51 protein-coding genes and 1 pseudogene (2 of these 52 cut by a window edge) are annotated in these 56453 nt (G+C 71.4%); 30 read left to right on the top strand and 22 right to left on the bottom strand.

Annotation, left to right across the window (positions count from 1 at the left end; translation table 11 throughout):
• From AC067Z_RS16645 to AC067Z_RS16690, 10 genes are all read right to left on the bottom strand, one after another.
• A protein-coding gene (locus AC067Z_RS16645; protein WP_478790240.1) for a methyltransferase family protein crosses the window boundary here: on the bottom strand, positions 1-476 show its 5' portion. 85 nt of this gene lie to the left of the window's left edge; 476 of the gene's 561 nt are visible here — the first part of the coding sequence; the start codon lies at positions 474-476; its stop codon lies beyond the left edge, outside the window.
• Positions 473-1456, bottom strand: a complete 984-nt coding sequence (locus tag AC067Z_RS16650; RefSeq protein ID WP_478790241.1) for a PfkB family carbohydrate kinase — start codon at positions 1454-1456, stop codon at positions 473-475. The genes AC067Z_RS16645 and AC067Z_RS16650 overlap by 4 nt, the downstream gene beginning before the upstream one ends.
• Before the next feature lie 132 nt (positions 1457-1588).
• A complete protein-coding gene (locus AC067Z_RS16655; RefSeq protein WP_478790242.1) occupies positions 1589-2044 on the bottom strand; it encodes an SRPBCC family protein in 456 nt (151 codons plus the stop codon).
• A 4-nt stretch (positions 2045-2048) separates the two neighbouring features.
• Entirely contained in the window at positions 2049-2321 is a 273-nt protein-coding gene (locus tag AC067Z_RS16660; RefSeq protein ID WP_478790243.1) for an acyl carrier protein, read from the bottom strand.
• An 89-nt stretch (positions 2322-2410) separates the two neighbouring features.
• A complete protein-coding gene (acpS, locus tag AC067Z_RS16665) occupies positions 2411-2902 on the bottom strand; it encodes a holo-ACP synthase (protein ID WP_478790244.1) in 492 nt (163 codons plus the stop codon).
• Positions 2881-4122: a beta-ketoacyl-[acyl-carrier-protein] synthase family protein gene (locus AC067Z_RS16670; protein WP_478790245.1), complete on the bottom strand. Its 1242-nt coding sequence runs from the start codon at positions 4120-4122 to the stop codon at positions 2881-2883. The genes acpS and AC067Z_RS16670 overlap by 22 nt, the downstream gene beginning before the upstream one ends.
• Entirely contained in the window at positions 4119-5414 is a 1296-nt protein-coding gene (locus tag AC067Z_RS16675; protein WP_478790246.1) for a beta-ketoacyl-[acyl-carrier-protein] synthase family protein, read from the bottom strand. The genes AC067Z_RS16670 and AC067Z_RS16675 overlap by 4 nt, the downstream gene beginning before the upstream one ends.
• A 2-nt stretch (positions 5415-5416) precedes the next feature.
• Entirely contained in the window at positions 5417-6496 is a 1080-nt protein-coding gene (locus AC067Z_RS16680) for a methyltransferase domain-containing protein (RefSeq protein WP_478790247.1), read from the bottom strand.
• Between the two features lie 9 nt (positions 6497-6505).
• Entirely contained in the window at positions 6506-7549 is a 1044-nt protein-coding gene (locus AC067Z_RS16685; protein WP_478790248.1) for a methyltransferase, read from the bottom strand.
• The gene (locus tag AC067Z_RS16690) at positions 7546-7977 is read right to left on the bottom strand and encodes a cupin domain-containing protein (RefSeq protein WP_478790249.1); all 432 of its coding nucleotides are present in this window, start codon (positions 7975-7977) and stop codon (positions 7546-7548) included. The genes AC067Z_RS16685 and AC067Z_RS16690 overlap by 4 nt, the downstream gene beginning before the upstream one ends.
• Positions 7978-8339: 362 nt before the next feature.
• On the opposite strand from AC067Z_RS16690, the pseudogene AC067Z_RS16695 reads away from it, so the two are divergent.
• A pseudogene (locus tag AC067Z_RS16695) lies at positions 8340-8435 on the top strand (RICIN domain-containing protein); the annotation flags it as partial.
• Positions 8436-8565: 130 nt separating this feature from the next.
• Here AC067Z_RS16695 and AC067Z_RS16700 read toward each other — a convergent pair.
• A complete protein-coding gene (locus AC067Z_RS16700) occupies positions 8566-10269 on the bottom strand; it encodes a ricin-type beta-trefoil lectin domain protein (RefSeq protein ID WP_478790250.1) in 1704 nt (567 codons plus the stop codon).
• Positions 10270-10618: 349 nt separating this feature from the next.
• On the opposite strand from AC067Z_RS16700, the gene AC067Z_RS16705 reads away from it, so the two are divergent.
• The 5 genes from AC067Z_RS16705 (at position 10619) to AC067Z_RS16725 (ending at position 15898) form a co-directional block, all read left to right on the top strand.
• Positions 10619-12343, top strand: coding sequence for a LuxR C-terminal-related transcriptional regulator (locus AC067Z_RS16705; RefSeq protein ID WP_478790251.1), 1725 nt, complete (start codon positions 10619-10621; stop codon positions 12341-12343).
• 159 nt (positions 12344-12502) lie between these two features.
• Positions 12503-13897, top strand: coding sequence for an FAD-binding oxidoreductase (locus tag AC067Z_RS16710; RefSeq protein WP_478790252.1), 1395 nt, complete (start codon positions 12503-12505; stop codon positions 13895-13897).
• Between the two features lie 166 nt (positions 13898-14063).
• A complete protein-coding gene (gene panD, locus AC067Z_RS16715; RefSeq protein WP_478790253.1) occupies positions 14064-14480 on the top strand; it encodes an aspartate 1-decarboxylase in 417 nt (138 codons plus the stop codon).
• Between the two features lie 68 nt (positions 14481-14548).
• Complete coding sequence (locus AC067Z_RS16720; protein WP_478790254.1) at positions 14549-14890, top strand: GNAT family N-acetyltransferase; 342 nt, start codon at positions 14549-14551, stop codon at positions 14888-14890.
• A gap of 195 nt (positions 14891-15085) precedes the next feature.
• Positions 15086-15898: an MBL fold metallo-hydrolase gene (locus tag AC067Z_RS16725; protein ID WP_478790255.1), complete on the top strand. Its 813-nt coding sequence runs from the start codon at positions 15086-15088 to the stop codon at positions 15896-15898.
• Between the two features lie 595 nt (positions 15899-16493).
• Here AC067Z_RS16725 and AC067Z_RS16730 read toward each other — a convergent pair.
• From AC067Z_RS16730 to gndA, 4 genes are all read right to left on the bottom strand, one after another.
• Positions 16494-18278 (bottom strand): nickel transporter, encoded by a 1785-nt coding sequence (locus tag AC067Z_RS16730; protein ID WP_478790256.1) that lies wholly within the window; start codon positions 18276-18278, stop codon positions 16494-16496.
• Complete coding sequence (locus tag AC067Z_RS16735) at positions 18275-19681, bottom strand: tetratricopeptide repeat protein (protein WP_478790257.1); 1407 nt, start codon at positions 19679-19681, stop codon at positions 18275-18277. Before AC067Z_RS16735 ends, AC067Z_RS16730 begins: the two co-directional genes overlap by 4 nt.
• A gap of 105 nt (positions 19682-19786) precedes the next feature.
• Positions 19787-21325 carry a DUF4331 domain-containing protein gene (locus AC067Z_RS16740; RefSeq protein WP_478790258.1) on the bottom strand — a complete coding sequence of 513 codons (1539 nt, stop codon included), beginning with the start codon at positions 21323-21325 and terminating at the stop codon, positions 19787-19789.
• Between the two features lie 400 nt (positions 21326-21725).
• Positions 21726-23168, bottom strand: a complete 1443-nt coding sequence (gene gndA / locus AC067Z_RS16745; RefSeq protein ID WP_478790259.1) for an NADP-dependent phosphogluconate dehydrogenase — start codon at positions 23166-23168, stop codon at positions 21726-21728.
• A gap of 396 nt (positions 23169-23564) precedes the next feature.
• Between gndA and AC067Z_RS16750 the strand changes: the two genes are divergently transcribed.
• The 8 genes from AC067Z_RS16750 (at position 23565) to AC067Z_RS16785 (ending at position 32322) form a co-directional block, all read left to right on the top strand.
• Positions 23565-24326 (top strand): DeoR/GlpR family DNA-binding transcription regulator, encoded by a 762-nt coding sequence (locus tag AC067Z_RS16750; RefSeq protein ID WP_478790260.1) that lies wholly within the window; start codon positions 23565-23567, stop codon positions 24324-24326.
• Between the two features lie 105 nt (positions 24327-24431).
• Positions 24432-25790 (top strand): ABC transporter substrate-binding protein, encoded by a 1359-nt coding sequence (locus AC067Z_RS16755; RefSeq protein WP_478790261.1) that lies wholly within the window; start codon positions 24432-24434, stop codon positions 25788-25790.
• Positions 25787-26773: a carbohydrate ABC transporter permease gene (locus AC067Z_RS16760; protein WP_478790262.1), complete on the top strand. Its 987-nt coding sequence runs from the start codon at positions 25787-25789 to the stop codon at positions 26771-26773. The genes AC067Z_RS16755 and AC067Z_RS16760 overlap by 4 nt, the downstream gene beginning before the upstream one ends.
• Positions 26770-27648, top strand: coding sequence for a carbohydrate ABC transporter permease (locus tag AC067Z_RS16765; protein WP_478790263.1), 879 nt, complete (start codon positions 26770-26772; stop codon positions 27646-27648). Before AC067Z_RS16760 ends, AC067Z_RS16765 begins: the two co-directional genes overlap by 4 nt.
• Positions 27645-28634, top strand: a complete 990-nt coding sequence (locus tag AC067Z_RS16770; protein ID WP_478790264.1) for a zinc-dependent alcohol dehydrogenase family protein — start codon at positions 27645-27647, stop codon at positions 28632-28634. The genes AC067Z_RS16765 and AC067Z_RS16770 overlap by 4 nt, the downstream gene beginning before the upstream one ends.
• Positions 28631-29533, top strand: a complete 903-nt coding sequence (locus tag AC067Z_RS16775) for a carbohydrate kinase family protein (protein WP_478790265.1) — start codon at positions 28631-28633, stop codon at positions 29531-29533. The genes AC067Z_RS16770 and AC067Z_RS16775 overlap by 4 nt, the downstream gene beginning before the upstream one ends.
• A 113-nt stretch (positions 29534-29646) precedes the next feature.
• The gene (locus AC067Z_RS16780; protein WP_478790266.1) at positions 29647-30894 is read left to right on the top strand and encodes an ROK family transcriptional regulator; all 1248 of its coding nucleotides are present in this window, start codon (positions 29647-29649) and stop codon (positions 30892-30894) included.
• Between the two features lie 201 nt (positions 30895-31095).
• Entirely contained in the window at positions 31096-32322 is a 1227-nt protein-coding gene (locus AC067Z_RS16785; protein WP_478790267.1) for a transglycosylase family protein, read from the top strand.
• Here the strand turns inward: AC067Z_RS16785 and AC067Z_RS16790 are convergent.
• Entirely contained in the window at positions 32203-33252 is a 1050-nt protein-coding gene (locus AC067Z_RS16790) for a DMT family transporter (protein WP_478790268.1), read from the bottom strand. The two genes, AC067Z_RS16785 and AC067Z_RS16790, sit on opposite strands and share 120 nt — an antisense overlap.
• 423 nt (positions 33253-33675) lie before the next feature.
• Between AC067Z_RS16790 and glgA the strand changes: the two genes are divergently transcribed.
• From glgA to AC067Z_RS16810, 4 genes are all read left to right on the top strand, one after another.
• Positions 33676-34839, top strand: coding sequence for a glycogen synthase (gene glgA / locus AC067Z_RS16795; RefSeq protein WP_478790269.1), 1164 nt, complete (start codon positions 33676-33678; stop codon positions 34837-34839).
• A gap of 103 nt (positions 34840-34942) precedes the next feature.
• Positions 34943-36160, top strand: a complete 1218-nt coding sequence (gene glgC / locus AC067Z_RS16800; RefSeq protein WP_478790270.1) for a glucose-1-phosphate adenylyltransferase — start codon at positions 34943-34945, stop codon at positions 36158-36160.
• 534 nt (positions 36161-36694) lie between these two features.
• Positions 36695-38158 (top strand): SDR family NAD(P)-dependent oxidoreductase, encoded by a 1464-nt coding sequence (locus tag AC067Z_RS16805; protein WP_478790271.1) that lies wholly within the window; start codon positions 36695-36697, stop codon positions 38156-38158.
• A 314-nt stretch (positions 38159-38472) separates the two neighbouring features.
• Entirely contained in the window at positions 38473-38643 is a 171-nt protein-coding gene (locus AC067Z_RS16810) for a hypothetical protein (protein WP_478790272.1), read from the top strand.
• 85 nt (positions 38644-38728) lie between these two features.
• On the opposite strand, the gene AC067Z_RS16815 is transcribed toward AC067Z_RS16810, so the two are convergent.
• From AC067Z_RS16815 to AC067Z_RS16825, 3 genes are read right to left on the bottom strand one after another with little or no spacing between them, the layout of a single operon-like run.
• Positions 38729-40135 (bottom strand): lipase maturation factor family protein, encoded by a 1407-nt coding sequence (locus tag AC067Z_RS16815; protein WP_478790273.1) that lies wholly within the window; start codon positions 40133-40135, stop codon positions 38729-38731.
• A 34-nt stretch (positions 40136-40169) separates the two neighbouring features.
• Positions 40170-40709 carry a DUF1990 family protein gene (locus AC067Z_RS16820; protein WP_478790274.1) on the bottom strand — a complete coding sequence of 180 codons (540 nt, stop codon included), beginning with the start codon at positions 40707-40709 and terminating at the stop codon, positions 40170-40172.
• Entirely contained in the window at positions 40706-41524 is an 819-nt protein-coding gene (locus AC067Z_RS16825; protein WP_478790275.1) for a YndJ family protein, read from the bottom strand. Before AC067Z_RS16825 ends, AC067Z_RS16820 begins: the two co-directional genes overlap by 4 nt.
• 154 nt (positions 41525-41678) lie before the next feature.
• On the opposite strand from AC067Z_RS16825, the gene AC067Z_RS16830 reads away from it, so the two are divergent.
• The 7 genes from AC067Z_RS16830 to AC067Z_RS16860 all read left to right on the top strand — a co-directional run bounded on the left by AC067Z_RS16830 (position 41679) and on the right by AC067Z_RS16860 (position 49723).
• A complete protein-coding gene (locus tag AC067Z_RS16830; protein ID WP_478790276.1) occupies positions 41679-42809 on the top strand; it encodes a DUF6777 domain-containing protein in 1131 nt (376 codons plus the stop codon).
• 54 nt (positions 42810-42863) lie between these two features.
• Entirely contained in the window at positions 42864-44936 is a 2073-nt protein-coding gene (locus AC067Z_RS16835) for a SpoIIE family protein phosphatase (RefSeq protein ID WP_478790277.1), read from the top strand.
• Between the two features lie 103 nt (positions 44937-45039).
• Positions 45040-46446 carry a wax ester/triacylglycerol synthase family O-acyltransferase gene (locus AC067Z_RS16840; protein WP_478790278.1) on the top strand — a complete coding sequence of 469 codons (1407 nt, stop codon included), beginning with the start codon at positions 45040-45042 and terminating at the stop codon, positions 46444-46446.
• A 126-nt stretch (positions 46447-46572) separates the two neighbouring features.
• The gene (locus tag AC067Z_RS16845; RefSeq protein WP_478790279.1) at positions 46573-47598 is read left to right on the top strand and encodes an aldo/keto reductase; all 1026 of its coding nucleotides are present in this window, start codon (positions 46573-46575) and stop codon (positions 47596-47598) included.
• Positions 47595-47918: an L-rhamnose mutarotase gene (locus tag AC067Z_RS16850; protein WP_478790280.1), complete on the top strand. Its 324-nt coding sequence runs from the start codon at positions 47595-47597 to the stop codon at positions 47916-47918. The genes AC067Z_RS16845 and AC067Z_RS16850 overlap by 4 nt, the downstream gene beginning before the upstream one ends.
• On the top strand, positions 47915-48757 hold the full coding sequence (locus AC067Z_RS16855; RefSeq protein WP_478790281.1) for an amidohydrolase family protein: 843 nt from the start codon (positions 47915-47917) through the stop codon (positions 48755-48757). Before AC067Z_RS16850 ends, AC067Z_RS16855 begins: the two co-directional genes overlap by 4 nt.
• Before the next feature lie 105 nt (positions 48758-48862).
• A complete protein-coding gene (locus AC067Z_RS16860; RefSeq protein ID WP_478790282.1) occupies positions 48863-49723 on the top strand; it encodes an Fpg/Nei family DNA glycosylase in 861 nt (286 codons plus the stop codon).
• Between the two features lie 12 nt (positions 49724-49735).
• Here AC067Z_RS16860 and AC067Z_RS16865 read toward each other — a convergent pair whose 3' ends face one another.
• A complete protein-coding gene (locus AC067Z_RS16865; protein WP_478790283.1) occupies positions 49736-50404 on the bottom strand; it encodes an anti-sigma factor family protein in 669 nt (222 codons plus the stop codon).
• A 158-nt stretch (positions 50405-50562) separates the two neighbouring features.
• Between AC067Z_RS16865 and AC067Z_RS16870 the strand changes: the two genes are divergently transcribed.
• The 5 genes from AC067Z_RS16870 to AC067Z_RS16890 all read left to right on the top strand — a co-directional run bounded on the left by AC067Z_RS16870 (position 50563) and on the right by AC067Z_RS16890 (position 55301).
• Positions 50563-51402, top strand: coding sequence for a LytR/AlgR family response regulator transcription factor (locus tag AC067Z_RS16870; protein ID WP_478790284.1), 840 nt, complete (start codon positions 50563-50565; stop codon positions 51400-51402).
• Between the two features lie 162 nt (positions 51403-51564).
• Positions 51565-51849: a hypothetical protein gene (locus tag AC067Z_RS16875; RefSeq protein ID WP_478790285.1), complete on the top strand. Its 285-nt coding sequence runs from the start codon at positions 51565-51567 to the stop codon at positions 51847-51849.
• Between the two features lie 120 nt (positions 51850-51969).
• Positions 51970-52350: a hypothetical protein gene (locus tag AC067Z_RS16880; protein ID WP_478790286.1), complete on the top strand. Its 381-nt coding sequence runs from the start codon at positions 51970-51972 to the stop codon at positions 52348-52350.
• Between the two features lie 3 nt (positions 52351-52353).
• Positions 52354-54084: a sodium/solute symporter gene (locus tag AC067Z_RS16885; RefSeq protein WP_478790287.1), complete on the top strand. Its 1731-nt coding sequence runs from the start codon at positions 52354-52356 to the stop codon at positions 54082-54084.
• Positions 54081-55301: a sensor histidine kinase gene (locus tag AC067Z_RS16890; RefSeq protein WP_478790288.1), complete on the top strand. Its 1221-nt coding sequence runs from the start codon at positions 54081-54083 to the stop codon at positions 55299-55301. The genes AC067Z_RS16885 and AC067Z_RS16890 overlap by 4 nt, the downstream gene beginning before the upstream one ends.
• A gap of 27 nt (positions 55302-55328) precedes the next feature.
• On the opposite strand, the gene AC067Z_RS16895 is transcribed toward AC067Z_RS16890, so the two are convergent.
• Entirely contained in the window at positions 55329-55844 is a 516-nt protein-coding gene (locus tag AC067Z_RS16895) for a hypothetical protein (RefSeq protein ID WP_478790289.1), read from the bottom strand.
• A gap of 84 nt (positions 55845-55928) precedes the next feature.
• Positions 55929-56453: the 3' portion of a sigma-70 family RNA polymerase sigma factor gene (locus AC067Z_RS16900; RefSeq protein ID WP_478790290.1), read on the bottom strand. The gene runs 93 nt beyond the window's last position; only the last 525 of its 618 coding nucleotides appear in the window; its start codon lies beyond the right edge, outside the window — the gene reads right to left on this strand; it ends in the stop codon at positions 55929-55931.

Raw genomic sequence — 56453 nt, forward strand, 5'->3', positions numbered from 1 at the left:
CGCACGGAGGGAAGCCATGCGGGCACGGAACGCCGGTAGCGGGCGTACTCCTCGCCGAAGGCCTCCAGCAGACTCGGTTCCTCGACCCGGACCGCGGCCACGTACGACACGGTGAGCACCACGGCGGCCCAGAGGGCGACGGAAGGCGCGGGCCACAGCAGGGCCTCGCCGACCAGAACGAGCGTCATTCCGGCCGCCATCGGGTTTCTGACGACCCGGTACCAGCCGTCGGTGACCAGATGGTCCGGCGGCAGATCCCCCAGCGGGGTGGACTGCCGCAGATAGACCCGGTCCACAGCGAACGCCGTCATCCAGGCGCCCAGCAGCACCAGCAAGATCCCGGCGGGGAGTGCGACGGCACGGGTCAGCGGCACGGCGGGGCCGGGCAGCCACAGTCCCAGCACGGTGGGCACGATGCCCGCCACCACCAGCGGAACCGCCAGCGGGCCGGGCCGCAGAGTACGGCGCCGGCTCATGCGGCACCCGCCATGACCAGGGCACCCGCTGTCGCCGGGCCGTCGCCGTAGACGGCACGGATCCGGTCCAGGACGCCCACGGCCGCCGGGCCGTACTCCTGCGTCCCCACGGTCTCCAGCGCCAGCGACGCCACGACGCAACCGAGACGGCAGGCGTCCTCCGGTGTCAGACCGCGTGCGATGCCCGCGAGCATCCCGGCGCGCAGCGCGTCACCCGCACCCGTCGCGTCCGCCGCCACCACATCGGGCACGGCGGGCACCACGACGGGCTCGTGACCGTCGCGTTCGAGCAGCACACCGTCGGCGCCCAGGGTTGTCACCCAGGTGCCGACGCAGTCCAGGATGCGCCGGGCGCCCCAGCCTGACCGTTCCTGCAGCAGCCCTGCCTCGTACTCGTTGGTGAACAGGAAACGGGCCCCGCCGATCAGGAACTGGACGTCGCTGCGGCTCATGCTCGCGATCTGCTGCGAGGGATCGGCGGCGAACGGAATCCCGGCCGTCAGGCACTCCTCGGTGTGCCGCAGCATCGCCTCCGGTTCGTTCGGCGACACGACCACGAGGTCGAGCCCGCCGGCGCGTTCGGCCACCGGGCCCAGCGGGATACCGGCCGCGGCGCGCATCGCGCCCGCGTGGAACGAGCCGATCTGGTTCTGCTCGACGTCGGTGGTGCAGACGAACCGCGCCGTCTGCTCGTGCGGCACCACGGTCACCGAGCCGGTGTCCACGCCGTGCTGCTCGAGCCAGCTCCGGTAGTCGTCGAAGTCCGCGCCCGCCGCACCGACCAGGATCGGCGTCAGCCCGAGAACACCGAGGCCGAAGGCGATATTGGCGCCGGCCCCGCCACGGCGGATGTCGATCCGGTCCACGAGGAACGACAGGGACAGCACACGCAGCCGGCCGGCCACGAGCTGCTCCGTGAAACGCCCGGGGAAATGCATCAGATGGTCCGTCGCGATCGATCCGGAGACGGCGATACGCATGGCGGTCTGCCTCCTGGCGGAAGAGGATGGCGTGGCTCGGGAGCCGGCGGGGGAAGCGGCTGCCCACCGCTGGGGCGGGAGCAGCCGCACGGCCCTCCAGGTGTCCGGCGGTCGGCCCGGACACCCTGGTCGTCAGGCGGCCTTCACGGCTCCCGATTCGATCTTTTCCTTGATGTTGACCTGGTTCTCCACGGTGTGCGTCTGCATGCGTTCCAGGACGGTGTCCAGCGGGACGGTGAACTTCTCGTCCAGCTCGAAGTCCTGGATCCAGGTCATCCGCGTCCCCGACGGGATCGCCGTGCACGTCCACTTCAGGTGCATGAAGCCGAACGGGAAGAGCGGATCGCGCCGTTCGGCGATCGCGACCAGTTCGCGGTGGTCCACCAGCCGCCACGAACGCCAGCTGCTGCCCTCCTCGTTGGTCAGCTCGAAGACGATCTCGGTCCAACGGCCCTCGCGCTCCTGCGAGACGACGACCGCCTTGTGGTACTCGTTGAAGATCTCCGGCCAGCGGGCGATGTCGTTGATGATGCCGAAGACGTCCTGCGGGTCCGCGGCGATGTCGATGGTGTTCTCGATCCTGGGCAACGTCTCATCCCTCCGTCGCGGCCACACCGGCGGGCACGCCCGAGGAGCGCAGCCGTGTCACACAGGCGATCAGGTCGGCGAGGGTCCCGAAGGTACCCTCGGCGTCCGCGTCGATGGAGATGCCGAAGTGCTCCTCCAGCGCCACGACGATCTCCACCATCTCGGTGGAGTCGATGTCCAGGTCCTCGGCGAGCCGTGCTCCGTCGAGGAGTTCGTCCTCCTGGAAGCCGACCTTGCACATGACCGAGACGACTTCCCGGCGTATGTCCGTGTCCATGTGTCCTTCCATTCCTTCGCTTCCTTCGCTGATCCGGCCCGGGTCCGGTCCCTGAGAGGGGGAGCCCGGCGCCCAGGCCCGGACAAGGCCTAGCTCGCCAGGGCCACCGCGACCGCCACACCCGCGTCATGCGTGATGCTCAGATGGAGCCGCGTGAGCCCGGCCAGCCGGAATGCCTCCTCGGCACGGCCGGTGAGCGTCGGCAGCGGCTCGCCCGAGCCGCCGCGGGTGATCTCCACGTCGTGCCAGCCGGCCCGTGTGCCGTATCCGGTGAGCGTCTTGCGGACCGCCTCCTTGGCCGCGAGCCGGCCGGCGATGAAATTCAGCCGGTATCCGGTCGACGTGCCCGCGCACAGGGTGCGTTCGGTCGGGGTGAGCAGCCGGGCGACCAGCCGGTCGCCGCGCCGGGACACCAGAGTCTCCAGACGGACGACGTCGACGACATCGATCCCGACGGCCCCCACCCCGGCCGGAGCGAGCGCTTCCCGCGCCCTCGGCGGATGCGGCACGGACCACGGGTTGGCGATCCGGCGCGCCACCTCGTCGGCCACTGAGGCACTCAACTCCGCAGCAGCAGACACGCGTTGACACCTCCCAGGCCGCGGGAGACGACCAGGGTGTGTTCCCACCGGTCGGCCCGGCGTGCCTCGCCGCGCACCAGGTCGAGATCGATGCCCGGCGCCGGGCGGTCGAGATTGGGCGTCGGCGGGATCAGGCTCTCGCGCATCGCGCTCAGCGCCAGCACCGCGTCCGCGGGTGCCGCGGCTCCCAGCAGATGACCGAACCCGGCCTTGGGCGCGGTGACGGGCAACCGGTCGGCGTCCGCACCGAACGCCTCCCGCAGCGCGTATCCCTCGGTGACGTCCTCGAACGGCACGCCCGAGCCGTGGGCGAACACGGCGCCGATGTCGGCGGCCGTGACACCGGCCCGCTCGACCGCCGTCGTCATGGCACGGCCCAGCACCTCGCCCGTCGGCTCGACGGTGTAGTAGGGCATGTAGCCGTCGGTGCTGACGCCCCAGCCGCCCAGCTCACCGTGGATGACGGCGCCACGCGCCTCCGCGGTCTCACGGCGCTCCATGATCAGGAACACGGCACCCTCGGCGAAGACGCTGCCGCCGTGGCCGGCATCGAACGGCCGGTACAGCTCGTGCGGTTCGAGATTCGCGCGGGACTTGGCGCCCAGCCCGCTGGTCTCCAGGCACAGCCAGCCGTACGGCGACAGAGGCGCCTCCACGCCGCCGGCGATCACCATGTCCGCGTGGCCGCGCTGCAGCGACTCGGCGGCGCCGATCAGGGCGTACGCGCCACTCGCCCGGTCCGCCACGAAGGTGCGCGCCGGACCCTTGATGCCCTGGTCGATGCAGATGTTGCCCTGCGGAGCCGCGGGGAACCAGGCGGTCGCCTGGTACGGGCTCACCGCACGAGGACCCTCGGTCCACAGCTTGCGCAGCTCGCGCTCGGCGAACTCCCAGCCGCCGAGGACGTTGCCGACCATCACGCCGGTGCGCTCGGCCGGGACGTCCTCGCCGACGGTGAGACCGGCGTCGGCCAGTGCCTGCCGTACGGCGTGCACCGCGAGATGGGTGAACCGGTCGGTGCGCTTCACGAATCGTGAGGGCAGGTGGTCGCCTGCCGAGAAGTCGGCCTGTCCGGCGGCGGTACAGGCGTAGTGGGCCGCGTCGAACCGGTCGATGCCGGTGATCCGCCGCTGTCCGTCGCGGACGTCCGCCCACAGCGGGTCCACACCGGTGCCGGACGGCGTGACCGCGCCGATGCCGGTGATGACGATCGCGCTCATCGGGTGGCCTCCTCGGATGCCGTCGGGACCGCGCGGGTGACCATGGCCGCATGCAGGCCGGCGAAGCCGCTGGCGTCCTTCAGGACGGCGTCGCCGTGCCATGGCCTGCCCGTGCCGGGCACGTAGTCCAGGTCGCAGGTGGGGTCGGGGGTCTCGTAGTTGGCGGTGGGGTGCACGAAGTGCCTGCGGTGGGCGAGCGCGGTCAGCACGATCTCCATGGCGCTCGCGGCCGACAGGGCGTGGCCGAGCATGGACTTGGCCGAGTTGACCGGGATCTGCTGGGCGCGTTCGCCGAGCGCGAGCTTGAGGGCACTGGTCTCGCAGGTGTCGTTCTGCGGGGTGGAGCTGCCGTGCGAGCTGACGTGGTCGATGTCCTCGGGGCGCACCCCCGCGTGCTCCATGGCCTGAATCATTGCGCGGGTGAGATCGGCTCCGTCGGAGAGGAGGTCCGTCATGTGCACGGCGTTGGAGGTGTGCGAGAAGCCGGAGATCTCCATGTACGGAGTGGCGCCGCGCCGCAGCGCGTGCTCCTTCTCCTCCAGGACGACGATGCCGCAGCCCTCGCCGAGCACGAAACCGTCACGCCCCGCGTCGTACGGCCGGGACGCGGCCTCGGGCCGGTCACCGTAGGCACGGGACAGACAACTGATGATCTCGAAGGACGCGACGGTGACGGGCGTGATGGGAGCCTCGCTCGCACCGGCGATCATCACATCGGCCTCGCCGTGGCGGATGGCCTCGAAGGCATGACCGACGGCGTCGATGCCTCCGATGCAGCCCGTCGACAGGGTGACGCACGGCCCCTGCGCGGCCAGGAGCGCGGAGAGCACGACACCGGGGGTGTTGGACATGGACGCCAGATACAGGCCCCGGCCGGCCAAGGAGGGGTCGATGGGCTTGCGGCCACGGTCGGTGACGGCGAGAAACTCCTCCTCCATCATCGGGGTTCCGCAAATGGCGGTCGACAGCGATATCCCGGCGCGTTCCGGAGCGTATTGCCCGGGGTCCAGACCGGCGTCACGCAGCGCCTGGAGCGCGGCCGCCACGGCGAACTGGGAAAACCTGTCCAGGCGTTGCACCTCGGGCGGCAGCGCCGGGATGTGGTCCTCGAAATCGGGGACCTCCGCTATCGCGTCGGAGACGAAGTCGAAAGAACCGAAGAGATCCGAAACCGTGATCTCGGAAAGGGATTTGGTGACGCTCTTTCCTGCTGACACGACGTCCCACAGGGCTTCTGTTCCGACGCCTGCCGGGCTGACCACTCCCAGCCCGGTGACCACAACTTCTCGCATATTCATCGCCTCTGTCCTGTCAGGGCCGTGACCAGCCCCCGTGTGACGGTCTGTTTCGGCACGAGTCCGGACTGCTCCATCGCAGCGCGGCAGTCGGCAGGGTCCCGGAGCCCGCCGTGACGGGTGTTCACCAGCAGGCTGAGATCGAGCATCGCGCGGGGCAGCGGCGGACCGCCCTGCCCGGCCCGCATGATGTCGGCGAACACCAGCGTTCCGCCCGGACGCAGCATCCGGGCGCAGCCGTCGATCATCCGCGCGGTCTCGGCCGGCCCCGCGAAGCGCCCGGCGTGGGCCATCACGACGGTGTCGAACGTGCCGTCGGGAAACGGCTGCCGCGGTCCGAAGTCCCCGGGCACGAAGCGGAACCGGCCGGCCGCCGGGGTGTTCGCCACATTGCCCTGAGCCACCTCCAGCAGCCCCGGCACATCGTGCGCGGTCACCTCGGCGGCCGGGTCGGCGGCGGCGAGCGCGATGCCCCACTCGCCGCTGCCCGCGGTGTAGTCGAGCACCCGGCCGGCGGGCGTGAGCCGCAGGTCCGCCACCACGGCGGCCGCCATCGGCGCCGCCAGCGGGAACGCTCCGGCGAACATGCCCGGGTGGCGCCCGCGTTCGCCGGGAGGCCCGAGCCGGGACCCACGGACACCTGTGCGCACCGCGTCGGTGAGACGTGCCCAGTTGTCCCACTGCTCCAGCACCTCGGTGAAGTGATCACCGAGATGTCCCGGCCGCCCCGGGACGAGGTACTCCGCCGCCTGCGGCGTGAGCCGGCGCCCGGTGGCCCCGTCCCCGGCGACGAGGCCGAGATCCGCCAGGGCGTTCAGCAGCCGGGTGAGCGCGCCGGTGTCGCAGTGCAGCACCGACGCGAGCGCCCCGTCCGGCTGCGGGCCGTCGGCGAGTTCGGTGAACACGCCCAGTTCGACGGCTGTGCCGAGCACCCGGGCGCGGGCGAAGCCGAAGTTCAACGCGAGCAGGGAACCGGGATCCGGACGGCGCCCGGCATCGGGGGCAGCCTCGGCGGTTCCGTGCGCCCGGGCGGAAGCCTCGGGGCTTCCCTGGACGCCGCGCTGAGTGTCGCGTGTCACCGACAGCCCCTACTTCGTCGCCACGACGAGACCGGAGAGCAACGAGATGTTGCTGGTCTCCACCGAGCGGAAGCCGGCTTCCTTGACCCAGCCGATGATGTCCTCGTCGTCCCGGACCTCGCCCTCCTCGGTGTTGACGAGGAGGATCAGCCCGAACATGTACGGGAACAGGCCGGTGGCCAGCGACGGCATGTGCGCGTGCACCAGCAGCCGCCCGCCCTCGGGCAGGTGCTCGTGGATGCGCTTGATCAGGTGCGAGGCGCGCTCGGGACCGTAGCCGTCGAGCACATGGGACAGCAGCACCGTGGAGCTCTCGGGCCACGTGTCGTTCATGATGTCCGCGGGGTGCGGGGTGACCTGGTCGCCGATCCCGGCGTCCGCGACGTTCGTGCGGACGAGGTCGATGACCGCCGGGTAGTCGAGCGACGTCACCTTGAGGCCCGGATTGTGGCGGGCCAGCGCGATCGAGTAGTCACCGGAGCCGCAGCCCAGGTCGATGATGTGGTCGACGCCCTCCAGCGGGGCGGCCTTGGCCAGCTTGTCGGCCTGCAGACGCGAACTGACGCGCATGGCCTGGATGAGCCGCGCCGTGCCCTCGCGGCCCTCGCCCGCCGCCGCACCCTGGTCGCGGTACCCCTGCTTCAGCACCCGCTGGTTCAGGGAGGCGTTCTCCCGCACCGCTTCGGCGAGCTTGTCGAAGTGCGCGAAGTGCTTGTTCTGGTGCTCGGCGAAACCGCCCATGTACTCGGGCCGGCCGGCCACCAGATAACGGGAGGTCTCGGCCGAGTTCGCGTACGCCTCGCCGTCACGCCGGACGAGGTCCAGGCCGGTCAGCGCGACCAGCAGGGCGCGGGTCGGACGCTGTTCGAGGCCGAGACGGCCGGCGAGCTCGCCGATCGTGAGCGGCCCCTTCTCGAGGTTCTCGAAGACGCCGAGGTCGAGGGCGGTGAACACGGCCTTCGACTGCAGATAGGCAGTCAGGATGCCGTGCACACGGGAGGAGTCGTCGGCGGTGCCGGCCTCCGGCGTCACGGGGACGGATACGGTCGTCACTTGCCCTCCTGGGAACTCGCGTACTCGGGAAGCTGCGTGTACTCGTACGGGTCCTCGGAGAGGAAGAAGTTCCGCACGGGCGGCCGCTCGCACGGCGCCACGACCAGGAACCGGCACGACTGGCCGGGGCCGGTCACAAAGCCGTGCGGCTCGTTGCGGGGGATGAAGACGGCATCCCCGGGGCCCACCTGCTCGGTACGGCTCTCGCCCGGCATGACAAGGCCCATCGAGCCGTCGATGACGTAAATTTCGTGTTCCCACTCGTGGTAATGCGGCGGAGTGGAACCGTTGGGTGCGAGCTCGAATTCCGTGAGGACGAACCGGTCCGCGCCGTCCGGGGTGTCGATGAGCTTCCTGTGCAGTGCCTCTTTCGCCCCCGGCTCCCTGACGACTTCCGCTTTCACGTCCGTCCTGTGGACCTTCTTCATCGAATTCCCTTCGCCATCTGCACTCGTGATCTCGTGCCTGACGCATCGAAACTAGACGCGGTTCGAAGGGTTTTCGATGGGCACACCTCCCGGCCGGCCCGTGGCATCTGCCCGTGGCCGCCAGGGATGTACGCCCAGGCATCCGGGACAAGCGCCCAAGTGCTCCGCCGTGGCGGCGGGAACCGGAATTCGGGGAAGCGCGAGTCGTGCCGAGGGGCTTCGGCGCGATGCGGCCGGGGCACGGAGGGGGCCGCGGGGATGGTGACGCCCCGTCAGCATGCGGGCCCGGGCGGCCAAGTGGACCGCTACGAGTGGCTCCCCGGGCAGTGACAACACTGCGCAACCCGTAGTCCGGCAGGTGCCTCGACGTGACGGGCCAGAACCCGGCCGACGGCACACGGCTGCAGATCTGGACATGCAGTGGCAACGCGAATCAGGTGTGGCGGCTGCCCGTGTGACGGCAGCACATGAGTGAACACCCCAACCGCGAACGCCCGTCGGGTCCGGCTCGGTGCCGGGCCCGACGGGCCTCGGCACACCGGAACGCGAGAAGACGTTCGGAGCGCGTCAGGGAGCCGGACGCGGCGGTCACTGCCCGCCGGTCCAGCGCTGGTCGCTGTCTCCGTCCGCCGGGTCGAAGTCGAGCGCGCTTCCCGCGGAGCCGCCCAGCGGTTCGAGCGCGAAGTCGGGTGCGATCAGAGGGCGGATGGCTCCCTCGCCGTCACTGGTGAAGCGGAGGTTGAGGCCGTTCTTCCCGGACACCGAGGAGCAGGACCAGATGCCGACTCCGCGGTCCGTCGCGCCACGCGAGTCCAGGCAGTAGTCGGGGTCGGCGCTGTTGCGCAGGACGCCGACGGACTCCAGCCGCCACATCTGGGTCGCGGAACCGTTGCACGGGGTCGTGACGACGTCGGTGCGATTCTCCATCACGGCGTCCTCGCCGCCCGCAACATCCAGACAGAGTCCGGTCTCCCCGTTGACGACGGGGGTGTAGCCGCCGCCGGCGGAGATCGGCACCACCCGGGGCGGGGCGGCCTTCGGCGGCGCGGGCGCAGGCGGCCGCGAGGCCGGGCGCGACGGCTCGGGCGACGAGGTGGTGGGACCGGGCGATCCCGAGGGCTTTTTCGACGGCGCGGCGGTGGCGCTCGCCGAGGGCGTGGGGAGGGGCGAGGCGGCCGGTGGCCACGCCTCGCGGTCGGAGGTGTCCTGCGTGCGGGCCTCGTCGCCGGCCGGAGCGGAGTCCGTCGAAAAGGTCACCGTCAGCGTGCCGACGACGACGGCCACGACCGCCACCGCGACGACAACGGCGAGCCGCGACGGCCGCGTGATGTCCTTCCACGGGGGCCTGTTGGCGCGCCGCTCCTGGGACGGAAGGACCGCGGGCAGGGCGGCCCTGCTCGCCCACGGGTCCGTCTGGGCCGGCAGGGCGTCGAGCGGACCGCGCACGGGGCCACGGACGACGTAGGCCCCGCCGCCCCATCGGAGCAGGCCCTCGGCCAGCACGGCCCGGGGGTTGTCCGTCATCCAGGCCAGTTCCGCGACCAGTCGGGCACAGCTGGGGCACTCCTCCAGATGGACGGTCAGGTCGTCGCTGCGCCTTCCGTCCCCCGGCCGGGTGGCGACATCGATGATGCGGCGGAACCCCATGCACCTCCTGTCGCCGCCACGCTCCAGGGACGTCTGGATGTAGGCCCGGCGCATGGCGTCCTGCGCCTTGACCCGCTCCTCCTGGACGAGGTCCGGGCGGACGCCGGTGAAGACGGCGACCGTCGCGTCGGGCTCCTCGTCCACCACCGCGTACCAGAGGACGCCCTTCGTCAGCTCCGGCAGCCGGTGGAAACCGGTCGGCATCGCGGACGCCGTCCGCAACCGGGGCTGAGGGGAGTCGGGTTCGAACGATTCGGAGAGATCGATGTTCTCGTCCAGCCATGCGGCGAATCCGGGCACGAGCCTGGCCCGGCGGCCACCGGCGGCCCAGGCGAGCCCCACCCGGTGAACTGCCGTCAGAAGATGGTGTCCCCAAGGCCCTTGGGGGTCGATGCCCCGGCAGGCCTCCTGGGTGGCGAGGTCGAAGGCCTGCACCGCGAGCTGGTTTCCGGCGAGTGTGCTGCGTCCGCAGAGCATGGCGTAGCTGCGCAGCGCCGGGATGTGGCGGCGCTTGAGCTCCTGAGTGGCGTGATACGCGGTGGGGGCGCCGGCACGAATCCGTTCGGTGATGTCCGCGTCGGACAGGGCGGTGCAGTCAGGATCCTCGTTCACGGGATCGGGAACGGCCTTGTGGAGCTTCGACACCCTCTGAACCCCTCGTCCACTGATGGCGCGACCGACGCGTCCGGCCGTCCACACATCCGCCCGTCGGTGCGCCGGCCCGGCATGCGGAACGTGCCGTCGCCGTTGTTACTGGCCGGAAACAGCACTCATAGTGGAGCAGGGGAGTCCGCGTGGAAAGATGTTTCCGTGGGTAACTCGGCGGACGCGATCGGTTCCTGAGTCGCAACGAACCTGCATGGCCGGACAGCCTGCCCGAGGCATGGCACCTTCCGACTGCTGTCTGCTCAGTGCTGTGCGCATGCCGTCGTGATCCGACGCGGGGGCGTTCCCCGGTCCCCGGGCTCCTATCCTGGAGGGGAAGGGAGCGGCCATGGCCGTCCAGCCGGCCCCCTCGCTCGAGCGGGCGCGGGACGCGGCGGCCCGGGAGTCCTGGGCCGAGGCGTACGCCCTGCTGCGCGCACTCGACGGTGCGCCCCGCTCGCTCGACCCCGCAGATCTCGGCATCCTGGCCGACGCCGCATGGTGGGTGGGCCGGGTGGAGGAGTCGGTGGAGGCACGGCTGCGGGCCCACGCCGGTTACGCGGCGGCCGGCGACAACCGCAGCGCGGGCTGCACCGCCTGGTGGCTGTATTTCGAGTACCGCGGCCTGGGACGCCCGGCTGCGGCCGCGGGCTGGCTGCGCCGCGCGCGCGGCCACCTGGAGAACGACCCGGAGTGCCCCGAGCAGTGCTTCCTCGCCTGGACCGACGCGGAGGAGGCCCGGGTCGGCCGTGACACCGACGCCGCGCTCGCCGCTACCCGCCGGATGCGGCGCATCGCCCAGGACTCGGGCAGCCCGGAGCTCGTCGCTCTGAGCCGCCAGGCGCATGCCGCGGTGCTGTTCGCCGACGGCCGCCGTGCCGAAGGTCTTGCGCTGCTCGACGACACGATGTGCGCGGTCACCGCCGGGGAACTCAACGGCATGTTCACCGGCTGGCTCTACTGCATCGCGCTCACCCAGTGCATGGCCGCGGCCGACTTCGCGCGCGCCGTCGAATGGACGGACGCGGCGATGGCCTGGTGTTCCGTTCCCTGGTCGCAGCACACCGCACCGCCCCCCGACGGAGCCGGACCGGCGGAGACCGTCACCACCGACAACCCCTTCCGCGGACTGTGCCGCCTCCACCACGTCGAGGTGCTCGATCTGCTCGGCGCCTGGCGGAGGGCCGCCGCCGCGGCCGAACAGGTCTGCCGGGAGGTGTGGCCCGACAGCCTCGAAGCCGCCGCGGCCGCCCACTACGCGGCCGGGGAGATCCAGCGCCGCCGCGGCAGGCTGGACGCCGCCGCCCTCTCCTACGCCCGCGCCCACGAACTCGGCTTCACCCCGCAGCCCGGCCTCGCCCTGCTCCGCCTCGCCCAGGGGAAGGCGGACGCCGCCATGACCGGTCTGCGGCTGGCCCTCGCCGGCCAGGGCGACACCGCCGGTCTGCTGGGGCGCTCCCGACTGCGGGCCGCGCAGACCGAAGTGGCGCTGGCCGTCGGGGACCGCGACTGCGCCGCCGCCGCGGTCGCCGAACTCGAAGCACTCGCCGCCACCGGTCCCCGCGTTCCCGGCGCAAGCCTGCTCCGTGCCACCGCGGACACCGCACGCGGGGCGCTCGCCCTCGCCGAACACGGGAGCGCGGCACCGGACCGGGCCCTCGGCCCGCTGCGGCGCGCGCTGGCCGGCTGGCTGGAGATGCGGATCCCGTACGAGGCCGCGCAGGTACGCATGCTGCTCGCCGCGGCGGACCGTGCGGCGGGCGACGACGAGGCTGCGCAGCTGGAACTGCGGGCCGCCCGCGCCGCCTTCGAAGAACTGGGTGCCACCCCGGACGCCCGGCGGGCAGCCGCACTGCTGAGCGGTAAGCCGACGACGCTGCCCGGCGGACTCACCCGCCGGGAGGCCGAGGTGCTGCGGCTGCTCGCGGCGGGCGGCACCAACCGGGTCATCGCGCAGGAGCTGGTGATCAGCGAACACACCGTCGCTCGGCACCTGAACAACATCTACGGGAAGCTGGACGTCACCTCCCGCGCCGGCGCCACCGCCTACGCCTGCTCCCACGGCCTGGCCTGATCCGCAGGTGACCGGTGAGCCCCCCGCATGGGCTGTTCTGCCCATGTCCGGCTGTCGGCCGAAGTGGACGTTTCACGCGATGCCCGCCACGGCACCACGGCCTACAACGGACGAGTGAGACAAGGGACGCCCCTGCCGGATCCGAAAGCTGGTGCCGTCATGACCACGCTCACCACCCCCGGAGCACAGCTTCCCGACCCCACTCTGGAGCCGCTGCACGCCGCCGTCCGCGGCGATGTCGTCGAGCCCGCCGACCGCTCGTACGACGCGGCGCGCCGCGTCTACAACGCGCTCCACGACCGCCGCCCTGCCGTCGTCGTCCGGGCCGTCGACGCCGGTGACGTGATCGCCGCCGTGCACTTCGCACGCGACCATGCGCTGCCGCTCGCCGTCCGCGGCGGCAGCCATGCCGTGGCCGGGCACGGCACCTGCGACGGCGGGCTGGTCGTGGACCTGTCCCGGATGCGCGGGGTCCGGGTGGACCCGGTGACCCGTACCGCGCGCGCCGAAGGCGGCTGCACCTGGGGCGACTTCGACCACGCCACACACGCCTTCGGGCTCGCCACCACCGGCGGGGCAGTCTCCACGACCGGGATCGGCGGGCTCACCCTCGGTGGCGGCATGGGGCACCTGGCCCGCCGCTGCGGCCTGAGCTGCGACAACCTGCTCGCCGCGGATGTCGTGACCGCCGACGGCACGCTGGTGTCCTGCGACGCCGAGCACCATCGCGACCTCTACTGGGCGCTGCGCGGCGGGGGCGGCAACTTCGGGGTCGTGACGTCCTTGGTGTACCGGCTGCATCCGGTGGACATCATCCTCGGCGGCGCCACCTTCTATCCCCTCGACGCCGAGGTGGCGCGCCGCTGGCGGGACATGATCGCCGACGCCCCCGAGGAGTTCAACGCGATCTTCGGCTTCCTCCTCGGACCGCAGGCACCCTTCCTGCCCGAGCGGTGGCACGGCCGCCCGGTCTGCGCTGTGCTGACGTGCTTCAGCGGCGCTACCGACGAGGACGACACGATCCGCGCCCGGCTCGCCGGACTCGGGCCCGTCATCGGCGAGTTCCTCGACCGGATGCCGTACCCGGTGATCAACACGCTGTTCGACGAGGACCTGCCGCCCGGCCTGTACCACTACTGGAAGGGCAACTTCAGCCGCGAGCTGTCCGACGGCGCCATCGACGTCCATGCGACGTACGGCGCGACGATCCCCTCGATGGAGAGCGACACCGTGCTCTTCCCGATCGACGGCGCCTGCCACCGCGTCGGCCCTCAGGACACCGCGTTCGCCTACCGTGACGCCGCCTTCTCCCACGCCTTCGGCGCCAGTTACACCGATCCCGCGGACACCGAGGACAACGTCGCCTGGACGCGTGCCTACGACGCGGCGCTGCGCCCGCACACCGGGGAGGCGGGATACGTCAACTTCATGGACAACGACGACCAGGACCGGGTGCGCGCCAACTACCGGCAGAACTACGACCGGCTGCGCGAGGTCAAGCGCCGCTACGACCCCGGGAACCTGTTCCGCCTCAACCACAACATCGCGCCGTGAGACCGGCGCCGCACCGACCTGACAAAGCCCCGGCGGAGTCGTTCGCGGGGCAGGCAAGTCCTCGAAAACTGGGGGAAGCCGACCGAACATGCGACGTTGTAGGCTGCGGGGACGGCCCTTGACCTGCGGAAAGCGGGCAGGGAGCAGACAGAACGGGAGTATTCGCATGCTTCGGACCATGTTCAAGTCCAAGATCCACCGGGCCACTGTGACCCAGGCCAACCTGCACTATGTCGGATCCGTCACCGTCGACCGCGATCTGATGGACGCCGCCGATCTGCTGCCCGGCGAGCTCGTCCACATCGTCGACATCACCAACGGTGCCCGCCTGGAGACCTATGTGATCGAGGGCGAGCGCGGCAGTGGCGTCATCGGCATCAACGGCGCCGCCGCGCATCTCGTCCACCCCGGTGACCTGGTGATCCTGATCAGCTATGCCCAGGTCGACGACGCGGAGGCACGCTCCCTCGTGCCCAGCGTCGTGCATGTCGACGCCGGCAACAGGATCGTCGCTCTCGGATCCGACGCGTCCGCCCCCGTGCCGGACAGCGACACCGCCCGCAGCCCCCACGCCGTGGTCTGATCACGCCGCGCGCCGATGCGACCGTCGGCCCGGCGCCCCCGCCCCCACCCACCGAGGAGACACAGCACGTGGGATCAACCGAGATCCGTGACAACCGGCACGTCGGCCTCCTGGAGGCGTACGAGGACGGGGAGGTGGCCGGCCGCATCCAGTACTTCGTACTGAACGGGGACGTCGCCGCGCTCGTCGCCGTGCACACCGTCGTCGAGCAGGGGCACGAGGGCAAGGGCCTCGCGGGCGCGCTCGTCCGCGAGTTCTACACGATGGCAGCCCGGGATGGCGTGCCGGTCGTACCGCTGTGCCCCTATGCGGCGAAGTGGGCCGGCCGGCACCCAGAAGAGGCGCCCGAGGCACCCGCCGGGCTCGTCCGCGAGGCCGAGGAACAGCTCAAGGACCACCCCGAGCTGTAACGGGCGGCGCATGCGGCCCTGCCACCCCGGGAGGACACTGAGAGCAGGAGTGGCGTCAGCCCGGGGTGGGCTGCCCGGCCCCTGATCCGCCGGACATCCCTGGGGCGTGCCTGCCCGGCACGGGGCCTGCGCGCACGCGGGCCATGACGGCCGGCGATCCGATCCCTGTTCGCTCGGGGGGTTCCCGGAGAAGCCATGGCCATTCACAGAATCGGGCACGACATCAGTGTCCTCAACGATCACCTGGAGGTGCCGGGCCTCGGCTTCCTCGCGGTGAACGCCTTCGTGCTCCACGCCACCGAGCCGGTCGTCGTCGACACCGGACTCGGCCTGCCCGACCGGAACTTCCTCAACCTGCTGGGTTCCGTCGTCGACCCCGAGGACGTGCGCTGGATCTGGCTCACGCACCCCGACCGCGACCACACCGGCGGACTCTTCGCCCTCCTGGACGCCGCGCCCCGGGCCCGTGTCGTGACCACGTTCCTGGGCGCGGGCATCATGTCCTGCGAGCACCCGCTGCCCATGGACCGGGTGTTCCTGCTCAACCCGGGACAGTCCCTCGACGTGGGCGACCGCACCCTGGTGGGGTTCCGCCCGCCGCTGTTCGACAACCCGGCGACTGTGGGCTTCTACGACGCCAAGTCGGCCACCTGCTTCAGCTCCGACTGCTTCGGCGCGGTCCTGCCGAGCCCCGACCTCGCCGAGGGGGCGAGCGCGGGCGACGTCAAGGACGACGAGCTGCGCGCGAACCAGCTGCTGTGGGCGACCGTCGACAGCCCGTGGATCCACAACATCGACGAGGAGAAGTACGCGGCGACGGTGCGGCCCCTGCGTGAGATGGCGCTCGAGGCCGTGCTCAGCACGCATCTGCCGCCCGCTGTCGGCCTCGCCCCCCAAATGATCGAGAACATCTCCGCCGCGCCGGGCGCGGACCCGTTCATCGGCCCCGACCAGCAGGCACTGGAGCAGATGCTCGCCGGCTTCGAACCGGAGGGCGCCCCTCGATGAGCGGCCCGTGACCTCGTACGATCCGGAGATACCGGCCCTGCGCGCTCCGCGGTCCAGGGCCTGCGTACTACGGATGTCGTCGTGCCGACGCGGAGACGATCGCCGATGCGGCCACCCGTCCATGGACTGCTTAGCCGCTGCTTCGCGGTCCCGGGTCCGCAGCGGGCGGCCGCAGTTCGCGCCCGATCTTGACGAGTGGATCGGACGAGCGTGGGAACGCGCACCGGTGGACAGTGGGAACGCACGTCTTCGCACCCTGGAGGTCCGGCATGACCCATCCGTACCCCGACCCCGCACCGCCGGTGCCCACTCCGCCGCCGGGGCCGCCGCCCGACCCGGGCCCGCTGCCGGGCCCGGTGCCGACGCCGTCGCCCCCGCCGGGGCCCGCTCCGGACCCGATTCCCCAGCCGCCGGGCCCCAACCCGGACCCGGTCCCGCCGCCCGAACCCCAGCCGGGCCCGGTGTGACCGGCCCGACCGGGTGACGGCACAGCGTTCGCGCGAGAGCGCGATGTCCGTCGGCAGGTCCCGCGCCCGAGCACTTCGCCCCGCCGGTTTCCCGGCGGGGCGAAGTGCTGCGGAGGCTGTGCCTAGGCTCAGCCCAGCGCCGTTGCCACGCCCCTGAGCAACAGGCCGCATCCCAGCGTGAGGACGACAGCCGCCGAGGCGAGCGGGGCCGCACGGCGGGCCAGGGAGAAGAAGCGTCCCTGCGGCCGCAGCGCCAGCCTGCGTGTCGTGGTGTCACGCAACCGCACCACCGCGAACCCGGCCGCCGCGAGCGTGAGCGCCAACCCGGCCCCGTACGCGATGACCAGCAGGAACCCGAACCAGGCCTGCCCGAGAGCTGCCGCTCCGACCAGGACGACCACGGCCGAGGGACTCGGCACCAGTCCTCCTGCGAGGCCCATGAGGATCACCCCGCGCAGCCCGGGGGCGGGGGGCACATGCGAATGAGCGTGGCCGTGCTCGTGGGCGTGACCGCTGCTGTGACTGTGCTCGTGAGTGTGGCCGTGGCCGTGGGCGTGCTCGTGCTCGTGACCGCCGATGTGACTGTGGCCGTGGCCGCGGTCGTGCCGGTGGCCGTGCTCGTGCCCGCTGCTGTGGCTGTGTTCGTGGCCGTGTCCGTCCCCGTGCTCCTGCCCGTCGGCAACGGGTGCTGTCCCGGCCGAGGACGGGCCATCCGCTCCGACGTGCCCATGGCCTACTGCGGCCAGCACCGGCACCCGCTCCTCGGCGTGGAGGCGTTCCGCCCCGCCGGCCTGCGGACGACCCTGTGCAGGGGAATGGTCGTGCACGTGCCCGTGCCCGTGCGGGACCTTGCGGCGTCGCCACGCCCTGCGCACCAGCAGCGTCCCCGCGACCGCCACCAGCGCGCCGCTGACGACCGTCAGCCAGGACACCACCGTGGGCGCAGCCGCGGAGCCCGCGGTGATCAGCGCTCCCAGGGCGAAGACGCCCAGCGTGTGCGTCATGGTCACCGATGCTCCGAGGGCGAGCACGTCGCGCAGGGAAGCCCGGCCGCCGGCCGTGGCTGCGGCAGCCATCATCGTCTTGCCGTGACCGGGTGCCAGCGCGTGCAGGGCACCGAGGAGGAGGGAGACGGCGAGCGCGAACGCCCCGAAGCCGACGGTCAGTTCATGCCTCGCCACCAGTCCGGTCAGTGCCTGGGCCCATCGGTCGGCGCCGCGCGGCAGCACACCTGCCGCGGGAGAACCGCTGCCGGCACTCTCGCTCCCGGCGAGGGCCGGACCGCCGGGCCTTGCCGTGAAGCCTGCCGACCTGCGATCGGGCGGTGAGGAGAGAAGATCGCCGGGGTACTGGGCCAGCCGCCGCGAGAGCGAGTCCTGCGGCACGTCCGATCCGTCGAGTGTCATCCGGTCGCCCCGCCCGGTGATCTCCCGCCACCCGGCCACGGTCGCGGCATCCGCCGGCCGGTACGAGATCCGGATCTCCTCGCCGCGTGCCAGTGGCGCCGTCAGTTCGCAGGTCACGCGCAGTGTCGGCAGTCCGGCCTGCCCGGGACGTACCTCTGCGCGTGCCCGGCCGGCCACGACCGCGGCCCGGTCGTCCGCGCCGACGGTGAGCCGGGCGCCGTGCGCCGCGGTGTCGCACCGGGTGCGGGCCCATGCCAACAGTTCGCCCTCGGCCAGCCGGTCGTCCCCGTCGGTATCGATACGGGGCTTTTCCTGCGCGGCCGGAATCTCCGCGAGGTCCTCCACATGGTCCACCCGCAGCCGGCCCGGAGAAACGACAAGACCGTCGTACTGGCTCACCGTGAAGTTCCCGAGCGGATGAGCCTCGGCCGCCGGCGCCGGGAGCAGCGCGAGCGCGGCCCCCGCCGTGAGCGCGGCCAGTGTGCCGGCGGCGGTGCGGCGCTTCACGACGCCCTCCGGTCGCTCGGGCCCGCTGCCCCCGACAGGGTTTTCAGGGCGGACCTGGCCTTGCGCGCATCGACGGGTGAGAAGCCCGGGTTCAGATCGAGCGCGGCGCGCAGATGGCGCTCGGCCGGCGCGTCGTCGCCGAGGGCGCGCTCGATCATGCCGCGGTGGAAGAGGAACGACGCATGGCGATACCCCGGCGAGGCGGCCGTCGCCTTCGCCGCGTACGGCAACGCCTCCCGGTCCTTGCCGTTCACGTGCAGCGCCCACGCCAGAGCGTCCGCGGTGTGGACGGTCTCGCGGCGCTTCCATTCGGCGCGTGCCGATGTCAGCGCCTCGCGGGCGTCACCGTGGTCGGCCGCGACGAGGGCCGATTCCAGGTCCGTGGCGACACCGTTCGCGGAGGCCAGCCGCATCCACGTGCCGGCCAGTTCGTACTGCTCCGCCGCCCCCGCACGGTCCCCGGCCGTCTCGCGCAGTTCCCCGAGGGCCGCCACTGCGCCCGGGAGCGGCTGGAGGCGTACGACCTTCTCCAGATCGCTCAGCGCCCGCTTCGTATCTCCTTGTGCGGCGTAGGTGCGTCCACGCCCCTCCCGTGCCGGCAGATACTCCGGATCGGCGCGCAGCGCGGCGGCGAAGTGATCGAGTGCCTGCGGGTACTGGCCCTGGCTCCACGCCAGTTGACCGAGAGCGGTGGCGACGTACGCCATGTCCCCGGTACCCGTCGCGGACTCCAGCGCCCTCGTCAGCACTCGTCGTGCCCCCTTCGCGTCGCCGCGCAGCTCCAGCACGTACGCGTACCGGGTGAAGACCGGGATGCCGGGGCGTCGGCCGTCGGCGAGCTGCACCGCCCGGTACGCCTCGTCGTAGCGGCCGAGCTCGACGAGCGCGTCGACCCGGCAGGCCAGAGCCCGTTCGCTGTACGCGTTCACTCGCAGAGCCCGGTCCGCCAGGGCGAGAGCCGTGTCGAAGTCGTGCCGGGCCGCGGCAAGCGCTGCCTGTCCCGCGAGGGCGGCGTCGTTCTCGTCGGCGGGACGCAGCTTCAGCGAGCGTGCGAACGCCTTCTCCGCCTGCGGATACCGTGTCGGATCGCCACTGATCCGCGCCTGTTCGACGTACGCGGCGCCCAGCGTCGCCCACCCGGAGGCGTCCTTGGGCTGGGCGTCGAGGTGCTTCTGCAGGGTGGCGGTGCCCTGCGCGAGATCGCCGGCCGCCAGCCGTTCGACGGGCATGCCTGCGGCGAGCGCGGGCGCCGTCCGTGCGGGCCGTTCGGAGTCACCGTCCGCACCGGCGGCCACCGAGGCGGCGGTGAATCCCAGGGCCACGGCCGCAGCGACCGCGATCCGCAGACGCGGGCCGAACCCTCGCTCACGCACTCGCGCGAGCAGCGGCTTCCGTACGGGCATGTGTGTCAACTTCCTCGGTGCTGTCGAAGGGGCGGCCCGCCGGCGCCGCCGTGGGGGAGCGGATGGCGCCGGCGGGCCGGTCTGGGTGCCGGACGTCCCGGCGGATCAGCCGAGCCAGGAACGGCGGGCGGGGCGGCGGCGGGCGCGCAGCCAGACCGCGCCGAGGACCGCCAGCAGCACAGCTCCGGCACCGGTGGCGGCCATCATCGTGCCGTCGCTCCACGATCCGGTGAGGGTCGACGCTCCGCCGGTCAGACCCGTCGCGTTCTTCTTCTCGGCGTTGGCGGCCGCCCGGGTGTCGGAGCCGGAGGCGGGCAGGGCGACGTACGGGAACGAGTGGCCGAACTCCTTGTCATTGGCGTCGACCGCATCCCCCAAGTCGTTCTTGGAGTCGACGAGTTCGCCCTCGACGACCTGGAGCGCGATGTCGAGCACGTCGTCCGACAGGCGCCGTCCGTTGGGGAAACCGGCGTTGTCGCCGTCCAGGACGCCCAGCCGCTTCGGCTTCGCCTCCGGCTTGATGGAGGTGTTGAGGCGCAGCATCTCCGACGGTGTGCCCCCGGGGGGTTGGTTGAGGTCCTTCACGCCGGTGAGGAACACCGAGACGAGGTCCTCGCGCGGCTCCGCCGGAGCCTTGATCTTGTAGATCGACTCGATGAGCTTCGGCAGCTCGGGCTCGGTGACGTTCTTGAGGAAGTCACCGTCGTTCTCGGGCGACGAGGCGTTGAACTTGTCCTTGTCCTTGACCGGGTTGACCACTTCGTTGACCAGCGGCATGCCGAGCCGCGACACCTGTGTCCAGTCACCGCTGGCGTTCTGCCGCTCCGTCGTCGAGTAGATGCCGATGACGGGCTGCGTCTCGGACTGCCGCAGGTACGCGCTCGGCACCTGCAGGGCGATCGTGTTGACGTTGTAGCCCCTGAGCGTGTCGTTGCCGACCTCCGACAGGTCGCCGCCGTACAGCAGGTCGAAGACGCGCAGGTCGAGGAAGAACGGGTCGTCGGCCTGTCCGGCAAAGGTCTTCAGCCCGCCCGCGACCTCGTGGACAGCCTGGTCGCGCAGCTTCTGGTAGTCGGGCATCGATGCCTTGCCGACGTTCGCGGGCGCGGTCGGCAGGTGCTCGGCGACCTTGTGCGTCGAGACGGCCTTGCCGTGCTCCAGCCTCACGAGCTCGATGTCGTAGGTCTGGGTGAAGTTGAGGTCGGGGTCGTCCAGGCTCTCGACCGCGCCCGTGTTGTGCAGGAAGGTGTTCTCGTTCTTCCGGTGGTCCTTGAAGGTGAACCGGTACAGCAGGTCGTCCTGCGCGTCACCGTCGCTGTCGACGTGGATGCTGTAGCGGGCGTCCTGGGCGAACGGGTAGAAGTTCGGGCCGCCCGCGGGCTCCTGGAACGGCAGCCAGTTCGCCACGAGTGTCGTCGAGTCCGGATGGTCGGGACTGACGAAGGCGTACACGTCCGTGTTGTCGAACTGGGGCTGCCCCGCTATCAGCGGCGCCTCCCGGTGGCTCGAGGCGGTCGCGGTGTGCGGCTTCAGCATCGCCACACCAGCGGCTGTGAGCCCCGCTGCGGCCAGCGCACCGCAGGTGACGAGGGCGATGCTCCTGCGTGCTGGTCGCGGCCACCGGCTTGGGCTGATAGGCGTCATTGCGTTCGTCCTTCGTCCGACATCCGGTCCGATCCGGTTGTACGTCCAGTACGTGCGGGACGGCCGTCCCGTTCGGCGACGATCGCCACAACTTCGGTGGCCCGCCTCGCAGGACGGCCGTCGGACGGGGCAGCGACGGAGGTGGACGGCCATCGGTTTGCGCAGGTGGCGCCCTGTGCGGCCGGCCAGGAGGCCGGGGCGCGGCGGGGCATGGAAGGACTGTCGGAATCCCTTACGGGACAGGGCACTTCACGGGACCGGGTTCTGGACGGCGGGCGGCACGGCACGTTTTGCCGAATTCCGTTTCCGCACCCGGAAGTGCTTCGCCCCGCCGGCACGCCGGCGGGGCGAAGATCAGGCGCCCGGGAGTCATGCCGAGGCGCAGGGACGGGGCATTTGGTCAGTCGGTCGCCACCTCGGACCGGTCACCGCCCCACAGCGTGTGGAACGAGCCCTCCCGGTCCGTCCGCCGGTACGTGTGCGCGCCGAAGAAGTCCCGCTGGCCCTGCGTCAGCGCCGCCGGCAGACGCCGGGCACGCAGGGCGTCGTAATAGGCCAGCGCGGCCGAGAAACCGGGTGTCGGCACACCTTGCCGGGCGGCCGTCGCCACCACGTCGCGCCAGTCGTCCTGCGCGGCCCCGATCTCCTCCGCGAACTCCTTGTCCGACAGCAGGCTGGGCAGGTCGGGCTGCGCGTCGTACGCCCCGCGGATCCGGTCCAGGAACGCCGCCCGGATGATGCACCCCGCCCGCCAGATCGCCGCGACCGCCCCCTCGTCGACGCCCCAGCCGTACTCCTCGCTGCCCGCCTGCACCTGGTGGAAGCCCTGCGTGTACGACACGATCTTCGAGGCGTACAGAGCCTGCTCGACCTGGGCGGCGAAGCGGGCCGCCTCGCTCTCGCCCAGCGGCTTCGCCGACGGGCCGGGAAGTTCCCTGGAGGCCTCGCGCAGCTCTGCGTGCCCCGAAACGGAACGTGCGAAGACCGCCTCGGCGATGCCCGACACCGGGACACCCAGATCGAGGGCGATCTGCACAGTCCAGCGGCCCGTACCCTTCTGCTCGGCCCGGTCGGTGACGATGTCGACGAACGGCTTGCCGGTCGCCGCGTCCGTGTGCGCCAGCACCTCCGCGGTGATCTCGATGAGGTACGAGTCCAGCCGCCCGGTGTTCCAGGTGCGGAAGGTCTCGGCGATCTGCGCGGGGGAGTACCCGGCGACAGCGCGCAGCAGGTGGTACGCCTCCGCGATCAGCTGCATGTCCGCGTACTCGATGCCGTTGTGGACCATCTTCACGAAGTGACCGGCACCGTCCGGGCCGACGTGGGTGACGCACGGTGCGCCGTCGGGCGCCTTCGCGGCGATCCTCTCCAGCAGCGGGCCGAGCGATTGGTACGACTCGGCGGAACCGCCCGGCATGATGCTGGGCCCGTTCAGCGCCCCCTCCTCACCGCCGGAGATGCCCACACCCACGAAATGGATACCGCGCTCCCGCAGCTCCTTCTCGCGCCGCCGGGTGTCCGCGAAGTGGGCGTTGCCGCCGTCGATGATGACGTCGCCCTCCTCCAGCAGCGGCGCGAACTCCTCGATCACCGCGTCCGTCGGCTCGCCCGCCTTGACCATGATGACCAGACGCCGCGGCCGCTCCAGTGCGGCGACGAACTCCTGCGCCGACTCGGCGGCGACGAACGTGCCCTCGTCACCGAATTCCTCGACCAGCGCCCGCGTGCGCGCCGCCGTCCGGTTGTGCACGGCGACGGTGAATCCGTTGCGCGCGAAGTTGCGGGCGAGGTTGCGGCCCATCACCGCGAGCCCGGTGACGCCGATCTGGGCGGTTCCACTCATGCGTGTGCTCCTGGGTGTCCTGGATATCCGTGATGTTCGTCGGAAGAACCGGTCCGTTCCGCCCTACGCATACGTACGGGCGACCCCGGCCATTCATCGATCGTCCGGGTACGGGCGGTGTTCCGCACCCCTACCCGGGCACGCGCGCCCGCACGCGGGCGCCGTTCGGGCTTCGTCAGGACCGAAGCGGGCGGCCGGCCCGGCAGCCGCGGCCGCCGAAGGCCGTCCCACCAGCGGGGACGCGAAATCCGAAACGGGCAGGAACGGGCACACCGTATCCGGCGAAGACGCTGGTCCAGCAGGGGGGCCTGCTTGTACAAACGACGCATGGGCCCGAACGGACGACGGGCCCGAGGGCAACACCGGAGCAGCACCAGCACAGCAGGGAAGTGTGTCGTGGACACCGAGGAACGCCGACGCGGAATTCTCGACACGGCCCGACGGGACGGGTCGGTCGAGGTCAACACGCTGGCCGTCCGCTTTCGGGTGGCCAAGGAGACCATCCGCCGGGATCTCCACACCCTGGAGGAGCACGGACTGGTCCGGCGCACGCACGGCGGTGCCCATCCGGTGGAGAGCGCCGGGTTCGAGACGACGCTCTCCATGCGTACCACCCGCCACGTACCGCAGAAGTCGAGGATCGCGGCGGCCGCCGCCGATCTGCTGGGTGACGCGGAAACCGTCTTCGTCGACGAGGGCTTCACCCCGCAGCTCGTCGCCGATGCCCTGCCCCGGGACCGGCCGCTGACCGTGGTCACCGCCTCGCTGGCGGTGGCGACCGTCCTCGCCGACGCGGAGAAGACCGCCGTGCTGCTGCTCGGCGGCCGGGTCCGCGGCCAGACCATGGCCACCGTGGACCACTGGGCCACCCGGATGCTCGCCGACTTCGTCATCGACCTGGCGTACGTAGGAGCCAACGGCATCTCCCGCGAATACGGCCTCACCACCCCCGACCCCGCCGTCGGCGAAGTGAAGGCGCAGGCCATGCGCAGCGCCCGGCGCCGGATCTTCACCGGCGTGCACACCAAGTTCGGCGCGGTCAGCTTCTGCCGCTTCGCCGACGTCGGTGACTTCGAGGCCGTGGTCACCGATGCCGGACTGTCCTCTGCCGAGGCCCAGCGCTACTCCCTGCTGGGGCCGCAGGTCATCCGCGTCTGACCCACCGCTCTCCCGACCCCAACCCGCCGCACGCCGCGTTCCGGGCGAGTCCGGCGTACCCGAAAACGATGCACACCGAGCCGCTACCGATGATCAGGAGAACACATGCCCCACCGACGACGACGACGTGGAATCCGCGTGCGGGCGGGCGCGGGCACAGCAGCCATGACCCTGCTCGCCGCCGGCTGCGCCGGAGCCGGCGGCACCTCCTTCGGAGGCGGTGACGCACTCAACGTGCTCATGGTCAACAACCCGCAGATGGTCGAACTGCAGAAGCTGACCGCCGCGCACTTCACGAAGAAGACCGGGATCAAGGTCCACTTCACCGTGCTTCCGGAGAACGACGTCCGCGACAAGATCAGCCAGGACTTCTCCAACCAGGCCGGGCAGTACGACATCGCCACCATCAGCAACTTCGAGGTCCCGTTCTTCGCCGGGAACGGCTGGCTCCACCCCCTCGACCCGTACACCGCCGCCGACCCCGCCTTCGACCAGGACGACATCCTCGATCCGGTCGCGCAGTCACTCACCCACGAAGGCACGGTGTACGCCCAGCCGTTCTACGGCGAGTCGTCCTTCCTCATGTACCGCAAGGACGTCTTCGCGGCCGAGGGCCTGACCATGCCTGCGAAGCCCACCTGGCAGCAGGTCGCCCGGCTTGCCGCGAAAGCCGACGGCGCGCAGAAGGGCATGAAGGGGATCTGCCTGCGCGGACTGCCCGGCTGGGGCGAGGTCATCGCGCCGCTCACCACCGTCGTCAACACCATGGGCGGCACATGGTTCACCAAGGACTGGCAGGCGCGGCTCGACTCACCCGAGTTCGCCCGGGCCACCAAGTTCTACGTCGACCTCGTCCGCGAGCACGGCGAGTCGGGCGCCGCGCAGTCCGGCTACGCCGAGTGCCTCAACAACATGACGCAGGGCAAGACCGCCATGTGGTACGACGCCACGGCCGGCGCCGGATCGCTGGAGGCCCCTGGCTCACCCGTGAAGGGCCGGATCGGCTACGTACCGGCACCCATTGAGAAGACCGACAGCTCAGGATGGCTCTACACCTGGGCCTGGGGCATGCAGAAGGCGTCCAAGAAGCCCGACAAGGCATGGAAGTTCATCTCCTGGGCGTCCGGCAAGGAGTACGAGGAACTGGTCGGCAAGGAGAGCGGCTGGGCGAACGTGCCCGCCGGCAAACGGGCCTCCACCTACGACCACCCCCAGTACCTCGAGGCGGCGGGGGCCTTCGCGAAGGTCACCGAGCGGGCCATCGCCGGCGCCGATCCGCAGAACCCCGGCACGCAGCCGCGCCCCACCGCCGGCATCCAGTTCGTGGGCATCCCCGAGTTCACCGATCTCGGGACGAAGGTCTCCCAGGAGATCAGCGCGGCCATCGCCGGCCGCCAGTCCGTGTCCCAGGCCATCGCGGCCTCCCAGTCACTGGCCGAGAAGGTCGCCGAGGAGTACCGGTGAGCACCTCCCTCAGTACACCGTCGCACCCACGGGCGGGCACCGTACCCGGCCCCGCCGAGCCGGCCGTCCGCCCCGCGGGGAGCAGGAAGGGGATACGCGCCTGGGCCACCCGGGCACCGCTCCTGCCCGCCCTGGTCTTCCTCATCGCCGTCACCCAACTGCCGTTCGTGGCCACACTCGTGATCTCGCTCTTCGACTGGAACTCGCTCGATCCGGACGAACGCGCCTTCACCGGGCTGACGAACTACGCCGCCGTGTTCACGGACGCAGCACTGCGCGAGTCCGTCCTCACCACCGTCGTGCTGACCGCGAGCGTGGTCGTGGCGAGCGTCGTGCTCGGACTGCTCCTCGCTCTGCTGCTGGACCGCGCCTTCTTCGGCCGCGGCATGGTGCGCACTCTGCTCATCACCCCGTTCCTGCTGGTGCCGGTCTCCGCGGCCCTGCTGTGGAAGCACGCCCTCTACAACCCCGAGTACGGGTTGTTCAACGGCGCGCTCAACTGGGCCGCAGGACTCTTCGGGGTCGAGGCACCGGCTCAGCCCGACTGGATCTCGGACATGCCGCTGCTCGCCGTCGAAGCGGCCCTCGTGTGGCAGTGGACCCCGTTCATGATGCTGATCCTGCTCGCCGGACTGCAGAGCAGGCCCGCCGAGATGATGGAGGCCGCCCGCCTCGACGGCGCCGGAAACTGGCAGGTCTTCCGCTACCTGACGCTGCCCCATCTGCGCCGCTATCTCGAACTGGGCATCCTGCTCGGTTCGGTGTACATCGTGCAGAACTTCGACGCCGTGTTCACGATCACGTCGGGCGGGCTCGGCACCGCCAATCTCCCGTACACCGTCTACCAGACCTTCTACCAGGCCCACGAGTACGGACTGGCGTCCGCCGCGGGAGTCGTCGTCGTGATCGGCACCATCGTCATCGCGACGTTCGCACTCCGGGTGGTCTCGTCCCTCTTCCGTGAGGAGGCGACCCGCGCATGACCACAGCCACCGCCCGACCGCCGCACCGAACACTGCCACCCGCCGCCCGCAAGGCCCGCCGGCGTTCCGCCGCCCTCGGCCTGACCGCCTGGATCGCCGGCATCGCGTTCTGCCTGCCCGCCCTGTGGATGCTGCTCACCTCCTTCCACTCGGAGGCGGACGCCGCCACCAACCCGCCCTCGCTCGCCGCCTCGCTCACCCTCGACGGCTACCGCGAGTTCTTCGGAGGCGGCGGCGGACCCACCCCCTGGCCCCCGCTGATCAACTCGCTGTCCGCATCCGTGTTCTCCACGATCCTTGTGCTTGCCCTCGCGCTGCCCGCCGCGTACGCCCTGTCCATCCGGCGCGTGCGCAAGTGGACCGACGTGATGTTCTTCTTCCTGTCCACCAAGATGCTGCCGGTCGTCGCCGGACTGCTCCCCGTCTACCTGTTCGCCAAGAACACGGGGATGCTCGACAACATCTGGCTCCTCGTCATCCTCTACACCTCGATGAACCTGCCGATCGCGGTCTGGATGATGCAGTCGTTCCTCGCCGACGTACCCGTCTCCATCATCGAGGCCGCGCAGGTCGACGGCGCACGGCTGCCGACCGTCCTGACCCGGGTCGTCGCACCCGTCGCGGGGCCCGGGATTGCCGCCACCGCACTGATCTGCTTCATCTTCAGCTGGAACGAGCTGCTGTTCGCACGGGTGCTCACCGGCGTCGTCGCCCAGACCGCCCCCGTGCATCTGACCGGATTCGTCACCAGCCAGGGCCTGTTCCTCGCCCAGCTGTGCGCCGCGTCCGTCGTCGTGTCCCTGCCGGTGCTCGCCGCCGGCTACGCCGCCCAGGACAAACTCGTCCAGGGCCTGTCCCTTGGAGCCGTCAAATGAGGGCAGCGATCGTCGAAGCCCCCGGCAAGGTCGTCGTCCGTACCGTCCCCGATCCGACCCCCGGGCCCCGTGACGTCGTCGTCTCGGTGGCGTCCTGCGGACTGTGCGGCACCGATCTGCACATCCTCCAGGGCGAGTTCGCGCCCACCCTGCCCCTCGTGCCCGGCCACGAATTCGCCGGCGAGGTCGTCGGCATCGGCAAGGACGTCACCGAACTGGCCGTCGGCGACCAGGTCGCCGTGGACCCGTCGCTGCACTGCCACGAGTGCCGCTACTGCCGCAGCGGGCGGGGCAACCTCTGCGACCGCTGGGCAGCGATCGGCGTCACCGTCCCCGGTGGCGCCGCCGAGTACGCCGTCGCGCCCGTCGCCAACTGCGTCAGGCTGCCCGCCCACATCGACGTGAAGGACGCCGCACTCATCGAACCGCTGTCGTGCGCCGTACGCGGCTACGACGTGCTCAGCAGCACCCTCGGCGCCGAGGTCCTCGTCTACGGCTCCGGAACGATGGGTCTGATGATGCTGGAACTGGCCAAGCGCACCGGCGCGGCAGGCGTCGACGTCCTCGACGTCAATCCCGACCGGCTCGCCACCGCGGGTCTCCTCGGCTGCTCCCGTACCGCTGCCTCCGCCGACGAACTCGACCGCCCCGGCGGGTGGGACGTCGTCATCGACGCGACCGGCAACGCCAAGGCCATCCAGGACGGCCTCGGGCGCGTCGCCAAGGGAGGCACCTTCCTCCAGTTCGGCGTCGCCGACTACGCCACCACCGCCGTCATCGAGCCGTACCGCATCTACAACCAGGAGATCACCATCACCGGTTCCATGGCGGTGCTCCACAGCTACGAGCGGGCCGCGGCGCTCTTCGCGACCGGGGTGCTCGACCCGTCGGTGTTCATCAGCGACCGGCTGCCGCTGGAGCAGTACCCGGACGCCATCGAACGCTTCAAGGCCGGCCACGGCCGCAAGATCGTGGTGGAGCCGTGAGCCGCGCCGTGCTGGTACTCGGCGAGGCGCTGATCGACCTCGTACCGGAGCCGGGCGACCCCGAGTCCCTGCGCGCCCAGCCCGGCGGCGCGCCCGCCAACGTCGCCGTGGGACTCGCCCGGCTCGGCACGCCGGTCGGCTTCGCCGGGACGCTGGGCGGCGACGCCTTCGCGAGAAGCATCGAGCGACGGCTCACCGGCGCGGGAGTCGACCTCTCCCTGTGCGGGCGTTCCGCCCTGCCCACCACGCTCGCCGTGGCCGATCCGGGGCCGCAGGGCAACCGCTACCACTTCCACACGGACCGCACCGCGGCCTTCGACCTGCCCGACCGGACGGCCGAGGTGGCCCGATTCGGCGCGGTGTACGCGGGCGGACTCGCGGCCGTCGTTGAACCTGCGGCATCCGTCGTCGCCGCGACGGCCCGGGCGGCGGCCCGGGACAGCCTGCTCGTCGTAGATCCCAATGTGCGGGAGGACCGCACCCTCCCGGCGAGCCGCAGCCTCGGCCTGCTGCGTGAACTGTGCGAGGCCGCCGACCTCGTGAAGGCCAGCGACGAGGACCTGGCACGGTTGTGGCCGGACCGCGAGCCGGACACGAGCTGCCGCGAACTCGCGCGCGGCGGCCGGCTCGTGGTCATGACCCGTGGCGCGCGGGGCAGCGTCGCGTACTCGGCCGGTGGCAGCGCCGTCGCCGTTCCTGCCGCACCGGTCGAGGTGGTCAACACCATCGGGGCGGGGGACGCGTTCATGGCGGGTGTGCTCGCGTGGCTCGCCGCCGAATCGTGGCGGCTCGACCTGCCGGACTCGCGTGTCGAGGCGATGCTCGCCTTCGCCTCTCAGGTCGCGGCGTCCGTCTGCGCCACGACGGGCACCGAGCCCTCGGCACCCGTGCGTCTTTGACCCGGCTTCGCACCCTGGGCCCTGTGTCCCCGCCGACGACGCCCGGCGGGGACACATGCCTGCCCGGGGAGCACCGGCACCGCCGGGGTATGTTGCGTCCGGGAAGGAGCACCATGGCGGAGGGCAAGAGACGGACAGTGCGTGACCTGCGGCGGGGCAACCGCGCCCTGGTCCTGCAGCGGTTGTACTTCGACGGGCCGTTGAGCCGCCAGGAGCTCGGACCGGCCACCGGGCTCAGTTCGGGTTCCATCAGCAACGTGGTCTCCGAGCTTGTCGCCGAGGGAGTGCTCGAAGAGGCCGGAATCGTCGACTCCGACGGCGGCCGGCCACGTACACTGTTGCGGGTCGCGCCCGCCGGCGGACTCGTGATCGGCATCGACATCGGCGAGACCCGGGTCCGTGTCGAACTCTTCGACCTCTCCCTCACCGAACTCGCCCGCACCGAGCGGCCGCTCGCCCAGCACGGCTACGACGTCGAGCGCGTCGTCGCCCATGTACGAACCGGTGTCGCCGAGGTGCTCGGCGACTCGGGCGCCGACCCCGCGCGCGTGCTCGGCATCGGCATCGGTGTACCCGGACTCATCGAGCAGTCCGCGCAGCATGGCGCGATCGTGCACGGCCAGACCATCGGCTGGACCGCCGTCCCCTTCGAACAACTGCTGCGCGACGCCGTCGACATCCCGTCGCACGTACCGCTGTTCATCGACAACGGAGCCAAGACCCTCGGCCAGGCCGAGATGTGGTTCGGCGGTGGACGCGGTGCGGCGACGGCCGCGGTCGCGCTCATCGGTTCGGGTGTCGGCGCGTGCGTCGTGCACGCCGCCACCCCCGACGAGGCCGCGCGCACCAGCGCGCTCGAATGGGGCCACACGACGGTACGGATCCGGGGGCGGCGTTGTCGCTGCGGCTCCCTCGGCTGCCTGGAGGCGTACGCCGGTGCGGAAGCGCTCCGTGAGCGCTGGCAGGAGGCGGGCGGACCGCTGCCGGCGGAGGCGGACGACGAGACGGCACTGGCGGCGCTGCTGGCCGCGGCATTTCCCTCGCAGGAGGGGGCGGCCGCGGACCCCGTCGCCCTCTCCCTTTTGGACGACACCGCAGAGTACCTGGGTGCGGCCGTCGCCGATCTGATCAACCTGTTCCGGCCCGAGCGCATTCTGCTCGGGGGCTGGGCGGGGCTGCTGCTCGGCCCGCACCTGCTGCCCGAAGTGCGCCGCCACGCGGGAGAGTACGCGCTCCGCCACGCGGCGTCGCGCACGACGATCGAGCTCGGCAGGCTCGGGGTGGACGCGGTGACGGTGGGGGCGGCGACGCTGCCGCTCTCGGATTTCCTGGAGCGGGGCGGCGGACGCCGCGTCGTGTGACCGGGCGCTGCGCCCGCGAGCGGCCGGACGCTCAGGAACCTGAGCGGGGGTTGGCCAAGCGCGCTCGCGATGCTCCGCCCAAGGGCCTGTCTTCCGGCCACTCTTGGGCCGAAACCTTGTCACCCTCCGTACGCCGCCCCTACGTTGGCCGCTTGCGGCAACACCTGCATGCGTGACCTACATGTAGTGGGGGACCACACCATGGCCGGAACCGGTCGGCACCGCCGATATCAGCCGAGTCGCATCAACAGGGCTTCACTCACCGTCACCGCCGGCGGCGCCGGCATGGCACTGCCCCTCGTCGGCGCGGGATCGGCGCACGCGGCGTCCGTCGACGTCTGGGAGAAGGTCGCCGCCTGCGAGTCCACGAACAACTGGAGCATCAACACCGGCAACGGCTACTACGGCGGGCTGCAGTTCAGCCAGTCCACGTGGGAGGCGTACGGCGGCACCCGGTACGCCGACCGTGCGGATCTCGCCACGAAGGACCAGCAGATCGCCGTCGCGGAGAAGGTCCTCGAAGGACAGGGTCCGCGTGCCTGGCCCACGTGCTCCGAGCGGGCGGGGCTCACCCGCGGCGGCGATGCACCGGACCTCGCCCCGCTCGGGCGCACCACGCCCCGAGCCGCCCCTGCGTCCAAGGCGAGCCCCACCACCGTGCCGACCAAGCGGGAGGGCTACACCGTCGCGAGTGGCGACTCGCTGTCGAGCATCGCCGACCGGGAGAGCATCCGTGGCGGCTGGGAACGGCTGTACGCCCAGAACCGCGCGGTCGTCGGGAACGACCCGGATCTGATCTTCCCCGGCCAGCGGCTCGTCCTGCGCGCCCCCGCGGCCCGGGCCGAAAAGCGCCCCGCGCAGGCCACCCCCGCACCTCCCGAAGCCCGCAAACCCTCGGCGAAGCCCCAGCGGCAGGCTGCCGAGCCCAAGCAGCAGCCGAAAGCCGAGCAACAGGCCAAGCCCAAGCGGCAGCCCAAGCAGCAGGCCAAGCCCAAGCAGCAGGTCAGAACCAATCCCGCTGGCAGCACGTTCAGCGCTCCCGTCGCCGCCGGCCCCTCCACCGCCTACCGCACCGCGGGCTCCTCATGGGCCAGCGGCTACCACACGGGCGTCGACTTCCCCGTGCCCACCGGGACATCCGTGAAGGCCGTCGCCGCAGGCACGGTCGTCTCGGCCGGCTGGGGCGGCGCGTACGGCTACGAGGTCGTCATACGTCACAAGGACGGCAGGTACAGCCAGTACGCGCACCTGTCGGCCCTCACCGTCCGCAGTGGCCAGCACGTGGCCGCAGGACAACGGATCGCCCGTTCAGGATCCACCGGCAACAGCACCGGACCGCATCTGCACTTCGAGATCCGCACCGGCCCCGGATACGGCTCCGACATCGATCCCCTCGCCTACCTCAGATCGGGAGGCGTGTCGATCTGACCCGCGCCGCCCCTCTCGCTGCCGGGCGAGCCGGTCCCCGAGCGGCGTGTCGCGCCGGGCGTCTGAGCGGACGCTCGGCGTGTCCCCACGGCGGACGTCGCCGCCGTTGCCGAGCCGCTCGATCGTCAGCAGGATCAGCCCGCCCGCGGCGACCACTCCGCAGCCGAGCGCCAGGACCGTGCCGGTCACGCCGTAGCGGAAGTCCTCGCCGAACAGGGTGATTCCGACCGCCGCGGCCACCACGGGGTTGATCACCGTGAGGGTGGCGAGCGGCGCCGCCAGGCCCGCGCCCCGGTACGACGCCTGCGACAGCAGCAGCCCGCCGACCGCGAGCACCGCCACGACGATCAGGGCCGGCCACCGGGCGAACGGGTCGTTCCACGCCCAGCCTTCGGCAACGGTCTTCGTGAACACCGACGCGATACCGAACGCGACCCCTGCCGCGCAGGCCAGCAGCACGCTCCGCACGATCGGCCGACGCACGGTCTGCGCGGCCAGGAACAGCAGTGCCACCGCGCCCAGCGTCACCGCCGCGAGCAGTCCGCGCTCCGCGGCGCCCGGCGTGCGTGACGCCCCCTCCTGCGTCAGGGCGAGCAGGCCCGCGAGACCGACCGTTGCCATGATCGCCCCGCGCCACGCCGTCGCTCCGACCCTGCGGTGCACGAACAGCGCGGCCATCGGCAGCGCGAACACGATCGTCAGCGCGCCGAGCGGCTGGACCACGCTCAGCGGACCGTACGCCAGAGCCATCACATGCAGGACCGCGCCCACGCCGTTCAGTGCGACGGCCACCCACCAGCCGCCGTGGTGCAGCGGTGCGTACGGGCGGGAAGGGGTGGTGGTCGCCACGTGCTCCTGGAGGATCGCCCCGGCCGCATAGGCGACCGCGGAGACCAGTGACAGGAGCACGGACAGCGCGAGGAAACTCATAGTGACCACCCTGTCCCCCTTCTGCGTTCACGTCGTCGTTCTTGAGCAGGCACTTGGACGTACTGCTGACGCAGTACGGGACTACTTCCCTGGTCCCCCTTCCGACGGGGGCGCGGGCGGACCCGGCGGAGGCCGAACCGTGCGACACGCTCGGGTTCATACACCAGTATCCGATTTGCGCCACCGCGGCGCGCGGCGCCGGGCCGGTGCACGGCCCCGGGGTGGTTCGTTCTCCGACGGCCACCGCGACATCCTCGACCGTGAGCCGGTGCGCCGTCACCGGGGTTTCCCGCAGGCGCAGCTCACGCTCCGTGGCTCCGCGGTCGCGGCAGGCCGCATCTGTGACCGCCCGTGGGCGCCCCCGCACCCCTCGGTGCCGGACGCACCCTTCCCCGGCGCTCATATCTGAGTGACCATCAAAGGGTGAAGGTGGGACTGCTCACACGCGAGTATCCGCCCGATGTCTACGGCGGAGCCGGGGTCCATGTGGAGTTCCTGGCGCGGGAGTTGCGCGCACTGGCCGATCTGGAGGTCCACTGCTGGGGTGAAGGCGCCACCGACGGCGTGCTGCGCCATGGCCCCTCCACGCGTCTGGGGAACGCGAACGACGCGCTGCGCACGTTCTCCGTCGACCTGTCGATGGCCGCGGAACTGGCCGGCCGCGACCTGGTCCACTCCCACACGTGGTACGCCAACCTGGGCGGCCATCTCGCGAAGCTGTTGTACGGGATTCCCCATGTGGTCACCGCACATTCGCTGGAGCCGCTGCGCCCATGGAAGGCCGAGCAGCTCGGTGGCGGCTACGCGCTCTCCGGGTGGGCCGAGCGTACGGCGCTCGAGTCCGCCGACGCGGTCGTGGCCGTCTCCCACGGAATGCGCGACGACATCCTCGCCTGCTATCCCGCCCTCGATCCCGGCCGGGTGCACGTCGTGCACAACGGCATAGACACCGCGCTCTACCGCCCCGACCCGGGCACCGGAGTGCTGGACCGCATCGGACTCGACCCGGGCAGGCCCTTCGTGCTGTTCGTCGGCCGCATCACGCGCCAGAAGGGCGTGCCGCACCTGCTGCGTGCCGCCCGTGCGTTCGATCCCGACGCCCAGCTGGTGCTGTGCGCGGGGGCACCGGACACTCCCGCCGTCGACCGCGAGTTCCGGGAGCTGTTCGCCGAGCTGGACAGGGCACGGGACGGCGTGCACTGGATCCCGCAGATGCTGTCGCGCCCGCAGGTCGTCCAACTGCTCACCCACGCCACCGTGTTCGTGTGCCCGTCGGTCTACGAGCCCCTGGGCATCGTCAATCTGGAGGCCATGGCGTGCGGAACGGCAGTGGTCGCCTCAGCGGTCGGCGGTATTCCCGAGGTCGTCGACGACGGACGCACCGGACTGCTGGTTCCGTGCGATGCCGACGACGCCGAGGGGTTCGAAGCGGGCCTGGCCGCGGCGGTGAACCAGGTGCTGGGCGATCCGGAGGCGAGGGCACGGATGGGGGCGGCGGGCCGGGAGCGCGCCGTGCGGGAGTTCGGCTGGGACGAAGTGGCCCGGCGCACCTACGGACTGTACGAGGAGCTGCTGCGGCAGGCGTGAGCGGCTCCGGGCTGTGGGGGCCGCACCGGGCGGCCCCGGACACAGGCCGAGGAGAAGGGCGCGGCTGGGCAGGCGTGACAGGGCAGGCGTGGAGGGAGCGGCGATGCGCGGTGGACCTTCGGTGCTCGGAGTCGTACTTGCCGGCGGTGAGGGGAAACGGCTGATGCCGCTCACCGCCGACCGTGCGAAACCGGCAGTGACCTTCGGCGGCACGTACCGCCTCGTCGATTTCGTGCTCTCCAGTCTGGTGAACGCCGATATCCTGCGGATCTGTGTGCTGACGCAGTACAAGTCGCATTCGCTGGACCGGCATGTGACCACCACCTGGCGGATGTCGAGCCTGCTCGGCAACTACGTCACGCCCGTCCCCGCCCAGCAGCGGCTGGGCCCGCGCTGGTATCTCGGCAGCGCGGACGCGATCCTGCAGTCGCTCAATCTGGTCCACGACGAACAGCCGGACTACATCGCGGTGTTCGGCGCCGACCACGTCTACCGCATGGATCCCCGGCAGATGTTGCAGCGGCACATCGAGAGCGGCGCGGGAGTCACCGTCGCAGGGATCAAGGTTCCGCGTGCGGATGCCTCGTCGTTCGGGATCATCACGCCCGCGTCCGACGGCGCACGGGTGGAGCGGTTCCTGGAGAAACCGGCCGACCCGCCCGGACTGCCCGGTGACCCGGACCAGGTCTTCGCCTCGATGGGGAACTATCTGTTCACCACGAAGATCCTCGTCGACGCCCTTCACCGCGACGCCGAGGACGCACGCTCCGTACACGACATGGGCGGCTCCATCCTGCCCATGCTGACCGAGCGCGGTGTGGCCTACCTCTACGACTTCGATGAGAACCATGTGCCGGGCGAACGCGCTCATGAGCATGGCTACTGGCGCGACGTGGGGACGCTCGACAGCTACTACGACGCCCACATGGATCTCATCTCGCCCAGGCCGGCCTTCGATCTCGACAACCGCCGGTGGCCGATCTACACGCACCCCGGGCAGCTCCCGCCTGCCCGCTTCATCGGCGCAGGTATCGCGAGCGAGTCGATCGTCAGCCCCGGCTGTGTGGTGCGCGGCCAGGTCACCCGGTCCGTGCTCTCACCCGGAGTGCAGATCGGGGAGGGCGCCGTGGTGCAGGGCTCCGTGCTGCACGACAACGTCCGCATCGGGCGGGGCGCTGTGGTGCGCGGCTCGATCCTGGACAAGAACGTGGATGTGCCGCCCGGAGCCACGATCGGCGTCAATCCGGAACGTGACCGTCGGCTCTACACCGTCTCCGAAGGCGGCGTGATCGCCCTGGGCAAGGGACGGCCGGTCGACTGACCGCGGGGAGGAACTCCCCGGCAGGGCATGCCGGACCCCCATCCGGCATGCCCCACCTCCCCCATGAAGTGGCCGGCGCATGACGACGACCGCCGCCCACATCGGCTCTTTCGGATCACATAGTGGGGCGCAACCGGTCGATGTGTGTGGGCATTGTGAAATCTGGCGTGAAACGGATGCGCCGGGACCGCATGAGTGCTGGGGCGATCCCGACGTCCGCGCGGCCCCCGGTGATCTCGTGGATCCGTACGGCGCTTCGGGGCAAGCGTTTGCTCCCGCAGGGGAGTCCCGTCAAGGGTCCGGACCGATTCGCGGGGGAGGCCTCCCGGCGCGATTCGGCCAGCCGCCGCGACGGCGCGCCACCCCCGGCAGGTGCCACGAGGCCACCCCGTCGTGATCGGGCACCCCGGCGGAGCTCGCGCCGCCACATCCGTCGCCGGAGCATGACCCGCGTCATTTGGCCGTCACCCCATTGCCCCGTAAAATCGCGCTTTTGGAACTGCGGCATTCGAGTGATCGGGAACGACAAAGGCCATGACCCTGACAGAGGACAGCCCGGTGTACGGACCGGGCATCGACCCCGAGCGTCTGGCCGTTTGCCTGAGCGTGCTCGACGAGCTGGACAAGCTCGATGTCGACCACCCCGACGCCATCACCGTGCGCCGCGCCACAGCCGGGATCTACCGGACGGTCAAGCAGCGCCGCCGCCAGGAGCGCCGCGCGGCCAAGACCGCCCACGACAAGACGGTCACCGAGGCCACCGCGACCGGCTCCGCCGAGCGGATCGACGACGAGACCCAGGGGCTGCTGCCCAGCTCCTCCGTTCTCGGCGAGATCGCCGGCATACTCCAGCGCCCGCGGTCCTGCTACATCTGCAAGACCCGCTACGTCGAGGTCGACGCCTTCTACCACCAGCTGTGCCAGCCGTGCGCCGCCGAGAACCGCGCCCGGCGCGACGCCCGCACCGATCTGACCGGCAAGCGTGCCCTGCTCACCGGCGGCCGCGCGAAGATCGGAATGTACATCGCGCTGCGCCTGCTCCGTGACGGTGCGCACACCACGATCACCACACGCTTCCCCAACGACGCGATCCGCCGGTTCAAGGCCATGCCGGACAGCGACGACTGGATCCACCGGCTCAAGATCGTCGGTATCGATCTGCGCGACCCCGCGCAGGTCGTCGCTCTCGCCGACTCCGTCGCCGCCGAGGGTCCGCTCGACATCCTGATCAACAACGCCGCACAGACCGTGCGCCGCTCGCCCGGTGCCTACAGCGAACTCGTCGCCGCGGAGTCCGCTCCGCTGCCCGCGGGCGAGCTGCCGCCCGCCCACGTCATCGGCACGTTCGGCAGCGGTGCCGTGGAGTCCGTGGCCGCACTGCCCTCGGGCGGTGGCGAGGGCCTGACCGCGCAGGACGTCACGGACCTCGCGCTCGTCAGCGGTTCCGCGTCCCTGGAGCGCATCGCGGCGGGTACGGCCATCGACGCGGGCGGTCTGGTCCCCGACCTGCATGACACCAACAGCTGGATCCAGACCGTCTCCGAGGTCGACCCGGTCGAGCTGCTCGAAGTGCAGCTGTGCAATTCCACCGCGCCGTTCATCCTGATCAGCAGGCTGCGCCCGGCAATGGCCGCCGCACCGGGCAAGCGCAAGTACGTCGTGAACGTCTCCGCCATGGAGGGCGTCTTCAGCCGTGGCTACAAGGGAGCGGGCCACCCGCACACGAACATGGCCAAGGCCGCGCTGAACATGCTCACGCGCACCAGCGCGCAGGAGATGTTCGAAAGCGACGGCATCCTGATGACTGCCGTCGACACCGGCTGGATCACCGACGAGCGCCCGCACCCGGACAAGATGCGGCTGGCCGAGGAGGGTTTCCACGCCCCGCTCGACCTCATCGACGGAGCCGCGCGCGTCTACGACCCGATCGTGCGCGGCGAGGGCGGCGAGGACATGTTCGGCTGCTTCCTCAAGGACTACGCGCCCGCGAACTGGTAGCAGCAGGCGAAAGCGGCGAATCGGGCAACTCGGCGTTATTGCGGCGCCCTTAGGCCGGTGCACCAGCAGGTGCACCGGCTTTTGTCCACCCAGAGGGGGTCGTTGGCCTGAAATGGGTCGGATTTCCGGCCCCATCGAGCATGGGGCCGCTCATTTGGTTACCCTAGGGTGAATGGACGGCCTCCAAGGGTTCCACCAGTCCCCTTCGGTCGTCCTGGGACAGGCCTTCAACCCGGCTGCGGTCCCGCCCGAGTTGACGGCGCCACCGCGACCCGACTGCCCTGTTCCCGTTACGCGACACGGAGGAGTGCGCGGTGACACGAGATGTGAAGCAAGAGACGAGGCCGGCGGAACACGTCGGCGAACGGGCCGCCAAGGCCGAAGAAATTCGTAACCTCGAAGTCTGGGCCCGTTCGGCCCCGATCAGGCTGGCCGGATACGAGGAAGACCTCGCGGAGCCGCACATCCTGCCCGGCATCGACTAGATCTGTGCCGCGCCCCCGTGCCCCCTGCCCGCCCCGGCAGGGGGCACGGACGTGGTTCGGGCCCTCGCGGTGGTCGTTCCGGTCCTCAGCGCAGTCTGGTCGGCGCCAGGAATTCCCGCACCGGGGTCCGGTGCCACCACGCACCCGTCGCCCGCCACTCCGCCCACGTCGTGAACCGGTAGTGGTAGACCCGGGCGCGTACCTGCAGGGGCGGGGCGTCGGGGAACGGATTGCTGGCGAGCAGCCGCAGCGTGTCCCGGTCCCCTTCGAGCAGCCGCTCCACGAACGGCAGGAACCAGGACCGCGCATAGGCGGGCGACAGTGCGGCGAACCACATCATCCAGTCGAGCCGCAGATGGTACGGCGCGAACTGCCGCGGAAGTCTGCGGACGTCACCGGGCTTTCCCCGGAAGCCGTACTCCCGCCACCGGGTTCCCGCATGGACGATCGGCTCGTCTGTCCCCTCGACGACCAGCTCGTACCGGACTCGTCCCACCGTCCCGAACGCGCCGTAGGAGTTGACCAGATGGAGGGGATCGTACGACCGGTTCATCGCCTGTCGGCGGGACAGCAGATTGCGCGCCGGCCGGTAGCTGAGAGCGAGCAGCCCGACCGCGACGGCGATGACGACGATCTCGTACCACAGGGGCGCGTCCGGCAGTGCGGGACCGTCGGCGACCAGTGAGCCGTCGACGGCGGACAGGGCGAGCACGATCGTCAGCCAGTTCAGCCAGGCGAAGTTGCCGGACAGGACGAGCCACAACTGCGTCGCGATGATCAGCCCCGCGGCGATGCTCGCCACCGGTTGCGGCGTGAAGAGCAGCACCGGTACGAGCAGCTGCACCACATGGTTGGCGCCCACCTCCATCCGGTGCGCGCGCCGGGGCAGATGGTGGAAGAACCAGCTGAGCGGCCCCGGCATCGGCTGCGTCTCATGGTGGTAGTACAGGCAGGTCAGATCCCGCCAGCAGCGGTCGCCCCGGAGTTTGATCAACCCGGCGCCGAACTCCACCCGGAACAGCACCCATCGCAGCAGCCACAGCACCACGACAGGTGGCGTGGTGCGCTCGTTGCCGAGCAGGATCGCAAGGAAGCCCGTCTCCAGCAGCAGTGATTCCCAGCCGAACCCGTACCAGGTCTGGCCGACGTTGACGATCGACAGGTACAGCAGCCACAGCACCGCCCACCACGCCATCGCGGCGCCGAGCGGCACGTCGTCCGCCGCGCCCGCCACCAGCGCGGCCGCCAGCAGTGCCCCGGTCCAGGCGACGGCGGCGAAGAAACGGTCGGAGTAGTGCAGCCGGAACAGGGTCGGCGCCTGCCGGGCGGGCGCCCGTCGCAGGAACTCCGGCACCGGCAGCATTCCCCGCTCGCCGATGAGCGCCCGGAACTGCAGTGCGGCGGACACGAAGGCGATCAGGTACACGGCGGCCAGAGCCCGCTGGAAGACCAGCCGGCTCAGCCAGTAGGCGTCGTCGCCGAACCATTGCATCGTCTCCAGTATCGGGCCGACCCGGCTCCGATGATCAGCGGAGCGGGTGTTTCCCGCCCGCGGCGATCCCCCGCAGCGCACGCGTCAGAAGGCGGGCGTACAGCTTCTGCGCGACGGGCACCGCAGGGCCCGCGAGCCGGGTGTACCAGGCGGCCGGCCGGCTGAAGGCCGTCACGGTGAACCACACGGAACCGTCGTCGCGCAGGTCGACGACGAACGACTCCTCGCCGCACTCGGGATGCCCGGTCAGCGTCCCGTATGCGAAGCCCGTCCGGTTCCTCTCGTACGCCGCCCAGATCACCTCGCACGGCGCGTCGAGCCGCACCGGCCCGGCCCCGACCGAGATCCGGACCCGCACCCCGGCCCCGGCCCGGGGTGCCGTGGCCCTCACCCGGGCGCCGGAGCCGCGGTGCGCGTCCCACGAGGTGACCGCCGCGCCCGCCGCCTCGAAGACGGCCCGGCCGCGGCCGATCCGGGCGGTGTGGTGAAGGTGGTGATAGCCGGCCGGGAGCGGGTCCAGCCGGGTGGCGCCCTTCTCCGGGTAGGTCAGTGTGCCGTCGATGCCGGTGTTCATGCCGGTGTCTCCTTCAGTCGTTGCCATGCGAGCACCGAGCAGAGCGCGAAGCCCAGTGCGTTGCCGAGGCCGTGGGTTGCGGCCATCCAGGCCAGATCGGGGTGCGGCAGGCCGGTGGCCTCGCCGACCGCCCAGCTCAGGGCGAGCACCATCGTCGCCACCAGTACGGCCGCGGAGACGCCGAGCAGGGTACGGGTACCCGGATCGCGCTCGCCGGTGCGGACATCACGCCAGGTCAGCAGGGCGACCGCCCACATTCCTGCGGTCAGTACCAGGGCGCCCAGCAGCTCGGCCCAGTCGTCGACGAAGTACCCGCCGAGCACCAGCAGGGTGCCGAGCGGGACGCTGAGGGCGGCGAACCGTGCGAGCCGTCCGCCTGCCGCCCCGCACACCAGACCCGCCACCAGTGCCGCGGCGAAACCGGCGAAGTGGAAGTGCGGCACGGTGAGCGCGAGGATCGGCAGGGTGAAGCCGAACAGCTCGTGACCGGCGCGCTCGGCCACGAGCGCGGTGGCCGCGACGGATGGCGTGACCAGTGCGGTGAGCACGGCGATCTCGGCGGGCGCGAGAGACCGTGTGCGCCGCAGTCGCAGTCCGGCCTGGAGGGCGAGCAACAGGGTGCCCGCGGCGTAGACGGCGGCGAGTGCGACTGCCGTGGCGCCGCGCGGGAGCCACAGCGCCGCCGATCCCGCCACTGCGAACAGCGGCCATGTCCGCCGAATGGTCGCGAGCCAAACCGGGTCGATCAGCCGCAGCCCCGCAGGCACCACGAACAGCATTCCGAGCATCACGATCATGTTGACCAGTACGAACATCTCGCCCTCCCCTGGGATTGAACGTGTTCAAACCCTGCGCTCCGCAGCCTAGGGCTTGAACTGAACGCGTTCAAGTCGCGCCGGATCCGACTGTCCGTCAGAAATTGAGGACATGTCGAAATGCCGGAGGCGGGAGATCTTGGTGCGCTCATCGATGCGTCGTCTGTACGCGGCGGCTGCCGCGTCGTGCGTAGGTTTGCTGGTTGCCGGGTGCGGCGGCGCGAGCCGCGCCGCCGAACAGGAAGAGGTGATCCTCCAGTCGAGCGAGGCCGAGGGTTCGGACCCCTTCATGGCATCGACCGTCATCTCCATGGCCGCGTTCGCGCCCCCGCGGGTGACCCCCGCCGCCAAGAGCCCCTCGGGTGGAGGCACCACGCTGCGCACCCTGTCCGGCTCGACCCCCGGCCTCTACGGCGGCACCCAGGGAGTGGCCAGCTGCGACGTCGAGGAGCAGGTCCGGCTCCTGGGCGAGGACAAGGAGAAGACGCGCGCGTTCGCCGCGGCCACGGACGTCGACCGGGCGGACATCGCCACATTCCTGCGCGGACTCACTCCGGTCGTCCTGCGGGCCGACACTCGCGTGACCGATCACGGCTTCGACGACGGAGAGGTCACCGGCTTCCAGGCCGTCCTCCAGGCGGGCACCGCCGTCCTCGTCGACCAGTACGGCGCACCCCGCGTGCGCTGTGCCGGCGGCAGTCCCCTCGAGCCGCCGGTGGCCGTCAAGGGTGCGATGGTCGTCCAGGGCAAGGCGTGGGCGGGATACCGCGCCGACCGGGTCGTCGTGGTCAAGCCCGCCACGCAGATCATCAACAACCTCGTGATCGTGAACGTCGTCGACAATTCCTGGATCGAACGTCCCTCCGGCACCGACGGCGAGGAGGACGCGCACCCCCAGGTGCTGCCGCCCGTCGACCCCGACGAGGTGTTCTCGGACCTCTCGCGCACCGACGTCCCCGGTTCCGTCGAACCGAGCCCCTCCGGCGACGGGTCCACCGCGGCCGGCGCGGTGCCCGCGCCGCAGGCCCCCGAGCCCCAGCAGCCGGCGCCGGTCGCGCCGGGGACCGAGGCGCCGGCCGAGGTGCCGCAGGGCCCGGACTACCCGCAGGAGCCGCAGTACCCGCAGGAACCGGTGGAGCCGCAGGAGCCGCTGGGCCCGGAGGATGAGCTCGCGCCGCAGCCCGACGGCCCGCCCGTCCATGACGAACAGCAGCCCGTGCCCGTCGAACCGGACCCCGTTCTCCCCTCGGCGGAGCCCGTCGTTCCGGACGCCGTCCAGGGCTGAGCGGGACGGGCCCATCCGTTCGTGGAATGGGGCAAATGATGGCAGAGTGGCCCCATGGTTGATCGGGCAGCGGGCGCCCTGTCGCTCCCCGACGACTGGCCGGCGCACCCGGACGTGAGTCTGACCCTCAACCGCATGGGCAGCTTCGACTGGGACCTGACCAGCGGGCTGATGCACATGGACAAGCCCGCTCTCGACGTGTTCGATCTGCGGCCCGACGAGTACGACGGCCGACCGGAAAGTCTCGGCGTGCGAGTGCCGGCGGACGAGGCCGTCCGTCTCGACAGCATGGTCGCCCAGGCACTCAAGCGCGGGAGCGACCACTACGGCGCGTACTTCCGCATCCGGCGCAGGGACGGCACCCTGCGCTGGACACACACCCAGGCATGCGTACGGCGCGACGGGACCGGGCGTCCCGTGCGCATCATCGGCATCGTGCGGGACGCCACGCAGGAACTCGCCGACTCCACGGCCCGGGTCGAGGTGGACGTCGAACGGCAACGACAGACCAGCGTCGTCGAGTCGACCACCGCCGCTCTCGCCCACGCCCGCACCGTGCGGGACGTCATCGAGCTGCTGAAGAACTCGCACGGCATGGAGCACCTCGGGGCCACGAGTCTGGTGATGGGCCTGCTCGAGTCCGGCCGCATACATCTGGTCGCGGAGGGACCGGACGGGTCGTTCGTCCCGGGCACCCGCTACACCCGGGTCGACGAGCAGTACCCGATGAGCGAGGTGGTGCGCACACTTGCGCCGCGGTTCATCGAGTCCAAGGAGGACTTCGCCGACTCCTATCCGGTTCTGTGGCCCCACATCAGCGGACTCGGCATCTCGGCCGCGGCGTACATGCCGCTGATCGCCCAGGCCCGGCCCATCGGGGCGCTCGGCCTGCTCTACCGCGACAAGACCCACTTCAGCCTGGAGGAGCGCAATCTGCTGGTCGCGCTGAGCAGCAGCATCGCCCAGAGCCTTCAGCGCGCCGTCCTCTACGAGCAGGAGCACGACCTCGCGGAGGGCCTGCAGCAGGCGATGCTGCCGCGCCGCATCCCCGAGGTGCCCGGCGCGCAGATCGCTGTGCGCTACCGCTCGGCCCGGCTCGGCCGGGACATCGGAGGGGACTGGTACGACATCATCGCGCTGCCCGGGGGCCGGGTCGGCGCCGTCATCGGCGACGTACAGGGGCACGACACGCACGCCGCGGCCGTCATGGGGCAACTGCGCATCGTGCTGCGGGCCTACGCGGCCGAGGGTCACACCCCGGCCGCGGTGATGGCCCGTGCCTCGGTCGTTCTCCACGAGCTCGACACCGACCGGTTCGCCACCTGCAGTTACGCGGAGGTGGACCTGTCCACGGGCGTCGTGCAGATCGTCCGGGCCGGACATGTCGACCCGCTGATCCGCGACCAGGACGGCAGCTGCCGCAGACTGCCGGTGCAGGGCGGGCTGCCGCTCGGGCTCTCGGCCGAGTTCGGGCGGCTCGAGTACCCGGTCAGCACCGTCGAACTGGATCCGGGCCAGACGCTGCTGCTGTACACGGACGGACTGGTCGAGAAGCCCGGCGCCGATCTCGACGACGGCATGCAGGAACTGGTCGCGCTGGTGCGCAACGGACCGCGCGAACTCCAGCTGCTGGCAGACCGGCTGTGCGAAGTGGTCGACGAGCGCGGCGGGGACGACGACGTCGCCCTTCTGCTGCTGCGCCGCAAGGGGGCCTATACGCCGCAGGCCGGTGGCCGGCTGCAGCAGCACGTGGCGCAGAACGACCCGGAGGCGCTGCGCTCCTCGCGGCACATGGTCCGAGCTGCCGTGCGGGCGTGGGGGGCGGGGGAGCGGGCGGACGAGATCGAGTTGGTCGCCGACGAGATGATCACCAATGCGCTGATGCACACCGACGGCGGCGCCATCGTGACCGTACGGGTGCTGGCCGGCGGCGAGCGGCGCCTGCGGGTGGAGGTCGAGGACCGTTCCAGCGCGCTGCCGCGGCGTCGGGACGCGGGGGAGTCGGGGGTCTCGGGGCGCGGGCTGATGCTGGTGGACTGGCTGTCCGAGTCCTGGGGTGTGGAGTCGCGCGGCAGCGGCAAATGCGTCTGGTGCGAGTTCGCGATCCCAGAGCGGGTCGCGATCTGATGGCCGTCGACTGTTAACCGTACGTGAACGATCTGTACTTGACCGTAACCGACCGAAAGCGATTGACTGCGTTCTCCGGTGTCCCGGAAGACATGAGGAACATGTGAGCACTGAGCTTCTCGCCCCGCTCGACCTGGCCTTCTGGCATCTCGAGTCCACCGGCCACCCGATGCACCTCGGCGCCCTCGCGCTCTTCGACTCCGCACCTGGTGGCGACGCCGGGGACACCGGGAGCCTCCTCGGTCTGCTGGCCGCCCGCGCCTGCGCGATCCCCCGGATGCGGATGCGGGTGCGTGACGTCCTGCTGCCCGTAGGTGGCTCCGCCTGGAGCACCGCCAAGGACTTCGACGTGCACCGCCATGTGCGCGAAATCCGGTTGGACGGGGACGACTTCGACGCCGAGGTCACCGCGGCGGCCGGAGAGCTGATGGAACGGCCGCTCGAACGCGGTCTGCCGCCATGGGAGATGTACCTGCTGCGCGACACCGGCGACAAGCGGTTCGCCGTGCTCGTCAAACTCCACCACGCCCTGGCCGACGGCATGCGGGCGGTGGCCATCGGGGCGGGCATCTTCGACGAGATCGCCGACGTACGGACCACCGGAACGCGCCGCCCCCGGCCCGTTCCGCCCCGCTCCTGGCTCGCAGGGCCCCTCGACCTGGCGGGCTTCGCCAGGGCGCGTATGGAGGAGCTTGGCCGCGCGGTGGGCGTCGGGGCCTCCGTCGTACGCGCCAGCCGGCTCGACCCGCGCGGCCTGCCCGCCCTGACCGCACGTCCCAGCGGTACCCGGCGGCTCGGAACCGCCGTGCTGCCCCTGGAGGAGGTGCGACGCGTCCGCCGGGTCGTCGGCGGCACCGCCAACGACGTCCTGCTCGCGGTGGTCGCGGGTGCGCTCCGGCGCTGGATGTGTGAACGGGGAGAGCAGCTCCCGGACTCGGGTCCCCGGGCCCTGGTGCCGGTGACCCGTCGCCGCCCCGGCAGCCCGCCCGGTTCGGGCAACAGGCTCTCCGCATATCTGCTGAAGCTGCCGGTCGCCGAGCCCGACCCGCGGGCGCGCCTGGCTCTCGTGCGGACGGCCATGGACCGCAACAAGGCGGCGGGGCCCGCGCGCGGGGCCGGTGCGGTCGCGGTGCTCGCCGACCAACTGCCGCCCCTGGCCCACCGGTTCGGCGCACCGCTCGCGGGCGGCGCGGCCCGCCTGCTCTTCGACGTCCTGGTCACCAGCGTGCCGCTGCCCCGCTCGGCGCTCTCCCTGGGCGGGCATCCCTTGCGCGAGATCTACCCGATGGCACCGCTCGCCCGCGGTCAGTCGCTGGCGGTGGCGCTGTCGACGTACGGGGGGCAGGTGCATGTGGGCCTGGTCGCCGACGGCGAGGCGCTGCCGGACCTCGGCCGGCTCACGCTCGCCCTGCGGGATGAGCTCGACGAATTGCTGACCCTCGACACCCTCGACACCCTCGACACCCTCGACACCCTCGACACCCGCGACTCCCTCGTCTCGCCGCGATAGATCGGACAGATGGCGGGTGCTGTCGAAGACTTCGCCGCTTCATGGGTGTTGACGCCCACAAGTGATCCGATGAATATTCGTTGGTGATCGAAGGCCGTCCGACCCAAGGCGAGGGGCAGCAACGGGATGCGACGAAGCACGCTCGGACGCACGACGGTGGAGATCACCCGGGTCTCCCTCGGTGCGGCCGCCATCGGCAACCTCTACCGTCCCGTCGGCCCCGAGGCCGCCGCCGCAGCCGTCGACGCCGCCTGGGAGTCGGGCATCCGATCCTTCGACACGGCACCCCACTACGGACTCGGCCTGTCCGAACGCAGACTCGGCGAAGCCCTCCGCGGCAGGCCCCGCGACGCCTACACCCTCTCCACCAAGGCCGGGCGTCTGCTCGAACCCTGCCCACCGGACGGCGACGACCTCGCCCACGGCTTCGCCGTCCCCGCCGACCACCGCCGCGTCTGGGACTTCACCGCCGACGGCATCCGCCGCAGCATCGAGGAGAGCCTCGGGCGCCTCGGCCTCGACCGCATCGACATCGTCTACCTCCACGACCCCGACGACCACCAGGAAGCCGCCTTCCGCCACGCCTATCCCGCACTGGAGAAGCTGCGTGCCGAAGGTGTCGTCGGTGCGATCGGCGCGGGAATGAACCAGGCGCCGATGCTCACCCGCTTCCTGCGCGACACCGACGTCGACGCAGTGCTTTGCGCCGGCCGGTACACCCTGCTCGACCAGAGCGCCCTGACCGAACTGCTGCCGGAAGCGGCCACCCGCGGCAAGAGCGTCGTGGTCGGCGGCGTCTTCAACTCCGGCCTGCTCGCCGACCCGCGACCGGGCGCACACTACGACTACACCGAGGCACCCCGGCCGGTCCTCGACCGCGCGCTGCGCCTCCAGGAGGCCGCGGCCCGGCACGGTGTACCGCTGCGGGCCGCGGCCCTGCACTACTCCCTGGGCCATCCCGCCGTCGCCGGCGCCCTCGTCGGCTGCCGCAGTGCGGCGGAGGTCCGCGACGCGGCCGCCCTGTACGCCATGCGCGTACCGCCCGCCCTCTACGACGAACTGTGCGCCGAAGGGCTGCTGCCCGCGCCGCCGCAGGTGCCGCCCGCACCGACCGCTCCCCGGCCGCAGAAGGACTCGGAGGACAGCCGATGAGAGTCGCCCTGCACACCAAGGTCCGCGCTGACCGCATCCACGCCTACGAACAGGCCCACCGCGAGGTCCCCCGGGAACTCACCGACGCCATCCGTGCCGCCGGCGTCACGGCCTGGACGATCTGGCGCAGCGGCACTGACCTGTTCCACCTCCTCGACTGCGACGACTACGCCCGGCTGCTCGCCGAACTGGAGCAACTGCCCGTCAACGTCGCCTGGCAGGCCCGTATGGCCGACCTGCTCGACGTCGTCCACGACTACTCGTCCGCCGGCAACGACGCCTCGCTGCCCGTTGTCTGGGAGCTGGGAAGGCCCCGGTGACGTTCGTCGACGCCCACCACCATGTGTGGGACCTCTCCGTGCGGGACCAGGACTGGATCACCGGCGCCGAGATGGCCCCCATCCGGCGCAGCTTCTCCCTCGCCGACCTGCGCCCGGAGGCGCGGGCGGCGGGCGTGCACGCCACCGTGCTCGTGCAGACCGTGTGCGTAGCCGAGGAGACCCCCGAGTTCCTCGCCCTCGCCGCCGCCGAGGATCTCGTCGCCGGAGTCGTCGGCTGGACCGATCTGACCGCCCCCGACATCGCCGACACCCTTGCCGCACTGCGTCAACTCCCCGGTGGCGGACATCTCGTGGGCATCCGCCACCAGGTGCAGGGGGAGCCCGACCCCCGGTGGCTGCTGCGGCCGGACGTGCTGCGCGGACTGGAAGCCGTGGCCGGTGCGGGGCTCGCGTACGACCTCGTCGTGCTGCCGCACCAGCTGCCCGCCGCCGCCGAGGCCGCGGCCCGGGTGCCCGGACTGACCTTCGTGCTCGACCACCTCGGCAAACCCCCCGTCGCCTCCGGTGAGGACGAACCGTGGGCCGGCGCCGTCCGCGTGCTCGCGGAGCTGCCCAACACGGTGTGCAAACTCTCGGGCCTGGTCACCGAGGCCGACTGGTCCGGCTGGACGGTGAGCGGTCTGCGGCCGTACGCGGACACCGTCATCGACGCGTTCGGGCCCGCGCGGCTGATGTTCGGCTCCGACTGGCCGGTGTGCCGGCTCGCCGCCTCGTACGCGGAGGTCGTCGACGCGGCGCGCGGGCTGACGGACCGGCTGTCCGCGGACGAGCGACGGGCGGTGTTCGGGGAGACGGCCGCACGTGTCTACGGGCTGTAACGGCACCGGCCGGCACCGCGGTCCGGGCGCACCGCACCGACCGCCCCAGGCCCTGCATCCCGGATCCCGCGCGCATCGGCCCGCCGGGTGCGGCAGGCTGGAGGCATGCCCGAACTGCCTGAGGTCGAAGCGCTCCGGGAGTTTCTCGACGGCCATCTGGTCGGCAGGGAGATCGCCCGTGTCATGCCCGTGGCCATCAGTGTCCTCAAGACGTACGACCCGCCGCTGACCGCGGTCGAAGGCGCCGCCGTCACCGCGATCGAACGGCACGGCAAGTGGCTCGACATCACCGCCGCCGGACTGCATCTCCTGGTCCACCTCGCCCGCGCGGGCTGGCTCCAGTGGAAGGACGAGTTTCCCGCCGCGCCGCCGCGGCCCGGTAAAGGGCCCCTGGCCCTGCGCACGGTCCTGATCGACGGCAGCGGATTCGACCTCACGGAGGCGGGTACCACCAAACGCCTCGCGGTCCATCTCGTACGCGAACCCGCGGATGTGCCCGCAGTGGCCGGGCTCGGCCCCGACCCGCTCGCCGAGTCCTTCGACCGCGCGGCGTTCGCCGCGGTGCTCGCCGGGGAGCGGCGCCAGATCAAGGGGGCACTGCGCGATCAGGGCCTGATCGCCGGGATCGGCAACGCCTACAGCGACGAGATCCTGCACGCGGCGAAGATGTCCCCGTTCAAATCCGTGCACAACCTCGACGAACATGAGACCGACGTGCTCTTCGAGGCGCTCCGCACGACGCTCGGCGACGCCGTCGCACGCTCGCGGGGCGTGGCCGCCGGCCGGCTCAAGTCGGAGAAGAAGAGCGGTCTGCGCGTCCACGGGCGCACCGGGGAACCCTGCCCTGTCTGCGGCGACACCATCCGGGAGGTGTCGTTCAGCGACTCGTCGCTGCAGTACTGCCCCACGTGCCAGACAGGCGGCAAGCCGCTGGCGGACCGCAGGCTCTCGCGCCTGCTGAAGTGAGCCGTCCGCGGCTCAGCCGCCGATCGACAGCAGCCGCTCGCCGCCTTCACCGCGCACCTCCCACCGGCCGATCTCGGCCGCGTGCAGACCCGTGCTCCCCTCGATGTCCAGCGGGCCCGCGTGCCCCGGCGCGTCGTCGACCCCGTAACCGCCCTTGGGCACCCACCAGCTGATGACCGGATGCTCCACCCCGTCCTTGCCGATCGCAATGAGCCAGCATGTGCGCGGCCCCGGGAGGCTGTCCAGGCGCATCGCGACCGACGTGCCGGACCCGTGGTTCTCCAGCGCCACCGCGGCGCGCACTCCCGTGACCGGATCCGTCGCCACCACGCGCGGCGCGGGCGGCTGTTGGGCGTCCTGCATCGCGACCACGGCACCCGGCAGCCCGACGATCAGCACCGCCGCCGCGGCCACCAGCCGCATACGCCGCTTCCGGCTCCGCCGCCGGTCCAGCGCGACATGCTGGGTGAGCCGGTCCAGCAGCTCCGGCGCGGGGCGGGCGTCCACGCGGGCCGGGCCCGCCAGTTCGGCGACGGCCTGCGCAACGGCAGTGAAGTCCGAGAGCCGTACCGCGCACATCACGCACTCGGCGAGATGGTCCTCGAAGCGGAACGCTTCGGCGGGTTCCAGGATGCCCAGCGCATAGGCGGCCACATCCTCGTGCGGCTGCTGGCGGCTCATGGGCGGTCCTCGATTCCTCATGTTACGGGCGGTCACCCTGGAATACGCAGCAGGAAGGCGTTGCGCTCAACCTGTCCGTAACGCTTCGAACGCGATCGCAAACCCGTACGGAAACAGGCCCATGGTCCGCGCTCCCCGGCACGCCTACACTCCGCAGCATGCTGCGCGTACTGGCTGTCGACGACGAGAAACCGGCGCTCGAGGAACTGCTCTACCTGCTTCGGGCCGATTCCCGGATCCGCAGCGCGGAGGGGGCGACGGACGCGACCGAGGCGCTGCGCCGCATCGGGCGGGCGCTGGACGCCGGGCCGGACGGCGACGACGCCATCGACGTCGTCTTCCTCGACATCCACATGGCCGGGCTCACCGGACTGGACGTCGCGAAGCTGCTCGCCGGATTCGCCCGGCCCCCGCTGATCGTCTTCGTGACGGCGCACGAGGGCTTCGCGGTGCAGGCCTTCGACCTCAAGGCAGTCGACTACGTGCTCAAGCCGGTGCGCAGGGAGCGCCTGGCAGAGGCGGTGCGCAGGGTCCGCGACCTGGTCGTCTCCCGGCGCGAGGCGCAGCCCGATCCGCTGCGCGACGGCAGGCCGGACGCGGTGCAGCCGGCGGCGCCCGCCGTGCTGCCCGGCCCGGAGCAGATACCCGTCGAACTGGGAGGGATCACCCGCTTCGTCCCGGTCGACGACATCACCTATGTCGAGGCCCAGGGCGACTACGCACGACTGCACACCGCCGAGGGCAGCCACCTGGTCCGTATCCCGCTGTCCACGCTGGAGGAGCGGTGGGCCCCCCGCGGCTTCGTCCGCATCCACCGCAGCCATCTCGTCGCCCTCGGCCGTATCGACGAGCTGCGCCTGGATGCCGGGGCGACGAGCGTGCGGATCGGCAGCGCCGAGCTGGCCGTCAGCCGTCGCCATGCCCGCCAGCTCCGGGACCTGCTGATGCTCACCCGCAGCCCGAAGAACACCGGCGGTGCTCCCACCGGCCGCGGCTGAGGACGATCCGGTGGACCGTTCGGCGTCCCTGAGCGGCCGTTCGGCGCCGGTGGGCGGCCGCACGGCGACGCACCTGCTCCGCTGGGCGAGCCGTCCCCGACCGTGGCCCCGGCCCCCCGACCACGCCTCTAACCTTGATCGTGGCGGGGAAGAAGGGGCCTGATGTCCGACATCGAAGCACTGCTGGACGAAATCCGCGGACTGCCGTCGGCCAGACCGTCCGGCACAGGCGAGCTGGAGGAACTGCTCGCCGCGGCGAGAAGCGCCGCGGGCCGCTGGGCCGATGTGCTGGAGGACATCCGCGAGTCGGCACGAGGGCTCGCCGGGCCGAGGGCCGAAGCGGCGCTGGAAGTGGCGTTCCGGCGCGCGGAGGAGTCCTACGTGGAGCTGGAGATCGCGCTCAGCGACGTAGGAGCCGTCCGATCCCTCGGACGTGTCCGGCCCTGATCCGGCGGACAGCCCCGGGAGCGCGTCCGGACCGTCACCGTCGGTCTCTACCGTCGGTAATCGCCGCTGCGTAGACTCCGTTTCTCCCGAGTTCGCCGACAGACGCTGGAGCGGACGACGATGTCTGCAGAGCAACCACCCCGCCGCGAGGTGGTCACCGGTGTGCCGCGTGGCGCACGGCGGCCGCCCGGGTACGCGCCCGCCCGGTCCGAGATCAGCGAGCAGACCACCCTCGGCGCCACCTATGTGCGCTCCCTCATGCGCAGTCAGCTGCGGGCGGCGCTCTACGCACTCGGGGCCCTCGCTCTTCTCGTCGGTTCGCTGCCGCTGTTCTTCGCGCTGCCTGCCGTGCTCGGCGGATCCCTCGATTCGCCGGAGCCGTTCGTCTGGGCGGCGCTCGGGTTCGGCGTCTATCCCGTCATGTGGCTGACCGCACGCTGGTACGTGCGCAGGGCCGAGCGAAACGAGCGCGACTTCACCCGCCTCGTCGAAGGCCGCTGAGACGTGAACCAGACCTACGCGGTGACCGCGGTCACCGTCGTGGTGCTCGCCACCGTCCTCATCGGCGCCCTCGGCCTGCGCATATCCCGCACCACTTCCGACTTCTACGTCGCCTCCCGCACGGTCAAGCCCGGGCTCAACGCCGCCGCCATCAGCGGCGAGTACCTCTCCGCGGCCTCGTTCCTCGGCATCGCCGGACTCGTGCTGCTCCAGGGCCCCGACATGCTCTGGTACCCGGTCGGCTACACCGCCGGCTATCTCGTTCTCCTCGTCCTCGTCGCCGCCCCGCTGCGCCGCTCCGGCGCGTACACGCTCTCCGACTTCGCCGAGGCCCGGCTGGAGTCAGCCGCCGTCCGCAGACTCGCCAGCCTCTTCGTCGTCGGCATCGGCTGGCTGTATCTGCTGCCGCAACTGCAGGGCGCCGGCCTCACCCTGGAGATACTCACCGGCGCACCGGACTGGCTCGGCTCCCTCGTGGTCGCCGTCGTCGTCACCGGTGCCGTCGCGGCCGGCGGCATGCGCAGCATCACCTTCGTCCAGGCCTTCCAGTACTGGCTCAAACTGACCGCCCTGCTGGTGCCCGCCCTGTTCCTCGTCGCCGCATGGCTCGGCGACGACGCGCCGCGCGCCCGGTTCGACGCCCCGGCCGTGCTCCGTGCGCACACCGAGGTCCGCGTCGGCGACACGGTACGCATCGACCTCGACGCACCGCTGACCCTCACCGTCACGGGCTCGGTCGACGGCACCCGGCACACGCGCGAGCGGCTCACCCTCGGCGAAGGCACCCACCGCATTGAGTCCGGCACCGTCCTGCGCCTGCCGAAAGGGACCGAGGTACCCGAACGGACGGCCTCCGGCAAGGACACGTTCAGCTGGTCCCAGCCCCTGTCCGGCGGGGACGGCTACCGGCTCTACGCGACCTACGGCCTCATCCTCGCCACGTTCCTCGGCACGATGGGCCTGCCGCACGTCGCCGTCCGCTTCTACACCAGCCCCAACGGCCGCGCCGCCCGCCGCACCACTCTGGTCGTCCTCGGGCTGATCGGCGCGTTCTACCTGCTGCCGCCGGTCTACGGCGCACTCGGCCGCATCTACGCACCCGAACTCGCTCTCACCGGTGCCACCGATGCCGCCGTCCTCGTACTCCCCGAACGGATGGTGGGCGGGCTGGCGGGCGACCTGCTCGGTGCGCTCCTCGCGGGCGGGGCGTTCGCGGCGTTCTTGTCGACGGCGTCCGGGCTCACCATGTCCGTGGCCGGCGTCATCACCCAGGACGTCCTGCCGTCCCGCGGCGTACGGCACTTCCGGCTCGCCACGCTGCTCGCCATGGCCGTCCCGTTCGGCCTGTCCGTCGTCACGAGCAAGGTGCCCGTCGCCGACGCGGTCGGGCTCGCGTTCGCCGTCTCCGCGTCCTCCTTCTGCCCGCTGCTGGTGCTGGGCATATGGTGGCGCGGCCTCACCCCGCCGGGCGCCGCCGCGGGCCTCGTCATCGGCGGCGGGGCGGCCCTGACCGCGGTGATGGCCACCCGCGCGGGCCTCGCCCCGCAGGGCTGGCCGCACGCCCTGATGGCATGGCCCGCCCTGTGGTCGGTGCCGCTCGGCTTTCTCACCATGGTGGTCGTGTCGCTGGCCACCGCGCGTCACATACCTCCCGGGGCCGCGGCGACCCTCGCCCGGCTGCACCTCCCCGAGGATCTCGTCGGCAGGCCGCAGTCCGAAGGAGCGGAACGATGACCGGAACGGGTGCCGTCGCACTGGCCGCCACGGGTGCCGTCCTGCTCGCCCTCGGCTTCGCACTCGGCCGGATGACGGCCCGGCGCGGCGCCAGACCCGATCTGGACCTCGGCACTCCCGTCGAGCGGGCCACGTTCCACACCCTGCACACGGCCTCGCTGGCCGCGCCGCCGCTGCGCGCGGGACTGACCGAGGACACGGCGCGCAAGGCGGCCCGCCGACTGCGATCGCTGCTCGGCACCGAGGCGCTCGGGCTCACCGACAGGGAGCGGGTCCTCGCCTGGGACGGTCCGGGCGCCGGTCACCACCAGCAGCAGGTGATGGTGCGTGTCGCCGAGGTCCTCGAGACCGGCCGCAGCCAGAGCGTGCACTCCGAATGCGACGACGTGGAGTGCCCGCTGCGTTGGGTCGTCATCGCGCCGCTGACGGGCGAGGAAGGTGTCCTCGGGGCCCTGGTCGCCCACGGGTCGCGTGAATCGGCGGTCCTGGTGAGGGCGGCGACGGAGGTCGCCCGCTGGGTGTCCGTACAACTGGAGCTCGCCGAGCTCGACCGCTCCCGCACCCGTCTGATCGAGGCCGAGATCCGGGCTCTGCGGGCGCAGATATCGCCGCACTTCATCTTCAACTCGCTGGCGGCGATCGCCTCGTTCGTACGCACCGACCCGGAGCGTGCCCGCGATCTGCTGCTGGAGTTCGCCGACTTCACGCGCTACTCCTTCCGTCGGCACGGCGAGTTCACCCACCTTGCGGACGAGTTGCGCTGCATCGAGCAGTACCTGGCGCTCGCCGGTGCCCGGTTCGGGGACCGGTTGAAGGTGACGCTGCAGGTCGCGCCGGAGGTGCTGCCCGTCACCCTGCCGTTCCTGTGCCTCCAGCCCCTGGTGGAGAACGCCGTCAAGCACGGACTGGAGGACTCGCGTACCCAGTGCAGGGTCACGATCGCCGCGCAGGACTCGGGCTCGGAGGCGGTGGTGACCATAGAGGACGACGGCGTGGGCATGGACCCCGATGTGCTGCGCGCGATCCTGGCGGGGGAGCGGACCACCTCGTCGGGCATCGGCCTGCTCAACGTCGACGAGCGGCTGCGCCAGGTCTACGGCGACGACTACGGCCTTGTCATCGAGACGGCCGTCGGCGCCGGCATGAAGATCACCATCCGGATTCCCAAGTACCGTGCGGGCGTGCACTCCTCCGCAGGTCGGCGCGCGCTGGGCTGAGCCGCCGGCGGCGCCGCGGGGGACGAGTCACCACAGATGGATCGCGAGATGGCCGAGCGGCAGCCCCAGTTGCCAGGCCGGTGTCCACACCTTGGTCGTCTCGTCCACGGCGCCGTCGAGGGGGAGGGCGGGATGCCATGGCTCCAGGTCCCCGAGATCGGCGGCCAGCAGTTCGGTGTGGCGCAGCCAGTCCCATGCGGCGACGGCAAGTGCCAGATCCGGATCCGCCGCACCGTGCCGCGCACGCTCAGCCCTGGCGGCCAGCCGCTCCTCGGCCCACTCCCGCCACGGGTGTCCGTACGACGTGAGACACAGCCACTCGTCGATCCTGGCCGCCGAACGTCCGGCGTCCAACGGTTCGGCGTCGTCGCACAGATGGATGGTCAGGGCAAGCGTCTGTCGGCCCGCACGGAACTCGAGCGAGCCGTACTCCACCAGCCCGCCGGTCCGCAGCATCTCGTCCGCGGTGTACTCGGCGCACAACCACGCCATGGGGACGGCCAGCCCCGCTCCTCCGGTGCCGCTCGCGCTGTCGGGCTGCACGCCTTCCACCCACTTTCCGACGACTGCGTCCGAGCCTCGATGACGAGCCTCCACCGTCAAACACGGCGGGGGGTGCCTCTTTGCTCAAGTCCGGCGTGACGTTTGGCATACGGACACGCCTCGGACGTGGTCCGAGTGAGCGGCGTGTGCCACCGGGGCCTTTGGGGCGGACGGGACCGAGCGCCGGCTGTAGCCCGGCAGACAGCGGGCGAGTGCGCGCAGCGCGTAGTGCGAACGCGATTTGACGGTCCCGGGCGGTATGCCGAGTGTCTGCGCGGCCTCGTTGACACTCAGCCCGTGGAAGTAGATCTGCACGAGCACCGCGCGGTGCTCGGGGCTGAGTGAGCCGACAGCCGCCCGTACGTCGAGTGCGGCGACCGCGCTCTCGGTGCGGTCGGCCGGGTCGGGCGTGGTGGCGAGGACCCCGTCGCCGATCTCGGTGGGGCGCGCCAGGCGGGAGCGCCGGGCGTCGATGGCGAGCCGACGGCCCACGGTGAAGAGCCAGGGCCGCATCGACTCGTACGGGGCGTCGAACGCCTCCGGGTGCTGCCAGGCCCGCACCAGCGTCTCCTGCAGCAGGTCCTCGGCGCGCTGCTGGTCCCCGTAGGT

Source organism: Streptomyces sp. NPDC043812 (genome assembly GCF_056436245.1).

What these genes read in the sequence shown, in the direction of transcription:
- AC067Z_RS16830 (WP_478790276.1), top strand. Translation starts at nt 41,679, where the DNA reads ATGCGTCGTCTGTACGCGGCGGCTGCCGCGTCGTGCGTAGGTTTGCTG.
- AC067Z_RS16845 (WP_478790279.1), top strand. Translation starts at nt 46,573, where the DNA reads ATGCGACGAAGCACGCTCGGACGCACGACGGTGGAGATCACCCGGGTC.
- AC067Z_RS16770 (WP_478790264.1), top strand. Translation starts at nt 27,645, where the DNA reads ATGAGGGCAGCGATCGTCGAAGCCCCCGGCAAGGTCGTCGTCCGTACC.
- AC067Z_RS16805 (WP_478790271.1), top strand. Translation starts at nt 36,695, where the DNA reads ATGACCCTGACAGAGGACAGCCCGGTGTACGGACCGGGCATCGACCCC.
- AC067Z_RS16765 (WP_478790263.1), top strand. Translation starts at nt 26,770, where the DNA reads ATGACCACAGCCACCGCCCGACCGCCGCACCGAACACTGCCACCCGCC.
- AC067Z_RS16790 (WP_478790268.1), bottom strand. Translation starts at nt 33,252, where the DNA reads ATGAGTTTCCTCGCGCTGTCCGTGCTCCTGTCACTGGTCTCCGCGGTC.
- AC067Z_RS16825 (WP_478790275.1), bottom strand. Translation starts at nt 41,524, where the DNA reads ATGTTCGTACTGGTCAACATGATCGTGATGCTCGGAATGCTGTTCGTG.
- AC067Z_RS16785 (WP_478790267.1), top strand. Translation starts at nt 31,096, where the DNA reads ATGGCCGGAACCGGTCGGCACCGCCGATATCAGCCGAGTCGCATCAAC.
- AC067Z_RS16660 (WP_478790243.1), bottom strand. Translation starts at nt 2,321, where the DNA reads ATGGACACGGACATACGCCGGGAAGTCGTCTCGGTCATGTGCAAGGTC.
- AC067Z_RS16670 (WP_478790245.1), bottom strand. Translation starts at nt 4,122, where the DNA reads ATGAGCGCGATCGTCATCACCGGCATCGGCGCGGTCACGCCGTCCGGC.
- AC067Z_RS16725 (WP_478790255.1), top strand. Translation starts at nt 15,086, where the DNA reads ATGGCCATTCACAGAATCGGGCACGACATCAGTGTCCTCAACGATCAC.
- AC067Z_RS16675 (WP_478790246.1), bottom strand. Translation starts at nt 5,414, where the DNA reads ATGCGAGAAGTTGTGGTCACCGGGCTGGGAGTGGTCAGCCCGGCAGGC.
- AC067Z_RS16650 (WP_478790241.1), bottom strand. Translation starts at nt 1,456, where the DNA reads ATGCGTATCGCCGTCTCCGGATCGATCGCGACGGACCATCTGATGCAT.
- AC067Z_RS16705 (WP_478790251.1), top strand. Translation starts at nt 10,619, where the DNA reads ATGGCCGTCCAGCCGGCCCCCTCGCTCGAGCGGGCGCGGGACGCGGCG.
- AC067Z_RS16815 (WP_478790273.1), bottom strand. Translation starts at nt 40,135, where the DNA reads ATGCAATGGTTCGGCGACGACGCCTACTGGCTGAGCCGGCTGGTCTTC.
- AC067Z_RS16875 (WP_478790285.1), top strand. Translation starts at nt 51,565, where the DNA reads ATGTCCGACATCGAAGCACTGCTGGACGAAATCCGCGGACTGCCGTCG.
- AC067Z_RS16870 (WP_478790284.1), top strand. Translation starts at nt 50,563, where the DNA reads ATGCTGCGCGTACTGGCTGTCGACGACGAGAAACCGGCGCTCGAGGAA.
- AC067Z_RS16690 (WP_478790249.1), bottom strand. Translation starts at nt 7,977, where the DNA reads ATGAAGAAGGTCCACAGGACGGACGTGAAAGCGGAAGTCGTCAGGGAG.
- panD (WP_478790253.1), top strand. Translation starts at nt 14,064, where the DNA reads ATGCTTCGGACCATGTTCAAGTCCAAGATCCACCGGGCCACTGTGACC.
- AC067Z_RS16835 (WP_478790277.1), top strand. Translation starts at nt 42,864, where the DNA reads ATGGTTGATCGGGCAGCGGGCGCCCTGTCGCTCCCCGACGACTGGCCG.
- AC067Z_RS16780 (WP_478790266.1), top strand. Translation starts at nt 29,647, where the DNA reads ATGGCGGAGGGCAAGAGACGGACAGTGCGTGACCTGCGGCGGGGCAAC.
- AC067Z_RS16820 (WP_478790274.1), bottom strand. Translation starts at nt 40,709, where the DNA reads ATGAACACCGGCATCGACGGCACACTGACCTACCCGGAGAAGGGCGCC.
- AC067Z_RS16890 (WP_478790288.1), top strand. Translation starts at nt 54,081, where the DNA reads ATGACCGGAACGGGTGCCGTCGCACTGGCCGCCACGGGTGCCGTCCTG.
- glgC (WP_478790270.1), top strand. Translation starts at nt 34,943, where the DNA reads ATGCGCGGTGGACCTTCGGTGCTCGGAGTCGTACTTGCCGGCGGTGAG.
- AC067Z_RS16880 (WP_478790286.1), top strand. Translation starts at nt 51,970, where the DNA reads ATGTCTGCAGAGCAACCACCCCGCCGCGAGGTGGTCACCGGTGTGCCG.
- AC067Z_RS16755 (WP_478790261.1), top strand. Translation starts at nt 24,432, where the DNA reads ATGCCCCACCGACGACGACGACGTGGAATCCGCGTGCGGGCGGGCGCG.
- AC067Z_RS16865 (WP_478790283.1), bottom strand. Translation starts at nt 50,404, where the DNA reads ATGAGCCGCCAGCAGCCGCACGAGGATGTGGCCGCCTATGCGCTGGGC.
- gndA (WP_478790259.1), bottom strand. Translation starts at nt 23,168, where the DNA reads ATGAGTGGAACCGCCCAGATCGGCGTCACCGGGCTCGCGGTGATGGGC.
- AC067Z_RS16735 (WP_478790257.1), bottom strand. Translation starts at nt 19,681, where the DNA reads ATGCCCGTACGGAAGCCGCTGCTCGCGCGAGTGCGTGAGCGAGGGTTC.
- AC067Z_RS16740 (WP_478790258.1), bottom strand. Translation starts at nt 21,325, where the DNA reads ATGACGCCTATCAGCCCAAGCCGGTGGCCGCGACCAGCACGCAGGAGC.
- AC067Z_RS16710 (WP_478790252.1), top strand. Translation starts at nt 12,503, where the DNA reads ATGACCACGCTCACCACCCCCGGAGCACAGCTTCCCGACCCCACTCTG.
- AC067Z_RS16860 (WP_478790282.1), top strand. Translation starts at nt 48,863, where the DNA reads ATGCCCGAACTGCCTGAGGTCGAAGCGCTCCGGGAGTTTCTCGACGGC.
- AC067Z_RS16850 (WP_478790280.1), top strand. Translation starts at nt 47,595, where the DNA reads ATGAGAGTCGCCCTGCACACCAAGGTCCGCGCTGACCGCATCCACGCC.